This is a genomic window from Mucilaginibacter sp. P4_E8, from assembly GCF_056401495.1.
In genome coordinates this window covers 1-57,671 of the sequence record NZ_JBFUJG010000010.1, presented here as the reverse complement: position 1 = coordinate 57,671, position 57,671 = coordinate 1, and the positions used below count along the sequence as shown (strand labels likewise).

At 41.7% G+C, this 57,671-nt stretch carries 46 protein-coding genes (1 of these 46 running past the window's edge); 25 read left to right on the top strand and 21 right to left on the bottom strand.

Annotated elements, in window-relative coordinates:
- Nucleotides 1–649 carry the 3' portion of an acyltransferase family protein gene (locus AC1DRQ_RS06485; RefSeq protein WP_477423014.1) on the top strand. The gene continues 518 nt to the left of window position 1, outside the view, so the window shows 649 of its 1,167 coding nt (coding positions 519–1,167); its start codon lies beyond the left edge, outside the window; its stop codon occupies nucleotides 647–649.
- 44 nt (nucleotides 650–693) lie between these two features.
- Here the strand turns inward: AC1DRQ_RS06485 and AC1DRQ_RS06480 are convergent, their stop codons facing one another.
- Complete coding sequence (locus AC1DRQ_RS06480; protein WP_477423012.1) at nucleotides 694–1,578, bottom strand: NmrA family NAD(P)-binding protein; 885 nt, start codon at nucleotides 1,576–1,578, stop codon at nucleotides 694–696.
- Nucleotides 1,579–1,661: 83 nt separating this feature from the next.
- Between AC1DRQ_RS06480 and AC1DRQ_RS06475 the strand changes: the two genes are divergently transcribed.
- Nucleotides 1,662–2,057, top strand: coding sequence for a winged helix-turn-helix transcriptional regulator (locus AC1DRQ_RS06475; protein ID WP_477423010.1), 396 nt, complete (start codon nucleotides 1,662–1,664; stop codon nucleotides 2,055–2,057).
- Between the two features lie 69 nt (nucleotides 2,058–2,126).
- Here the strand turns inward: AC1DRQ_RS06475 and AC1DRQ_RS06470 are convergent, their stop codons facing one another.
- From AC1DRQ_RS06470 to AC1DRQ_RS06460, 3 genes are read right to left on the bottom strand one after another with little or no spacing between them, the layout of a single operon-like run.
- Nucleotides 2,127–3,113 carry an MlaD family protein gene (locus AC1DRQ_RS06470; protein WP_477423008.1) on the bottom strand — a complete coding sequence of 329 codons (987 nt, stop codon included), beginning with the start codon at nucleotides 3,111–3,113 and terminating at the stop codon, nucleotides 2,127–2,129.
- 16 nt (nucleotides 3,114–3,129) lie between these two features.
- The gene (locus AC1DRQ_RS06465; RefSeq protein WP_477423006.1) at nucleotides 3,130–3,903 is read right to left on the bottom strand and encodes an ABC transporter ATP-binding protein; all 774 of its coding nucleotides are present in this window, start codon (nucleotides 3,901–3,903) and stop codon (nucleotides 3,130–3,132) included.
- Nucleotides 3,904–3,912: 9 nt separating this feature from the next.
- Nucleotides 3,913–4,719, bottom strand: a complete 807-nt coding sequence (locus tag AC1DRQ_RS06460) for an MlaE family ABC transporter permease (protein WP_477423004.1) — start codon at nucleotides 4,717–4,719, stop codon at nucleotides 3,913–3,915.
- 483 nt (nucleotides 4,720–5,202) lie between these two features.
- Here AC1DRQ_RS06460 and AC1DRQ_RS06455 point away from each other — a divergent pair, with 483 nt between their 5' ends.
- The 9 genes from AC1DRQ_RS06455 (at nucleotide 5,203) to AC1DRQ_RS06415 (ending at nucleotide 22,626) form a co-directional block, all read left to right on the top strand.
- On the top strand, nucleotides 5,203–9,357 hold the full coding sequence (locus AC1DRQ_RS06455) for a two-component regulator propeller domain-containing protein (protein ID WP_477423003.1): 4,155 nt from the start codon (nucleotides 5,203–5,205) through the stop codon (nucleotides 9,355–9,357).
- Between the two features lie 570 nt (nucleotides 9,358–9,927).
- The gene (locus tag AC1DRQ_RS06450; protein ID WP_477423001.1) at nucleotides 9,928–13,086 is read left to right on the top strand and encodes a SusC/RagA family TonB-linked outer membrane protein; all 3,159 of its coding nucleotides are present in this window, start codon (nucleotides 9,928–9,930) and stop codon (nucleotides 13,084–13,086) included.
- A 20-nt stretch (nucleotides 13,087–13,106) separates the two neighbouring features.
- Nucleotides 13,107–14,714, top strand: coding sequence for a RagB/SusD family nutrient uptake outer membrane protein (locus AC1DRQ_RS06445; RefSeq protein WP_477422999.1), 1,608 nt, complete (start codon nucleotides 13,107–13,109; stop codon nucleotides 14,712–14,714).
- 29 nt (nucleotides 14,715–14,743) lie between these two features.
- Nucleotides 14,744–15,820: an IPT/TIG domain-containing protein gene (locus AC1DRQ_RS06440; RefSeq protein WP_477422998.1), complete on the top strand. Its 1,077-nt coding sequence runs from the start codon at nucleotides 14,744–14,746 to the stop codon at nucleotides 15,818–15,820.
- Nucleotides 15,821–15,980: 160 nt separating this feature from the next.
- Nucleotides 15,981–16,859: an AraC family transcriptional regulator gene (locus tag AC1DRQ_RS06435; protein ID WP_477422996.1), complete on the top strand. Its 879-nt coding sequence runs from the start codon at nucleotides 15,981–15,983 to the stop codon at nucleotides 16,857–16,859.
- Between the two features lie 181 nt (nucleotides 16,860–17,040).
- Nucleotides 17,041–18,873 (top strand): sodium:solute symporter family protein, encoded by a 1,833-nt coding sequence (locus tag AC1DRQ_RS06430; protein WP_477422994.1) that lies wholly within the window; start codon nucleotides 17,041–17,043, stop codon nucleotides 18,871–18,873.
- Nucleotides 18,874–18,885: 12 nt separating this feature from the next.
- Nucleotides 18,886–20,094, top strand: a complete 1,209-nt coding sequence (locus tag AC1DRQ_RS06425; protein WP_477422993.1) for a glycoside hydrolase family 130 protein — start codon at nucleotides 18,886–18,888, stop codon at nucleotides 20,092–20,094.
- 127 nt (nucleotides 20,095–20,221) lie between these two features.
- A complete protein-coding gene (locus tag AC1DRQ_RS06420; protein WP_477422991.1) occupies nucleotides 20,222–21,478 on the top strand; it encodes an AGE family epimerase/isomerase in 1,257 nt (418 codons plus the stop codon).
- A gap of 14 nt (nucleotides 21,479–21,492) precedes the next feature.
- Nucleotides 21,493–22,626: a glycoside hydrolase family 26 protein gene (locus AC1DRQ_RS06415; RefSeq protein WP_477422989.1), complete on the top strand. Its 1,134-nt coding sequence runs from the start codon at nucleotides 21,493–21,495 to the stop codon at nucleotides 22,624–22,626.
- A gap of 278 nt (nucleotides 22,627–22,904) precedes the next feature.
- Here AC1DRQ_RS06415 and nhaA read toward each other — a convergent pair whose 3' ends face one another.
- Nucleotides 22,905–24,203 (bottom strand): Na+/H+ antiporter NhaA, encoded by a 1,299-nt coding sequence (gene nhaA, locus AC1DRQ_RS06410; RefSeq protein WP_477422987.1) that lies wholly within the window; start codon nucleotides 24,201–24,203, stop codon nucleotides 22,905–22,907.
- Nucleotides 24,204–24,359: 156 nt separating this feature from the next.
- On the opposite strand from nhaA, the gene AC1DRQ_RS06405 reads away from it, so the two are divergent.
- A complete protein-coding gene (locus AC1DRQ_RS06405; protein WP_477422985.1) occupies nucleotides 24,360–24,629 on the top strand; it encodes a hypothetical protein in 270 nt (89 codons plus the stop codon).
- On the opposite strand, the gene AC1DRQ_RS06400 is transcribed toward AC1DRQ_RS06405, so the two are convergent.
- From AC1DRQ_RS06400 to AC1DRQ_RS06390, 3 genes are all read right to left on the bottom strand, one after another.
- Nucleotides 24,630–25,781: an MFS transporter gene (locus AC1DRQ_RS06400; RefSeq protein ID WP_477422984.1), complete on the bottom strand. Its 1,152-nt coding sequence runs from the start codon at nucleotides 25,779–25,781 to the stop codon at nucleotides 24,630–24,632.
- A gap of 136 nt (nucleotides 25,782–25,917) precedes the next feature.
- Complete coding sequence (locus AC1DRQ_RS06395; protein ID WP_429398409.1) at nucleotides 25,918–26,592, bottom strand: hypothetical protein; 675 nt, start codon at nucleotides 26,590–26,592, stop codon at nucleotides 25,918–25,920.
- Between the two features lie 215 nt (nucleotides 26,593–26,807).
- The gene (locus tag AC1DRQ_RS06390) at nucleotides 26,808–27,515 is read right to left on the bottom strand and encodes a DsbA family oxidoreductase (RefSeq protein ID WP_477422982.1); all 708 of its coding nucleotides are present in this window, start codon (nucleotides 27,513–27,515) and stop codon (nucleotides 26,808–26,810) included.
- A 152-nt stretch (nucleotides 27,516–27,667) separates the two neighbouring features.
- On the opposite strand from AC1DRQ_RS06390, the gene budA reads away from it, so the two are divergent.
- The 3 genes from budA (at nucleotide 27,668) to AC1DRQ_RS06375 (ending at nucleotide 30,038) form a co-directional block, all read left to right on the top strand.
- Nucleotides 27,668–28,486: an acetolactate decarboxylase gene (gene budA / locus AC1DRQ_RS06385; RefSeq protein WP_477422981.1), complete on the top strand. Its 819-nt coding sequence runs from the start codon at nucleotides 27,668–27,670 to the stop codon at nucleotides 28,484–28,486.
- Between the two features lie 155 nt (nucleotides 28,487–28,641).
- On the top strand, nucleotides 28,642–28,800 hold the full coding sequence (locus AC1DRQ_RS06380; RefSeq protein WP_477422980.1) for a hypothetical protein: 159 nt from the start codon (nucleotides 28,642–28,644) through the stop codon (nucleotides 28,798–28,800).
- Nucleotides 28,797–30,038, top strand: a complete 1,242-nt coding sequence (locus AC1DRQ_RS06375) for a DUF3179 domain-containing (seleno)protein (RefSeq protein WP_477422979.1) — start codon at nucleotides 28,797–28,799, stop codon at nucleotides 30,036–30,038. The genes AC1DRQ_RS06380 and AC1DRQ_RS06375 overlap by 4 nt, the downstream gene beginning before the upstream one ends.
- A gap of 59 nt (nucleotides 30,039–30,097) precedes the next feature.
- Here the strand turns inward: AC1DRQ_RS06375 and AC1DRQ_RS06370 are convergent, their stop codons facing one another.
- A complete protein-coding gene (locus AC1DRQ_RS06370; RefSeq protein ID WP_477422978.1) occupies nucleotides 30,098–30,397 on the bottom strand; it encodes a hypothetical protein in 300 nt (99 codons plus the stop codon).
- Nucleotides 30,398–30,575: 178 nt separating this feature from the next.
- Here AC1DRQ_RS06370 and AC1DRQ_RS06365 point away from each other — a divergent pair, with 178 nt between their 5' ends.
- The 6 genes from AC1DRQ_RS06365 to AC1DRQ_RS06340 all read left to right on the top strand — a co-directional run bounded on the left by AC1DRQ_RS06365 (nucleotide 30,576) and on the right by AC1DRQ_RS06340 (nucleotide 36,308).
- Nucleotides 30,576–30,941, top strand: coding sequence for a hypothetical protein (locus AC1DRQ_RS06365; protein ID WP_429398398.1), 366 nt, complete (start codon nucleotides 30,576–30,578; stop codon nucleotides 30,939–30,941).
- A 178-nt stretch (nucleotides 30,942–31,119) separates the two neighbouring features.
- The gene (locus AC1DRQ_RS06360) at nucleotides 31,120–31,476 is read left to right on the top strand and encodes a hypothetical protein (protein WP_477422976.1); all 357 of its coding nucleotides are present in this window, start codon (nucleotides 31,120–31,122) and stop codon (nucleotides 31,474–31,476) included.
- A 56-nt stretch (nucleotides 31,477–31,532) separates the two neighbouring features.
- Complete coding sequence (locus AC1DRQ_RS06355; RefSeq protein WP_429398394.1) at nucleotides 31,533–31,904, top strand: hypothetical protein; 372 nt, start codon at nucleotides 31,533–31,535, stop codon at nucleotides 31,902–31,904.
- Between the two features lie 371 nt (nucleotides 31,905–32,275).
- On the top strand, nucleotides 32,276–34,633 hold the full coding sequence (locus tag AC1DRQ_RS06350) for a TonB-dependent receptor (RefSeq protein WP_477422974.1): 2,358 nt from the start codon (nucleotides 32,276–32,278) through the stop codon (nucleotides 34,631–34,633).
- Between the two features lie 2 nt (nucleotides 34,634–34,635).
- Nucleotides 34,636–36,087 (top strand): PepSY domain-containing protein, encoded by a 1,452-nt coding sequence (locus tag AC1DRQ_RS06345; RefSeq protein ID WP_477422973.1) that lies wholly within the window; start codon nucleotides 34,636–34,638, stop codon nucleotides 36,085–36,087.
- A gap of 2 nt (nucleotides 36,088–36,089) precedes the next feature.
- A complete protein-coding gene (locus AC1DRQ_RS06340) occupies nucleotides 36,090–36,308 on the top strand; it encodes a heavy metal-binding domain-containing protein (RefSeq protein WP_477422971.1) in 219 nt (72 codons plus the stop codon).
- Nucleotides 36,309–36,510: 202 nt separating this feature from the next.
- On the opposite strand, the gene AC1DRQ_RS06335 is transcribed toward AC1DRQ_RS06340, so the two are convergent.
- Nucleotides 36,511–36,867 carry a hypothetical protein gene (locus AC1DRQ_RS06335; RefSeq protein ID WP_429398387.1) on the bottom strand — a complete coding sequence of 119 codons (357 nt, stop codon included), beginning with the start codon at nucleotides 36,865–36,867 and terminating at the stop codon, nucleotides 36,511–36,513.
- A 300-nt stretch (nucleotides 36,868–37,167) separates the two neighbouring features.
- Between AC1DRQ_RS06335 and AC1DRQ_RS06330 the strand changes: the two genes are divergently transcribed.
- Both AC1DRQ_RS06330 and AC1DRQ_RS06325 read left to right on the top strand, forming a co-directional pair.
- Complete coding sequence (locus AC1DRQ_RS06330; RefSeq protein ID WP_477422969.1) at nucleotides 37,168–39,180, top strand: glycoside hydrolase family 127 protein; 2,013 nt, start codon at nucleotides 37,168–37,170, stop codon at nucleotides 39,178–39,180.
- 11 nt (nucleotides 39,181–39,191) lie between these two features.
- A complete protein-coding gene (locus tag AC1DRQ_RS06325) occupies nucleotides 39,192–41,411 on the top strand; it encodes a putative Ig domain-containing protein (RefSeq protein WP_477422968.1) in 2,220 nt (739 codons plus the stop codon).
- A gap of 330 nt (nucleotides 41,412–41,741) precedes the next feature.
- Here AC1DRQ_RS06325 and AC1DRQ_RS06320 read toward each other — a convergent pair whose 3' ends face one another.
- The 10 genes from AC1DRQ_RS06320 to AC1DRQ_RS06275 all read right to left on the bottom strand — a co-directional run bounded on the left by AC1DRQ_RS06320 (nucleotide 41,742) and on the right by AC1DRQ_RS06275 (nucleotide 53,845).
- Entirely contained in the window at nucleotides 41,742–42,641 is a 900-nt protein-coding gene (locus tag AC1DRQ_RS06320) for a hypothetical protein (RefSeq protein WP_477422967.1), read from the bottom strand.
- A 148-nt stretch (nucleotides 42,642–42,789) separates the two neighbouring features.
- Nucleotides 42,790–43,230, bottom strand: a complete 441-nt coding sequence (locus tag AC1DRQ_RS06315; RefSeq protein ID WP_477422965.1) for a hypothetical protein — start codon at nucleotides 43,228–43,230, stop codon at nucleotides 42,790–42,792.
- An 89-nt stretch (nucleotides 43,231–43,319) separates the two neighbouring features.
- Complete coding sequence (locus AC1DRQ_RS06310; protein WP_477422963.1) at nucleotides 43,320–44,156, bottom strand: sterol desaturase family protein; 837 nt, start codon at nucleotides 44,154–44,156, stop codon at nucleotides 43,320–43,322.
- A gap of 209 nt (nucleotides 44,157–44,365) precedes the next feature.
- Nucleotides 44,366–45,412, bottom strand: coding sequence for a fatty acid desaturase (locus tag AC1DRQ_RS06305; RefSeq protein ID WP_477422961.1), 1,047 nt, complete (start codon nucleotides 45,410–45,412; stop codon nucleotides 44,366–44,368).
- 121 nt (nucleotides 45,413–45,533) lie between these two features.
- Nucleotides 45,534–46,538, bottom strand: coding sequence for a YncE family protein (locus AC1DRQ_RS06300; RefSeq protein WP_477422959.1), 1,005 nt, complete (start codon nucleotides 46,536–46,538; stop codon nucleotides 45,534–45,536).
- 57 nt (nucleotides 46,539–46,595) lie between these two features.
- Nucleotides 46,596–49,670, bottom strand: coding sequence for an efflux RND transporter permease subunit (locus AC1DRQ_RS06295; protein ID WP_477422958.1), 3,075 nt, complete (start codon nucleotides 49,668–49,670; stop codon nucleotides 46,596–46,598).
- The gene (locus AC1DRQ_RS06290; protein WP_477422956.1) at nucleotides 49,670–50,596 is read right to left on the bottom strand and encodes an efflux RND transporter periplasmic adaptor subunit; all 927 of its coding nucleotides are present in this window, start codon (nucleotides 50,594–50,596) and stop codon (nucleotides 49,670–49,672) included. The genes AC1DRQ_RS06295 and AC1DRQ_RS06290 overlap by 1 nt, the downstream gene beginning before the upstream one ends.
- 1 nt (nucleotide 50,597) lies before the next feature.
- Complete coding sequence (locus tag AC1DRQ_RS06285; RefSeq protein ID WP_477422954.1) at nucleotides 50,598–51,833, bottom strand: TolC family protein; 1,236 nt, start codon at nucleotides 51,831–51,833, stop codon at nucleotides 50,598–50,600.
- Between the two features lie 90 nt (nucleotides 51,834–51,923).
- A complete protein-coding gene (locus AC1DRQ_RS06280; RefSeq protein ID WP_477422952.1) occupies nucleotides 51,924–53,171 on the bottom strand; it encodes a sensor histidine kinase in 1,248 nt (415 codons plus the stop codon).
- Nucleotides 53,168–53,845, bottom strand: coding sequence for a response regulator transcription factor (locus AC1DRQ_RS06275; protein ID WP_477422950.1), 678 nt, complete (start codon nucleotides 53,843–53,845; stop codon nucleotides 53,168–53,170). The genes AC1DRQ_RS06280 and AC1DRQ_RS06275 overlap by 4 nt, the downstream gene beginning before the upstream one ends.
- A 173-nt stretch (nucleotides 53,846–54,018) precedes the next feature.
- Between AC1DRQ_RS06275 and AC1DRQ_RS06270 the strand changes: the two genes are divergently transcribed.
- Together AC1DRQ_RS06270 and AC1DRQ_RS06265 are read left to right on the top strand one after the other, a co-directional pair.
- Complete coding sequence (locus tag AC1DRQ_RS06270; RefSeq protein ID WP_429398361.1) at nucleotides 54,019–54,432, top strand: EamA family transporter; 414 nt, start codon at nucleotides 54,019–54,021, stop codon at nucleotides 54,430–54,432.
- 125 nt (nucleotides 54,433–54,557) lie between these two features.
- Nucleotides 54,558–57,059: a TonB-dependent receptor gene (locus AC1DRQ_RS06265; RefSeq protein ID WP_477422948.1), complete on the top strand. Its 2,502-nt coding sequence runs from the start codon at nucleotides 54,558–54,560 to the stop codon at nucleotides 57,057–57,059.
- A 133-nt stretch (nucleotides 57,060–57,192) separates the two neighbouring features.
- On the opposite strand, the gene AC1DRQ_RS06260 is transcribed toward AC1DRQ_RS06265, so the two are convergent.
- Nucleotides 57,193–57,671, bottom strand: a 479-nt coding sequence (locus tag AC1DRQ_RS06260) for a DUF47 domain-containing protein (RefSeq protein WP_477422946.1), incomplete at its 5' end; no start/stop codon positions are given.

Below are 57,671 nucleotides of genomic sequence, written 5' to 3'. Positions count from 1 at the left end.
GATTAAAAGCAGGCCATTATCATTAGGGCAGGTTCCGGGTGTTTTAACCATTGTTTTATTTGCATTGACACTGGCTTTGGGCAGTTACCTGGTAAGGTGTGTATTTCCGGTTGGTTGGGTATTATCACCAGTGGGTTTTCAGTTAGGACATTTTGTACAATATATAGCGCTGTTTGCTTTGGGTATAGTGGCCTCGCGCGGGCAATGGCTTAGTAAGCTCCGCTATAAAATGAGTAAAGGCTTTGCTGTAATGGTTTTAGTAATGATCGTAGTGGTTTTCCCGGTAATTTATTACGTAAAAGTTGCTACTAATAGTCCTGTTGAAACATTTAACGGCAACGGGTACTGGCAATCATTAATGTATGCCTGCTGGGAACAATTTACAGGCATATTTATTATAACCGCCTTGCTGGGCATAGCTAAACAAAAATGGAATGGGCAGTCGGTACTGATGAAAAAATTATCAAGAGCTGCCTTCGGGGTGTATATTTTTCATCCGCTGGTATTGATTTCTTTATCCATGCTATTTAAAACATGGGGTGTTGATCCTGCGGTTAAATTACTGTTTGTGGCGCCATTGGCGGTTTTCGGCTCATTTATACTGGCACATTTGCTGTTAAAAATACCCGGCGTAAAAGCTGTAATTTAACGTATTAAAGCTGTCCCGAATTTATATTCGGGACAGCTTTTTACTTATGCATTAAACCTATCGGCAAACTCCCTTGCAAATACTTCCAATTTTCTCTTGCTTGTAATGATGGGTTTATTTAAATCATAGTCCTCCCATAATTTTCCGCTGCGCACCGCGGTTCCCATTTCTACAAAGTTTTTTGCAAGTTCTTCAGGTACTCCACTTTGTATTATCCCGCTTAATGCCTGGTCGTCGGTAAATTCTACCCATTGTAGTTCTGGTTTGCCAATGGCTGCACCTAAAACAGCTGCTATTTCTCCGGTAGTACGGTCATCGCTTGCTAAATAGCGTACACTTTTTCCTGTAAAAGGGTGTTGAATTTCTTCGGCAGCAGCAGCGCCGATATCTTCGGGATGAACCATAACCAGTCTTGTGTTGCTGTCATAATTTGTTCCGAGAAAACCCAGGTTCCTGATCATATCTATATTATTATAAAAATTAATATAAAAGAAGGGGGCCCGAAGATGTTTTATGGCTACATTTTCCAGCTTATTCAGTGCAGTTTCTACATCATGCACTCCTTTGATAGGTCCTGTGCCTTCATCAAGGTGCGCGCCAATACTGCTTAAATTAACTACCCGGGATACGCCGGACCTGTGAATAGCCTCTGCGTAATTTTTACCGATACCTGCTACATATTGCCGGTAGTTAGACGCGCCAAAGTTAGGCGGTACCATAGTATACAACACATTTGCGCCGGCAAAAGCCTTTGTCAAAAAATCTACGTCGGCTACCGAACCAATGGCAGCCGTAGCGCCTAATGCTTCAATATCTGCTATTTTATCCTGATTACTGCTGATAATTGTTACCTGATGTCCTGCATCAATTAATTGTTTAGCCAGCGGTTTGCTGATATTTCCCAATGATCCTGTGAGTGTGATTTTCATAATCTTTATTGCTTTGATTTTGTTGACAACAAAGTTATATTTGTACTTACTTTTATACAAGTACTTACCCTAAAGTATGTATCATGACCGAGATCAAAGAAAGTTCAACCATACAGGAAAATAAACAAACGGCTTTTAAAGAGTGCCCTGTAACCTATGTAATGAATAAGATAGGCGGGCACTGGAAACCCATCATCCTGTATCACTTGTTATCAGGCAGTAAACGGTATAGTGAATTAAAAAAAGCGATCCCCGCTATTACCGAAAAAATGCTGATCCAGCATCTTAAGCAATTGGAAGCTGATAATTTGGTAGCCAGAAAAGCTAAGCCTGTAGTACCCCCATATGTTACTTACAGCCTTACCACATCGGGTTTAGCTTTAAAACCGGTTTTGTATACCATGGCCGTATGGGCTATTGAAGAGAGTGGGAAAAATGCATCGATATTTTATAAAAGCCTGGATGATTTTCCGGGGTGATATTAAACAATAAAAGGCTGCGCCAAAAGGGCAGCCTTTTATTGTTTTTATGGTAGAGTATTGATGTATCTACTGTGCTTTCAAACTATCGGCTTTGGCTTTTGCTTTTTTCTTAAAGAATCCGCGGAGCAAAAAGTTGTGCTGTACTGCCTCAAGATCGTCATTTAACTTAACGGAGCTTTGCTGCAGCAGGTTTAGTGTGCTTTGTACTTGAGTTGCTCCTTTAGGGTCATTCAGCAGTACGCCAATAGCATTATCGGTAGTATTAAGCTTATTGCTGGCTTTGGTCAAATTTTCTGTTAAGGTTGATGCATTGGCAGCTGTTTTTTGTAATTGGGTAACAGCCTGGCTTATCTTGCTAAATGTAGCGGTATCTGTAAGCAGTTTATCAGCAAAGCCGCCCTTGGTGTTCATTTTATTGCTGAAACTGTTAAGCTGTACGGCCATGTTTGCCGCACTTTGAGTAGCTGCCTGCAAATTACGCATAGCGCTGCGTAGTTGCATAGCCAGGGTACTATCGGCCATTAATGCACCTACAGTTCCTTTGCCTTCCAGTATTTTATGACTTAATACTTTAAAATCAGTAGTGATGGCTAATATGTTTTGGTTGTTTTCCTGCAGGGTTTTAAGCATATCATCAGTCGATAGCATTTTTTCGGCTTGTAGTTCATCACCATCCTGTATTACCGGGGCTTGTGGGCTGCCACCATCAATAACAATGATCTTATTACCTATCAATCCATCCGAGCTTATTTTGGCACCGGCATCATGATGGATATACTGCTGGGTGGCTTCGTCAATGCTCATAAACACTTGTACCCGCGATGGACCTATGAATTTAACATTGCTGATGGTACCCACTTTAACACCCGAGAACCATACGTTATTGCCCTTTTTTAACCCGGCAACATCACTGAATATCGAACTGATATGAATATTTTTTACAAAGCTTTTTTGCTGGCCCCCAAGTGTAAATACACCAAGTATAAATACCACGAGGCCGAGTGCTAAAAATATGCCTACTATAATTGCTTTTTTATTTTCTGATGCATCCATGATAATGGTATAATGTCTATTGTATAAAGTTATAGTCGTAAAAAGGTTTCACCCTGTCATCATTAGTGTTAAATACTTCATCAAAAGTACCGGTACGCTGAAATTGCCCGTCGAGCAGCATGGCTATCCTGTCGCCGGTTTGTTTGGCGCAGGTTAAGTCGTGGGTTATAATGATCGATGAAGTATTAAAACGTTGTTGTACTTCGTTAATAAGCGCGTTAATCTCGATGCAGGTTATCGGATCAAGCCCCGCGGTTGGTTCATCATATAGCATTACTTCGGGGTTAAGGATCAGGGTACGGGCAATGCCAATACGCTTACGCTGCCCGCCCGAAAGCTCTGCAGGCATTTGGTTAATGGTGTGCGACAGGCCCACAGCATCCAATACTGTTTCAACAGCTGTATTAATTTCCTTACGGGTGATGTTTTTGCGGTTACGTACTAACGGAAATTCCAGGTTTTTTCGCACCGTCATACTATCATATAGGGCACTGTTTTGAAACGAAAAGCCTATCCTGATACGCAGTTCCTGCAATTCCTTTTCGGTTATATGTGCAAAATCATGGCCCAATACAGTTATTTCGCCCTCATCGGGCTTTAATAAACCTGAGATGATCTTTATTAATACCGATTTACCGGTACCTGACCTACCGAGCACCACCAGGTTTTCGCCCTGGTACAGATCAAGGTCAATGCCGCGCAGTACAGCAAAATCCTCAAATGCTTTTTTAAGCCCTCTGATGCTGATAACCGGGTTGCTATGATCTGCCTGTGTTTTTACCTTTTTCATATTCCTGTATTAACGGAACCAGCTGGTTATCTGTACAATAATAATTTCTTCAATAAATACCAGGAACATGGCGGTTACTACCGCGCCATTGGCTGCTTTACCCACGCCCTCGGTTCCTTTGGTGGAGTTATAGCCCTGATAGCAGCCAACAATACCTATGGTAAAGCCGAATACAATTGATTTAATTAACGATGCCACAAAATCAACAAACGTTAAAGGTTCAAACACCTGCTGTATAAAAGTACTCCAACTGGTACCTTCATTTTGGCTCACATTTAAATACCCGCCTAAGATGGCTATAAGAGCGGTATAGGTTGATAAAATAGGTATGGTAAGGGTAGTAGCCAGCACGCGGGTACAAACCAAAAATTTAAAGGGTTTGGTACCTGATACTTCCATAGCGTCAATTTGCTCTGTTACCCGCATCGAGCCCAGTTCGGCGCCAATACTTGAACCCACCTTGCCCGATGCTATAAGCGCGGTAACCAAAGGTGCTAATGCACGCATGATAGCGATGGATACCAGAGATGGCAGCCATGATTGCGCCCCAAACTCAGATAGCGACGGCCTTGATTGTTTTGTGAATATTACCCCAACAATAAACCCGGTTACTGATATTAAAGTAAAGGAACGTACACCCACTTCAAAACACTGGCGTACCACTTCTTTAAGTTCAAAAGGGGGTAAAAAAGCTTCTTTAAAAAAGCGTAATATGAATTGGTTGATCTTATACAGATCGGTAAAAAAGTTTATAAAACTTTGTTTAAGCTTTGAATTCTTTTTATAAACGGTTGTTGTGCTTTCTGCTGTATCCATTAAATATGATATAGTAGGTATTTGTCAATTTAATTATGGTTACTCTACAATAACTCATTGCATTTGTTTGCCGCAGTGTGTATTAGCAGGCAGTTTTTTCAGTTCAGGCCCGATGAAAACTTTTTAAACCAAATTGTTGCAGTATCAAAAACCATACTTTATTGAAATAAAAGTATCACAAATTTCAATTCAATAGTTTAACTTTTCGCAATACTTTTATACATTTTGGTTAATATTCAATTAAAAAAAGTAAAAAAAGTATTATACCTTACTTCTTAATTGCAGGTACATTTGATATCAATCAATTGTAAGCCAGGTTTAAAACATAAACCAGGGATGCGTAAGTTAAGCAGGTAATTTTAAATAACATGTTAAATTGAGTTTAAGTTTTTGACCATTTGGGTAAAAAGTTAAAACTTCAATTGCCTGCAAACCTAAGAGTTATAATTTATATAGAATAATATAGCCAGAAAAATATAGTTAATGAAGTGTAAAATTTCAATATTATGCTTTTTGCTGCTGTTCATCAATCGCTCTTTGCAGGCGCAAAATGACCAGTTTCAATTTTCACATCTGGATATTAACAATGGGTTATCGCACAACCAAATAAATTGTATTTTAAAGGATAGTAAGGGTTTTATGTGGTTTGGTACGCTATCGGGCCTTAATAAATATGATGGGTATAAATTTAATGCTTATAAACACGCCGTAAGTGATACCACTACCTTAAATGACGATTATATAGTTAGCATAGCAGAGGGGCCGGAGCATAATATATGGGTTGAAACCCGTAACGGCTTTAATATTTACAATCCATCAACAGAAAAATTCAGCCACAATATAGGCGGCTATCTTAAAAATATCGGACTTCCCGATGCCCGGATAACGGCGTTGAAAAAAGACAGTTTTGGTAATTTTTGGTTTTTACATGCCACAAAAGGCATTTATAAATACGATGCCTCATCGCGCAAAGTAACCCATTTGGTCCATAACAGTGCTGATGATAACTCCATTTATAGTAATACCGTATCAGATCTGTCGGTTGATTCAAAGGGCAATATATGGCTGATATACAGCCTGGGTGTATTAGAAAAACTAAATCCGGTAACCTACAAGGTAAACTACCGCTCGCAGGTAATGGAAAAATTGCCCGCGGGCCTAAATACAGCCTATAGGGTATATATTGATAAGCAAGACGACCTGTGGTGCTTTGTGCCTACTTATTCATCGGGGGTATATTACGTAAGTACTAAAAACAATATTTTTAAGCATATTGATAAAGGTGATGGCCCCACACATTTAAATACAAATGTAGTGGCCAACGTAATACAGGATGATAAGAACCGGATCTGGATAGCCACAGATCATGGCGGTATCAACCTGCTTAACAAACAGGATTTTAACATACGATACCTGCTTAACCGCGAGGACGATATAAAAACGGTTGGCCAAAACAGCGTTACCCTGCTTTATAAGGATAACACTGGCATCATTTGGGTGGGTACCTACAAACGGGGGGTAAGTTATTATCACGAAAGCATTATCAAATTTCCGCTGTATACACACCACTCGTCTGATCCTTTAAGCCTGCCTTTTAGTGATATCAATAATTTTGCAGAAGACAGGGCCGGAAATATATGGCTGGGTACAAACGGCGGAGGACTGATATATTTTAATCGTAAAAACGGCAGCTTTAAACAATATCTGCATAGTGCCACAAATAAAAACAGCCTCACCAATAATGTAATTGTGTGCATGTTTGTTGATCATGAGCAAAACTTATGGATAGGGACTTATTTTGGTGGACTTGATTGCTTTGACGGAAAAACGTTTACCCATTATAAACATAATGATGCCGTACTTGGTAGCATATCCGAAGACAGGATCTGCGCCATTAGAGAAGATTCGGAACATAATTTATGGGTAGGCACATTAGCGGGGGGACTTAATGTGTTTAATCGTAAAACACAACAGTTCACCAACTATAAATTTAACGGCTATAATGGCAAGAACAATATTCACTCCAACTATGTAAGCGCTATTTTAGAGGATAGGCGAAAAAATATCTGGGTGGTAACCTCCTATGGCATTGATGTTTTGATGAAAAAAGCGCGCCAGTTTGTGCATTATATGCATGATGATAAAGATCCGGCCAGCCTTATAAACAACAATACCAATAATATTTTGGAAGATAGCCAGGGCTTGATTTGGGTAAGCACACGCGAGGGCATCAGTATTTTTAATCCGGCAACTCATAAGTTCACTAATATTATCAAACAGGATGGCCTGCCCGATAATACGGTGATTGACATGCAGGAGGATGAAAAGCATAATATGTGGGTAAGTACGCCCAATGGCCTGTCAAATATTATTGTATCGCGGCAAGCGAGCGGATTAAAGTTCCGTTTTATAAATTATAACGAGACCGAGGGTTTGCAAGGGCGTGAGTTTACAGAAAACTCATCATACAAAACACGCAAAGGCGAATTGATATTTGGCGGTGGAAATGGATTTAACATTTTTAAACCAGCTAATATTCAGTTTAATAAAAGTGTGCCTAATTTGATTTTTACTGATTTTCAGGTGTTTAACCAAAGCATTGGTGCCGGCGATAAGATAAATGGCGACGCCATACTGGCAAAATCGATTACAGAAACAAAATCATTGAAACTCAGGCATAGCGAGAATGTATTTTCTATAGAGTTCGCGGCCCTTAATTACTTTAATCCTGATAAAATAAAGCTGCAGTACATGATGCAAGGCTTTGATAAGAATTGGATAACGGCAGATAATAAGATCAGGAAAGCTACATATACCAATTTGGATGCCGGCGATTATATATTTAAAGTACGTACAACAAACAATGAATTTTGGAACGCTAAAGAAATTACTCTGCATGTTACCATATTGCCCCCATTCTGGAAAACTACCTGGGCATATTTGCTGTACATTCTTTTATTTATTGCCACGCTGCTTTATTTACGCCATCGGGGCATACAAAAAATAAAAGCGCAGTTTTCTATTGAAAAAGAGCGTGAGGAAGCCCAGCGTATGCATGAGCTTGATTTGATGAAGATCAAATTCTTTACCAATGTAAGCCATGAGTTTCGTACGCCATTATCGCTCATTATGGCGCCTGTTGATAAAATATTAAAGCAAATAGCCGAGCCCGATTCCAGGCGGCAGTTGCTGATGATTAACCGTAATGCCCGCCGCCTGCTTAACCTGGTAAATCAGTTAATGGATTTCAGAAAAATGGAATTCCAGGAACTCAGGCTGCACAAAAAATCGGGCGATATCATCAGCTTTATTAAAGACCTGTCGTTATCGTTTACTGATGTGGCCGACCAAAAGAATATCACGTTTGTTTTTGATACCGATACCGAAGCGTTTTATACCAGCTTTGATCATGATAAAATTGAACGGATATTATTTAATTTACTCTCCAATGCCTATAAATTTACGCACGAGGGCGGGCAGGTAAGCGTATTGCTTAGCTTAAAATACCAAAGTGATACGAACGATCATCAACTGGAGATCAGGGTTATGGATACAGGTATTGGTATCCCGGCAGATAAACAGGGCAGGATCTTTGAACCATTTTTTCAGCATGATATTCCCGGCTCTATGTTAAACCAGGGGAGTGGTATAGGGCTGTCTATCACCAAGGAATTTGTTAAACTGCACAATGGAGAAATTTTGGTGGAGAGTGAGCATGACCAGGGCAGCTGTTTCACCGTGTTCCTGCCGCTGCAACAGCTGGACGAAAGTTTGTTTACCGATACTACTTTGTTACTAAAACATGAGGTAGAAGGATTTATTGATCTGGAATCAGTAAAAAGTAATCAGCATAAAGAAAACCGTGACTGTAAAAAGCTTACAGTACTATTGGTAGAGGATAATGAAGATTTTAGGTTTTATATTAAAGATAACCTGAAAGATCATTTTAACATTATTGAAGCCGAGAATGGTAAGAAGGGATGGCAAAAGGCCCTTGCTCAACACCCTAATCTGATCGTGAGCGATATCAGTATGCCCGAAATGAACGGGATTGACCTATGCCTCAAGATCAGGAATGATTCGCGCACTTCACACATCCCGGTGATATTATTAACCGCCCTTATAGGCGAGGAGCAACAACTAAAAGGTTTGGAAACTGGCGCCACCGATTATATGACCAAGCCTTTTAATTTTGAGATCCTGCTGTCAAAGATCAAAAATATCCTGAACCAGCAGGAGGATATGCGCAAAACCTACCGCAAACAGGTGGATGTTAAACCAACAGATGAGCATATTGATTCGCCGGAAGAACTGTTCATTAAAAAGGTTTTGCTTTTGATAGATAATAACATATCTAACCCTAATTTTTCGGTAGAGGAATTAAGCAGCGAAATGTTTGTAAGCCGCTATACGCTGTACAAAAAAATCCTGCAAATGACTGGTAAAACGCCAAACGAACTGGTACGTTCCATGCGATTAAAAAGGGCCGCGCAATTGCTGGAAACCGGGCATTTAACCATATCGCAAATTTGCCATAAAGTAGGCTTCAAGAGTCAAAAATACTTTGTACGCACCTTTAAAGCCGAGTTTAACAGCATTCCATCCAAGTACCTTGAAGGGGTTAATGAGGGGGATTAAGACAGTGTTTTAACGTTGTCACCCCCAGTCCACAATAAAGCCTCACCCAACCCTCTCCAAAGGAGAGGGCTTTAAAACACTTTTTAAAAGTCTCCCCCTTTGGGGGAGATTTAGAGGGGGCTTCTGTATTCAATTCCACCAATTTCAACCCCACTTATAATACTATTATCTCAACTCTATGATCTCTTAAAAAGTTCAATAGGGTCACATTTGTAAATAAGTACACAGTATTATAACTATTTTAATTATTAAACTATTGATTATCAATAATTTAATTAGAGTTGACATTTGTGCCCCTATTTATCCACAACCAGGTATCAACTACCATATAATTTTACCCTCATTATAATCAATATCAAAGCAAGGTTCAAATTTTACCTGGCCTGGTATAAACCTAATAAGAATATTTAACCAATTTATTGAAGCAATGCCCGTCGTTTTTTAATGATGGCAGCATGTCGGGAGTTTTAATGATATACAATATCATCAAATAACCGGCCGCTAAGACGCAGGCAATTGCAAATTATCGAACCAAAAAATCTAAGTAAATCAATAACTAACAAATCAATTATGAGAAAAATTCTACGAATAGCCTTGCTGTTTGTTTGCTGTATTCTTGTAGCTGCAGTGGCCAACGCCCAGGATACAGGTACACTAATAAGGGGAACAGTTACAGATGATCAAGGCGTAACCCTGCCCGGGGTTACCGTAACAGCAAAAAATGTTAATGCCATTACAGGCGCTAATGGTAATTATCTTATCCGGGTACCGGCAGGTACCACAACCCTGAAATTCACCTATGTGGGTATGAGCGCTACAGACGTTCCAATTTCTGGTAAAACGGAAATCAACGTAACGCTAAAATCAAATGCAAGCAATTTAAGCGAAGTGGTAGTTATTGGTTACGGCACAGTACGCCGGGCCGAAGTTACCTCATCCATTTCGTCGGTTTCGGCTAAGGATATTAAAGATCTGCCTGTTGCCGGTATTGATCAGGCGCTGCAGGGTAAAGTAGCAGGTGTTACCATCACCAACAACAGCGGACAGCCGGGTGGCGGTGTTTCTGTACGGGTACGTGGTATTACCAGCGCCACCGGTTCAAACGAGCCCTTGTATGTAATTGATGGTGTCCAGTTTCAGGGTACCCCTGCAGGTAGCTTAAGCCAGGACTTTTTAGGTGGGGGCTCGGGCCAAACCGGTCAAAGTATTCTGGCTACTTTAAGCCCTTCGGATATTGAATCTATCGACATTTTGAAGGATGCATCGGCACAGGCTATTTACGGTTCGCGTGGTGCAAACGGTGTTGTTATTATTAATACCAAACATGGTAAGGTTAATCAAAATAAACTTAACTATGATGCTTATGTGGGCTTTTCCGAAGTTCCTAAAAAGCTAAAGGTTATGAACCTGCAGCAGTTTGCCCAATATCAAAATTCATTGGTGAATGAAGTACGCGCGGTACCAGGGAGCGGATTGGATAGCACAATTGAATTTAGAGACCCTTATGTATTAGGTCATGGTACAGACTGGCAGGATGAAATTTATCAAAGAGGAGTAACCACCAGCCATCAGTTATCCGTATCCGGAGGAAAGGATAAAACAACCTATTATTTTTCAGGCGGTTACTTAACCCAAACCGGAACGCTTATTAAAACCGGTTTTAACAGGTATAATTTAAGGGCCAGCATTGATCAGCAGGTCACCAACTGGTTAAAAGCAGGCTTTACCACTAATTTAACCAAAAGTAAACAGCAAATTGGTCTTACCGACGGGTTTGACGCGGTAACAAGTACGGTTTTGTATAATACACCCGTATCGCCAGTGCGTGATATATATGGTAACTATATTACTAATGCCAATATTGGTGGTTACCAGATAAATTTAACCAATAACCCGGTAACATTGGCCCAGTCGCGCGATGTTACAGCGGCTAATACAAAAGCATTGGGCGCCATTTATGCCGAAATTAACTTTTTTAAGGGCCTTACTTTAAGAAACGAGTTTAACTATAATTTCAACCTGGAAAGTGATCACGCTTATCAGCCATTTTTGCAAAACACCGAAACGGGGGATGTGATATTATCGCCAAGCCGTATAAGGGAACAAAGAACTCAAAGCTTTTACTGGGATGTTAAAAACTTCCTGAATTATGATCACGTATTTGGGGGCAAGCATAGTGTAAGCGCCACGCTGGGCCATGAAGTGCAAAGGTCTGATTATGATTTCATCAATGCAAACCGTAACAACCTGGTGGCAAACCTGCCTTCATTAAACGCCGGTGATGCCGACCTTACACAAGGCATTGGAGCTGGTGCAGGAACGTGGAGTATGGAATCATACTTTGCACGGGTTGGATATACTTACGATAACAGGTATGCTATTTCAGGAACGGTTCGTCGTGATGGTTCATCAAGCTTTGGTCCGGGTAATAGGTGGGGGACTTTCCCGGCTGTATCCGCGTCGTGGACAGTTACCAACGAGTCGTTTATGAAAGGCTTTAATGCTATAAACTATTTGAAAATACGCGGAGGCTTTGGCGAGGTAGGTAATCAAAACACAGCTACCAATGCTTTCGTATCAAATATAACTTTGTTTGGTACCGCTCCTTTTGGCCCAGGCAGTCTTCCGTACAATGTGGCTAACCCCGATCTGCAATGGGAAGCAGTAAAAACCTACAATATTGGCGCCGATCTTACAACGCTAAACAGCAAACTGGAGTTATCAGTTGATGTGTACAAAAAGATAACTACCAATATGCTTTTGTCCAATCAACTACCATCATTTTCTGGCCTGGGAACGTCATATAATGACATCCAAACACCCATAACCAACGCTGGTAAAATGACCAATACTGGTATTGATATTGGTGTTACTTCATACAATATCCAGAATAAGAATTTTAACTGGAAAACTAATTTAACCTTTAGCCATTATAAAAATGTGCTTAACCAGCTTAACAATCCTACAGCAACCCTGTCGGGTATATTCAATGAGTATGGAACCAGCAATTTAACTTCTCTTACTTCGCCAGGAGGTCCGTTAGGTACATTTTATGGCTTCGTTACCGATGGGCTGTTCAGAACCCAGGAAGAACTGGCTAAAGGGCCAATCCCAACCGGGTTAACTGTTGCACCAGGATCATTATGGCTGGGCGATATCAGGTATAAAGACTTAAACGGTGATGGTGTAATTGACGATAAGGATGAGCGTGTTATAGGCAACCCTAACCCTAAATTTACTTACGGTTTTACCAACACCTTTAGCTTTAAAGGCATTGACCTGTCAGTATTTTTATACGGAAGTTACGGTGGCCAAATCATGAACTACACCCGCAGGCAAACCGAGGCAATGACAAGTGCTTTCAATAATCAGTTGGTTACTGTATTAAACAGGTACACGCCAACAAACACCACTGCAAATATGCCAAGGTATAACCAGTGGACCAATAATAACATCAAAATATCTGACCGGTATATTGAAAGTGCTTCATACCTGCGTATCCAGAACGTGGCACTTGGTTATAGCATTCCTAAAAGTATAATCAGCAGACTTAAAATTGCATCTGCCCGGTTCTATGCCTCGGTTCAAAACCTGCATACTTTCACCAAGTACACAGGTTATGATCCTGAATTAGGCGCTCTTAACTCACAAATAGGGTTTATGAATGTAGATAACGGCCACTACCCTGTACCACGTACGTTCACGTTTGGTACTAATATTCAATTTTAATCAAGTTAATACTAAGCAAGATGAAAATAAAAATCATATTCATAATGTTTGTAGCGATTTGCCTGGAAGCTTCTTGTAAGAAGGATTTCCTGAGCCATCCATCAACAACAAGCCCCACCACCGATAACTATTATACTACAGCTGCGCAGGTAAACGGTGCTACCGGAATTTTATACAATAACGTTTGGGGCGATTGGTTCGACAAGGCTTTTACATCAGTAGGTGATGTATTAGGCGGAACTGTAACCGGTACACAGGGTAATTCCCAGTACAACTCATTTTATAACTTCCAAATTCAAAGTACTGATGGGTTAATATCAAGCACCTGGAACTCTTGCTATAAAGCTGCAGGTCAGGCATCAGTTTTAATACAAACTTTTAAAGATAAAAAAGTACAGTTGGGCAGTAACACCGGTTTCCTGGATGTAGGTATTGCCGAGGCCAGATTTATACGTGGGTTTGCTTATTTTTATATTGGCCGAGCGTTTGGCGATGCGCCAATAGTTGATAATCCGCTGGATCTTACAAAACCGGGTGCCTATCTTGTACCCCGTTATTTTCAAAAAGATGTTTTGCGTTTCGCGTTAGAAGATCTGAAAGCTGCAGAAGCTGGTCTTCCTGAAGTATCTTACCAGGATGGTCGTGTAACAAAATATGCTGCCATAGGTATGCAAGCTAAGATCTACCTGTACCTTAAAGATTATGCAAATGCTGCCGCTAAAGCAAGACAGGTAATTGATTATGCAAATGGTGCGGGTGCAGGCAAGCTTGGCTTAAATAGCAGTTACAACGCCATGTTTACATCATCTACCGTTGCTAATACCAATAATGTCGAAAATTTATTCTCCTTAAGATGGTTGGCCTCCATGGGTTGGAACGGTGGAAACAGGTTTTCAATTTATGTTGCGCCACAGCCGCTTGTTCACCCAAAACCAACCGGTGCCAACGGATACTCGGCTGTTGTGCCATCATTTGATATGTTAAACACCAATACAGGGTACGAAGCTGCAGATAAAAGACGCGGCTGGTCTGTAATGCAACAGGGATTTCATAGGGCCGATTGGGTTAATGATAATTTCCCCAATGGATTTACTTATGATACCACCGGCAAAGCTACAGACGACCATTTTATATTTACCGGCACCCGCTCAAACATTCAGAAATATATAGTGGGCACTAACAGGTCTACTGAACCGGTTACGCCAGACGGCCATACCAGCATGCCTACTTATATACTCAGATATGCTGATGTATTACTTATTTATGCCGAAGCTGTATTAGCCGGTGGTGGTTCTACCGCTGATGCTGCGGCTTTAAAAGCCTTCAACGCGGTACATAATCGTGCCGGATTAACCAGCCTTACCAGTATTACCCAAAATGATATTTTACACGAGCGAAAAGTTGAATTTGCTTTTGAAGGTGATTATTGGTTTGATATTCAGCGACAAGGCTTTACCAAAGCCGCGGCAATTGTTGCCTCACAGGAGCGGGGTACTTTGGATGGAAGTGGAAGACTTACCAGTTTTAAAGCTACGTTGACCCAGGCACAAATGTTTTTACCTCCGCCGCAGTCAGAAACTGTTCAGGATCCAAAACTGCTTGAACCTGCCGTTGCATATTATAAATAATGACCTACAACATTTAAATTATAGTAATCATGAAAAAATTATATAAACTACTGATCGTAGTGCTCACGTTTGCTGGTGGCGCATCGGTAATTACATCATGTACAAAGGAAGCACAAAAGCCCGTTGCTGCTTCATCCAATCCAATAGCCGATAAGCTTGATCCCGATTCGGCTAAAGGTGGGGCTGCATTAATATTGACAGGTAGCGGCCTTGGTCAAATTCAATCCGTCGTTTTTGAAACGGGAAACGTTCCGGCCCCGTTCAATACGGTGCTTAATACTGATAAGGCTTTAATATTCAGGGTTCCTGATACGGCTAACGGAGGTAAACAGAACATTATAATTACCAACAAATTAGGTAAGCAATTGAAAGTGCCATTTACTGTGATCGCGCTTCCTGTTATATCATCAGTATCTAACTACAATTTTACGAGTGGTACAAGTATTACAATTGCTGGTAATAACCTGGGCGATGTTTCATCCGTAAAGTTTGTTGGCTCAAATGATGCAATTACCATTGTGTCAAAAACAAAAAAGGAACTGGTTATAACCATGCCTGCAAATAGTTCGGTTTTGGGCGCGCCTTTAATTATTACTAATTCAACAGGCCCGGTTACTACTACCCAGGTATTTGAAAATTTGGATAAAGCTTACAAGATTTTTACAGATGATTATGGTACTGATGGATGGGCTAATAACTCATGGGGCCCGGCAACAATATCTGCTACGGTATCCAAATCAGGTACAAAATCATTTGCGGCAACCTATGCTAAGGGTAACTGGAGCCAGGATGGTTTTTCAAACTGGTCTAATGGTTTTGCCAGCAATCCATCTTACAAATACCTCACATTCTGGCTCAAAGGAGCATCAGAAGATTATACCCTTTACATCACTGGCGACAAGCGTGCAGGCGGGTTCGGCAACTCTGATGTATCGGCCCCGATCACTGTTCCGGCAAATGTTTGGACTTATTTTAAAATACCGCTTACCACGCTTGATCTTTGGAACAAAGGGACACCGTTTAATCAATTAGGTTTCTGGATAAAGGGACCTAATGACCAGGATGAGACATTCTATTTTGATGATGTACTTATTGTAAACCAATAATTACGCCTTAACATCCGGCCTGCAAAAGACCTTGCCGGGCCGGATGTTTTTTAACCAATGGGTACAGTTAATTTACAACTACTAATAACAATGTATATAAATTGATTTTTTTATGTTAAATTAGTATCAATATTAACACTCTTATTTGTATGCCTAATATATGATGACAAGTAACGTAATGCGTGAAATAACACCGCTAACCCCAAGCGATTGCTTTACTATTTTTTCGAGGGTCAAAAAAAAGTTCGACTTCCCGCTTCATTACCATGACGAGTATGAGCTAAATCTGATCATTAATGCCAAAGGCGCCAAGCGGGTTGTGGGCGGGCATATCGAAGTTATTGACGACCTGGAGCTGGCGCTGGTAGGGCCAAATCTGTACCATGCCTGGTTTACGCATCAATGCCAAAGCGAGGAGATCACTGAAATTACCATACAATTCCATAAGGATCTTTTTGATGAAAAATTTTTGAAACGCAACCAGTTAAGCTTTGTGAAAAGTATGCTGGAGCGTTCACAAAGAGGTATTGCGTTTTCGCCCGAAACTATTCTGGCGCTTAAAGGCAGGATATTGGATTTGGATAAAAAGAATGGATTCGACTCAGTATTAGAGCTATTATCCATACTGCATGATCTTTCCATATCGCGCAATATGAAAATGCTTTCGGATCCAAGCTTTACCAACGAAAAGTTTTATTACAACAGCAGGCGCATTGAAAGGGTGTTTGAGCACATGAACATGAACTACAATAAACAGGTTACTCTGGCCGAAGTGGCTAAAATTGCCAACATGCCCGAGGCCTCGTTTAGCCGGTTTATTAAAAAACGTACCGGTAAAACGTTTATTGATAGCCTTAACGAAATAAGGTTGGGCCATGCATCACGTATGCTTATCGATTCGACCACTACCGTAGCCGAAATTGCCTATAAATGTGGCTTTAACAACATATCAAATTTCAACCGGATATTTAAACGCAAAAAGCTTTGCATCCCTAAGGAGTTCAGGGAAACTTATACCGGTAATCGCGTATTTATTTAAGTTTTGACATTCAATTGGCGATGATTTTGAAAATATCAGGGCCATTTTGTTAAATAAACCAAAATATAAAGTTAAAATAGTATTATAATAGGGTTGTTGATAAATTTATTTTAGCATTAACCTTTATATACCATTTGACACCGACATCATATTGCCATATCAGCACCTTCAAACAACCTAAATGAAATTACACTTACTTGATGTTGCCATTATAGTTTTATACTTGTTAAGCACCATTTTTATAGGTTTATGGTACCGTAAAAAAGCGCGCGAAAACAAAGAAAGCTACATGCTTGGAGGTAAATTATTACCCTGGTATAAGCTGGGTTTAAGTGATGCTTCTGACATGTTCGACATTAGTGGTACCATGTGGATGGTAAGCCTGTGTTTTGTGTATGGCATGAAAAGCATCTGGATACCCTGGCTATGGCCGGTATTTAACCAGGTGTTTTTAATGATGTACCTGTCGCGGTGGCTACGCCGCTCAAACGCGGCCACCGGTGCCGAGTGGCTGGCCACCCGCTTTGGCAAGTCGGGTCCGGGAGTAGGTGAGTCGCACATGGTGGTTATCGCATTCGCGCTGTTAAGTTGTCTTGGTTTTTTGGCTTATGGTTTTATTGGCCTGGGAAAATTTATCGAAATTTTTATTCCCTGGGAGTTGGTTAAGGCTTATGTGCCATTTAATGTCGCGCCGCAGTATGTGCCGAATATATATGGTATTGTTTTTACCCTGTTTGCCATGTTCTATTCCATCTTAGGCGGGATGCATAGCATTGTACTGGGCGATATGATCAAATACAGTATCATGACGGTAGCCTGTATCTGGATTGGCTTTATAGCAGCAAACAAATTAACAGGTCATAACCTGAACGTGCCCAACGGCTGGTACAGCCCCTTCTTTGGTAAAAACCTGGGCATGAGCTGGACGGGCATCATCAACGAAGTAAATCAAAAGATAAAGGACGATGGCTATTCGCTGTTCGGTTTATTTTTCATGATGATGACCTTTAAGGGCTTTTTTGCCGCATTGGCCGGGCCGGCGCCTAATTATGATATGCAAAAGATCCTCTCTACCCGCTCGCCCGAAGAGGCCAGCAAAATGAGCGGTTTTGTAAGCATCATATTATTGCCCATCCGTTACTCGCTCATAGTAAGCTTAACCGTATTAGGCTTGCTATATTATAATGAAATGAACCTAAAGGATGCCACCGGTGCTATCGATTTTGAAAGGATTTTGCCGGCGGTTATCAATAACTTTTTACCAGTTGGCCTGGTAGGATTACTGCTGGCCGGTTTGCTTGGTGCGTTCATGAGCACATTTAGTGGTACCATGAACGCTGCGCAGGCCTATATAGTGAATGATATCTACTTAAAATATGTTAACCCAACGGCATCTACCAAAAAAATCATCGCCATGAATTATCTGGTTGGCGTGGTTGTGGTTGCAGTGGGGGTGATCCTTGGCTTTTTTGTAAAAGATGTGAACAGCGTTTTGCAATGGATCGTATCCGCACTGTATGGCGGCTATATAGCCTCGAACGTTTTAAAATGGCATTGGTGGCGTTTTAATGCTAACGGATTTTTTTATGGCATGCTGGCGGGTATATTATCATCAATGGTATTCTCATTACTTATACCATCGGGTGAATTATTGTACTGGTTCCCGTTGTTGTTTTTGATCTCCATGGCAGGTTCTGTCATTGGATCATACGTTACGCCGGCAACGGACATGGAAGTGTTAAAATCGTTTTACAGCAATGTGCGGCCCTGGGGTTTTTGGGAACCCGTTAAACAATTGGTAATGGCGGATGACGCGGCATTTGTACCCAATAAAAATTTTAAACTAAATATGTTTAATGTGGTGGTTGGTACCATAGGGCAGCTATGTCTTACTATATTACCTATGTACCTCATATTAAATCAAAAATTGCCCTTGCTGGTTACCATCGGCCTGCTGGCGGTTATTATGATGATACTGAAAAGAACGTGGTGGAATAAATTAAAAGATTATTGAGAATTAGCTTATATGATACAGGAATTTAAACAAAGGTTAGCCAGGTTGCAGGATGAACTTACGCGACTGATCAACACCCCCAATGAAATAGCAGGTACAGGCAATGGTATTTTTGATCGCTACAAGCACCCGGTGTTAACAGCGGCGCATACCCCAATTAACTGGCGGTATGATCTTGATGCTAAAACCAACCCGTATTTAATGGAGCGTATTGGTATCAATGCGGTTTTTAATGCAGGGGCCATAAAATTTAATGACAAGTACTTGGTAGTTGCCCGCGTTGAAGGAGCCGATCGGAAATCATTTTTCGCGGTAGCCGAAAGTGCAGACGGGATCAACAATTTTACCTTTTGGGATTACCCGGTTGATCTGCCTCAAACTGATGAGCCCGATACCAATGTGTACGATATGCGTTTAACCCGGCACCAGGATGGTTGGATATATGGTCTGTTTTGCACCGAAAGGCGCGATCCAGCAGCCCCGGCGCATGATCAGTCAATGGCGGTAGCAGCCTGTGGTATAGCACGTACAAAGGATATGATGAACTGGGAACGTTTGCCCGATCTGAAAACCAATTCGCCACAGCAACGGAATGTGGTATTGCACCCGGAGTTTGTTTATGGTAAATATGCTTTATATACCCGTCCGCAGGATGGTTTTATAAGTGCCGGGACTGGTGGCGGTATTGGTTTTGGTTTGTGCGATAATATAGAGAATGCGGTTATTGATCAGGAAACTATCATCGATAATAAAAACTACCACACCGTTTATGAGGCCAAAAACGGCCAGGGACCTGCACCTGTTAAAACAAAACAAGGATGGCTGCATTTGGCGCATGGAGTACGTAATACCGCCGCGGGCTTGCGTTATGTGCTGTATATGTTCATGACCGATCTAAATGACCTTACCAAAGTATTATACAAACCTGGCGGTTATTTTTTAGCACCTGAAGGTGAGGAGCGGATAGGGGACGTATCAAATGTGGTGTTTTGTAATGGCTGGATAGCTGATGATGACGGAACAGTTTACATTTACTACGCATCGTCAGATACCCGGATGCATGTGGCTACTACTACCTTGAATAAACTAATTGATTATGTAGTAAATACTCCGGCTGATGGCTTAAGGTCGTCCACATCGGTTGATGCCATTTATCAGATCATTGACAATAATAACAATTTGCATAAAAACGAGCAAGAGACTGTGCGAATCCCCTCTTGAGAGGGGAACTTAACTTGCACCAGGAAATGATAACAGTTATGATTAAACAATTAAAATATACACTAATAGAAGCATGGGGATGTGCGAATCCCCTCTTGAGAGGGGCGGAGGGTTGTGTTTTTCAATCATGATGGACAACACACCCCTACCACAACACAATTCAACGCACCCCCTCTCAAGCGGGGAGCAGGAGCCCGTGCGCCTGCTTAGTGAACTGAAAAAGGAGCTTAATGCGGAATTGAACAATATCCTTAATTACTGGCTAAAAAATTCTCCCGATGAAATAAATGGTGGTTTTTGGGGAAAAATTGATAATGATAACCAGGTTAGTCCTGCGGCTCCAAAGGGATCAGTATTGAACGCCCGCATTTTATGGAGCTTTTCGGCTGCTTATAATCAAAAGCCTGATGAAGCGGTTTTGCAAATGGCGCAGCGTGCCTACGAATATATTACAGCCCATTTTATCGACCATGAATTTGGCGGGGTGTATTGGTCGGTTGATAACAAAGGGAATAAGCTGGATGCCAAAAAACAAGCGTATGCCAGCGCGTTTACCATATATGCTCTGAGCGAATACTACATGGCATCGGGCTTTGAGGAAGCCAGAGGCCTTGCGATCAGCTTATACCATTTACTGGTTGATAAAAGCTATGACCAGTACAAAACCGGTTATCTGGAAGCCTTTACGCGTGATTGGCAACCGATAAATGATCTGCGCCTGAGCGCAAAGGATGCTAACGAAAAAAAGACGATGAACACCCATTTACATGTACTGGAGGCTTATACCAACCTGTACCGCATTTGGCCAGATGAAGCGCTCAGGAAGCAGATAGAAACGCTTATTGATAACTTCTGTGATCATTTTATTGATGCTCAAACCCACCATCTCATCCTGTTTTTTGATGAGGATTGGAACCGCCGGTCAGACACGGTATCATACGGACATGATATTGAAGCCACATGGCTTTTGCTGGAAGCCACCGAGGTGATAAGCGATCAAGTACGTGAAAAGCGGGTAAAAAAGATCTGCCTGGAAATAACCGGTGCAACATTGGAGGGTTTGGATGCTGATGGGGGCTTATGGTACGAGTATGAACCGGCCGCCCGGCATCTCATAAAAGAAAAACACTGGTGGGTGCAGGCCGAAGCGATGGTTGGGTTTTTTAATGCCTGGCAAATAAGCGGTGATGAAAAATATCTTGACCTATCGTTAAACAACTGGGCTTTTGTAAAAAGTAAAATACTGGACAAGCAAAATGGCGAATGGTTTTGGGGTATTACCGCCGATGGAAGTGTAATGCCGGGCGAAGATAAAGTAGGATTATGGAAATGCCCTTATCACAACAGCAGGGCTTGTATCGAAATTATTAAACATATACACTAAAGGAAAGAAATTACATGAAATATTTTAAGGTGATCATTGCCGGGATTTTAGTGTTTTACGGTTTGTTTGCAGATGCGCAATTATATAGCCCAAGTGATAAAAGGGCAACTACCGAAACCAGGGAACTCTTTTACAGCATGCGGCGTTTGCTGGGGAGCGGGGTAATATTTGGTCATCATGACGATACCGCGTATGGCGTTGGGTGGAGGTTTGATCCCAATCGCTCAGATGTGAAAAGCGTTACCGGATCATACCCGGCTTTATATGGCTGGGACCTGGCCAAAATTGAGCATGATAGCACTAAAGATATTAACGGCATACCATTTAAACTGCAAAAGCAATTGGTAAAAGATGCCTATGAGCGCGGTGGCATTAACACCTACTGCTGGCATATGGATAACCCGGCCAATGGCAAAACCGCCTGGGATACCACCCAGCACACGGTGAAAGACCTGATCCTCGGAGGGGCTTACCATGACGTTTACGTAAGCTGGCTTGATAAAGCGGCAGCCTATATGGCTGATCTGAAAGGGTCGCAGGGTGAGGCTATCCCTATTCTTTTCAGGCCGTTTCATGAGCTTACGGGTAACTGGTTCTGGTGGTGTAAAAATACCAGCACGCCCGATGAATTTAAAACACTATGGCAATTTACCGTTGATTACCTGCGTAAAAATAAAAAGCTGCACAATTTACTCATCGTGTATTCAGTCGCTGATTTTGAATCAGAAGAGCAATTTCTGGAACGCTACCCTGGCGATGGTTATGCCGATTTTATTGGTTTTGATAATTACTGCACCAAAAGCGTACCTTATTACCAGGCTAAGCTGGATAAGCGCCTTGCTATTTTAGATACCATTGCCGCCAGGCACCACAAATTAGCTTGCCTGCCTGAAACCGGCTATGAGCAAATTCCCATGGCCGACTGGTGGACTAAAGTGTTATTGCCAACCCTGTCAAAACATAAAGTATCATACGTAATGGCATGGCGCAATGGCCGTACAGATCATTATTATGCACCATACCCTGGTCAGGCCAGTGCCGATGATTTTATAAAATTTTACAGCAGCCAGCAAACTCTGTTTCAAAACAGGTTGACGCCATTGGGTGTGTATGGTAAGCCAAATTTGAGTAGTAGTGATGAGTGGTGAGTTTTGAGTTCTTGCCAGTTCAGGCACATTGCCTGTTCAAGCGTCAACGCTTGAATAATGTCCTGTGTAAGCGAAGGACGCTTGAACTGGCGGATGTCTGAACTAACAATTACAGTTTAGGCTAAAGCCCATAAACACTAACTATTCCGTCCCATAAATGGGACGGCAATGAATCTTTAAATCAGGGTGTTGTTTTCATTGCCGTTGGCTTTAGCCAACGGATAAAAGTAAGTAAGAATGGCTTTAGCCAAACTCATATAGCAAATCATACTAACTATTCATGACTTCCTCAATACCATCACTCCAAGCACACCAGCCAGCAGTGATGCCAATAGGATGCCATATTTAGCCTGATCAATCATTTCGGGGTGAGTAAAGGCAAGGCCGGATATAAACAACGACATGGTAAAACCAACACCGGCCAACAGTGCTACGCCAACTATTTGTTTCCAGCTGGCTTTAGCGGGTAATTGTGCACCAAACTTTATCATGAGCCAGGTAGCCAGCAGTACACCTATGAACTTACCGGCCAATAAGCCAACTGCTACACCTATACTTACCGGGTTAACCAGCGACGAAAAAAAGTTGGAACCAATAACAATCCCCGCATTTGCCAAAGCAAAAAGCGGCATTACCACAAAGGCTACCCAGGGGTGCAGCGCGAACTCCACTTTTTGCAGCGGAGTTTCGGCATCCATGCTTAGTTCTTTTATTTTTTCAATAGTATCGTGCTGCTCGGGTGTGGTTAAAGTGCTGTTGTTGGGAATGGCCTTTTCAAAATCAAACAAAAGCTTACGCAGGCTTTCGGCATAATTTTTCTCGTTGATCCTGGTTCGTGCCGGGATGGTAAAGGCTACCAGCACACCTGCAATAGTAGCATGTACACCCGATAATAAAAAGGCTACCCAAACCCCAAAGCCTATTACCAGGTAAAAAATAATGCTCCGTATGCCCAATTTATTGCCTATAAGCAGGAGCACTAATAACCACATGCCTATAGTTAATGGCATTAATGCTATATGCGAACTGTAAAATATAGCTATTACCAGCACCGCGCCCAGATCATCAGCGACAGCCAATGCGGATAAGAATACTTTTACCGATGTTGGGATATGTTTACCGGCAATAGAAAGCAGTGCAAGTGCAAAAGCGATATCAGTTGCCATAGGTATGCCCCAGCCATGTTCGGCTGTTGTGCCTTTATTAATAAAAAAGTAAATAAGGGCTGGTACCAGCATCCCGCCCAGGGCGGCCACCATGGGTAACGACGCTTTTTTTATAGTGGATAGCTCGCCGGCCATAAATTCCCGCTTTAATTCAAGTCCGATCACGAAAAAGAATACAGCCATCAGGCCATCATTTATCCACAGGTGAAGGGAGTGATCAAGAACATAGCCACCAAAGCCTAAGGAGAGTTTAATGTCCCACAGATCATGATAAAAGTGTTGCAAGGGAGAGTTTACCCATATAATAGCAACTAAAACACTTATAAAAAGTACAATACCACTGGTATGCTCCTGATGGATGAACTTGCTTACCGGCGCAGTGATTTTATCAATAGGAGATGGATGCCTCATTGCTGCCTAAATTAAGGAATTTTTATCAGGCGGAATTAAATAACCGATGATGTTTTGATTATGCAGATAATCAGATTGCGGGTATTAAATTATTAATCAACCTCAAATATTTAAAACCAATTAAACGGGTTAAGCCTTTAATAATAAAAAAGAATTATGAATGTTTATCAGCAAAAATGGATTGATGTATTGAATAATGCTCACTTGCAGGGATGGAAAATTGAAGCCCGGGGTGAGGATATATTTATTGACATGCCCCATGTAACCGACCTTAAATTAATACGGGACAATCTGCCGCAAACCTTAGGGTTAATATCCCTTGATATTGATTTGCCTAAAGAGCGCTTGAACTTTATTTTTCATAATGGATATGAGCAATTTGAATACCTGCTTAATCCCAGCGAGGCAGATCTGAATGAGGAATGATCAGATCTTGGCTTTAGACGATACCACCACTACCGAAACACCCATAGCAGCTATAAGTATAAATGATACCCTTAAGGTAGCCATGCCGGCAATAAAACCAATAATAGGTGGCCCAACTAAAAATCCCAAAAAGCCTATGGTTGATACTGCCGCCAGGGCAACACCCGGTTGCATGGTTTTTGACTTACCTGCCGCGCTAAATACCATGGGCACTACTGATGATACGCCCACACCTACCAATAAGAAACCCGCAATAGCGGTATATACATACGGAAATGCCACAGCTATTAATAATCCTGTAGCGGTTAATGCACCGCTAACCTGCAGGGTGCGTTTTAAGCCATAGCGGTGGGCAAACCAATCGGCTCTGAACCTGCCGGCCGCCATGGTTAACATAAAAGCCGTAAAACCTACACCTACAAAAGCTGGTGGTGCAAGTACTACTTTTTTAAAATAAATAACGCTCCAGTCAAACATCGCGCCTTCGCATATCATGGAACAAAAGGCAATAACACCCAGCTTTATCAGGGAATGATCGGGCATTACAAATACGGGACCGGGATCGGTTACTTTATCATCTTTTAAATACCGTGCAGCTATAATCACCCCTGTAAAAATAACCACTAGCATCAGCAAAAAATGATAAAGGGGGGAAATGTTATTGGCTATCATAAAAGTGCCTATGCCTGCACCGGCAAACCCAGCCAGGCTCCATAAACCGTGGAACGAAGCCATTATTGGTCTTTTATACAACTCCTCGGTAGCTACGGCCTGTGTATTAACGGATATGTTAACCGCATTACTGCTAAAACCAAAACATACCAGGCAAATAATAAGTTGAAATGTATTTTGCGCCAAACCCAGGCTTACCAGGGCTGTAGCGTATACCAGTAAAGCGCTGATCAGCAATTTACGGCTGCCAATTTTAGTGATGATCCAGCCCGAAAACGGGAGGGAACACATTAAACCTACGGGGAGCGAAAATAAAACAGCGCCCAGGGCGGCATCAGAAAGGCCCATGGTTTGCTGAACTGTTGCAATACGTGATGCCCAGCTTGAAAAGCTTAATCCAGCCATAAAAAACATAGCTCCCACAGCAATGCGGAGTGCTTTTTTTGATGTTAAGACTGGTAATTCAAGTGCGTCAATCATTGTAATTATGGTATCAAAGTGTAAAAAGTACACTATTGCTTATGTTTACAAAGATATAGCAATTATTTTATACTTTAATATGCTAAAACGTTTTTTACTTTAGTGTGAATTAGGCTTTTAGCGCAAATAAAAAAAACTATAAACCATTCTCCAGCCACACGGTAGCTTCCGCATTTGTTAATGTTAAAGAAGCGCCTGTCCCATCTATGGGATACAACATACAGGAAAAAGTAAGTTTAATTTTTAGTCCCTCTTCCCTTCCAATTTCAGCTGGTACCGAAGTTATGGATACAATATTAACACTGCCTGTTTGTGCTCCTCCTTTTGCACTTGTATATAATTTGCCCTGGCTATCTACATAAGTAATTGATACAAATTTGGCGTCGGCGGCATCATGATCTGTTCCAAAATTCCATGTGCCCGTTTTAACAAACGACTTGAAAACTACTGATTTATCATCATTAGGCAAGGCGTGAAACATGCCAATTTCAACCCCAAATTGTGGTTTAAACTCTTTAGAATCTGATAATAACGCGGTAAGGCTGCCTGTAATTTCGCCCTGGTCATTTGAAGTAGCCGAGGCTGATCCCGTAACCCAGCCATCAAAGCCATCAGTTTCCTGCCAGTTTAATGCCTGACCATTTAAAGTACCTTTCAAATAGTAATCTCCCGTACTTGCAGCGCTCGTATCTGGTTTGATATACCCAGGAATAGGGATAATTTTGGTTGGATAAATATCCGGATCTGGTTTACAGCTATTAATGGCCGTAAGTAAAAACAAAAAAGTAGCCGCCTTGTACAGGTTTTTCATACACACATTTATGATAAGGTTTTACCCGTACTAAAGATAATAATTGTTTAGGCTTATTGAAAAATATTAAAACTATTTAACGGTTGCGTTTGTATGCATAGCTGCAAACAAGGTAAGATATAGGTGAAAATGGGAAAAAGCGGGCGGAAATAGAGAAGTGACTTAGGAGGGCACCCACAGTATTTTTAAACTGCGGATGCCTGTATAATATATCATTAATTGCAATCACCATCGGGCGAACATGATTCGCCTTCAATTATGGTTAGTGCAGGTTTTTTGTTTTCCAGCTGCCATTCGGTAAATGATTTTTCAATTGTTTCCTGAAACACCGGAACGGCCTGTGCACCGGATATGCCGTATTTGTTGTTTAACACAAAGAACGGAACCCCTCTTATACCCAGATGCTGCGCTTGGGCAATATCATGTTTTACATCATCGGCATAGGTGCCGCTATCAAGCACCAGCTTCACTTCTTCGGCATCAAGACCTATTTCAGTACCAAGTTTAATAAGGGTATCCTGATCATCAATATTCAATCCATCGGTAAAATATGATTTGAATAGAGCTTCTTCAGCTTTATCACCAAGATTATGTTTCTTGGCCAGGTGACTAAATCTGTGGGCATTAAAACTATTGGCCACAATTGATCTGTCAAAATTATAGGTAAGACCAACTTCTGCAGCCATTTGGGTCACATGATCGTTCATTTGCTGGGCATAATCCAGTGTCCAGCCTTTTGCATCAGCAAGGTATTGCGTAATATTTGTGGTTGGATCAGTTTTCATATCAGGATTTAGCTGAAAGCTTTTCCACTCTATTTCTACCTGGTCCTGGTGTCCAAAATGCTGCAGAGCCTCTTCAAATCTTCGTTTACCAATGTAGCAGAAGGGGCACATCACATCAGACCATATTTCTATCTTCATGTTATTTCTTTTATTGATACACAAAACTAACATACCCGCGTGGCATCCCCGTAAGGGCAAAGTAAAATTCCCGGCAGCTTAAAATATTTGTACTTATAATATTTGTACACATGCCCATAAAACAATTGCTTTGTAAACCCCAACTACCATATATGATGACGAAAAGAAACTACCCGTGTTTTTGCCTTTTAACAGTACTTATCTGTTATAGTTTTACATCAGTTGCGCAGCAAAAGGCGAAGCCGGCTAACCTTAACGATAATAATTTGTTTAGTGCGGGTATTGCCTCCGCATTTATAGCCGGGCTGTATGATGCCTGGTATCCCTATAAACAGCTTAAACAGCATGGCGATTTTGGCCTAGGTGCGCCCGACCGTGTAGATGGCGAACTGTTAATATTTAAAGGCAATTTGTATAAAACGCAATATACCGGCAAAACTACCCAACTTGCTGATACCGGCAAAACACCTTATGCAATCGCTTGTTTCTTTCACCCTGTTAAGGTTTATAAACATAGCGGTACGCTAAACAAAGCTGCGTTTTACAGTTACCTGGATAGCTTGCTTACCAACCAAAACGGTATTTATGCTATACATATCAGCGGTAAATTTAAATTGGTTAAGGCCCGTGCGTTTCCGCCGGCAGATAAGCCTTATTTACCCCTTGCCGAGTTACTTGACAAGCAGCACTTTTTTGATCATGCCGATATGCAGGGCGATCTGGTAGGTTTCAGAATCCCTAAGTTTATGGAAGGCCCTCATATTGCCGGCTATCATTTTCATTTTTTATCGACCGATAAAGTGTTTGGAGGGCATGTGGTTGACCTGATTGCCGAAGACATTACCGTTGAAGTTGACCCCTTAAACAGTTTTACCATGGATATACCGCAAACAACTGATTTTAACAATTTCGATTTTAAAAAAGACCGCAAAGAAGAGATCAAAAGCGTAGAGAATGGTAAAAAGCAGTAGTGTTTAATAAAAGCGGGAAAAAGCTGGTTTACGCTCAAAAATAATTATGCTGTGTTCTTTCTTTGTAAAAGTAATTTTTAATAAATTCGAAATAATTATAAACCAGATTGTTATATTTATTGGTCGGTGCAAACCGGTAACCCCTAACTATTGATATGCCATACATACCATTGGACGAAAACCTGCCCGGAATTACAGGTTTATTGAACTATCGTCAGGATACTGCTTTTTACGGCCGACTTGCAGGCATACTTAAAACAAGTGGTTACCTGCCATCGCCAAACAGGTATGCTGCCTTAACCCCCGAAGCATGATGAAAGATTACAACAGAACGGGGATATTTTGGTGGGGCTTTATATTGTTGATAGTGCCGGGACTGGTGCACGCTTACCTGCTGATGCCTTTTCCGGGCAGCCAGGATCTGAACGCTATTACCGTATGCTATTATCTCGAAAAATTTGTTAATCCACTACGTATAGTGGGTGTCTTGCTTGTTGTTTGGTACCTGTTTAAATATTATGCAAAAAATTCAACAAAAGGCAAAATTGTAAAGGCAGTAGTGTTATTACTATGCATGGGCAGTTTTTACTTTACTGATATTGCATACAAAGCCGAAAGCATGTTTAAAGAAACAACGTCGGCAAAGTTTGCCAATGGTCTTACTAATAGAGTTCCGCTAAATTTTCTGGTGATCGGTGTAATAAACAATGGTGTTGCAAAAGCGTACCCGGTAGTTTATCTGGGCTATCATCATAAAGTGCAGGATCAGGTAGGTGAGGTGCCTGTTTTGGTAACTTATTGCACCATGTGCCGCACGGGCAGGGTATATAGTCCGGTTATAAACGGTGTAAAGCAAAATTTCAGACTGGTGGGCGCAAGGCATTATAATGCCATTATTGAAGATGAAAGCACCAAAACATGGTGGTACCAGGCTACTGGTAATGCCGCCGTTGGCGAGTTAAAAGGTAAGCAATTAAAGGAATTGCCTTATGAGCAATCAACCCTGGGCGCCTGGCTGCAAAAGCACCCAACATCGCTCATTATGCAGCCTGATAAATTGTATACTACTGATTATGCCGACCTGAAAAATTACGACCGCATACAAATAGTTGATCGCGATAGTACGCTTAAAAACAAAGATTCGCTGATCAAAAAAAGCTGGGTAATAGGTGTAATTGTAAATGGCCAGGCCCGGGCTTATGACTGGCGCCACCTGAATAACAAACGCCTGCTTAATGATGAACTTGACCACAGCTCCCTGCTGATAGGTATTGAAAAAGACAGCCTTACATACCATGCATGGAACAGTACTATAAAGGGTAAAACACTGCACTTTAACCTGGATAATAATGGCCTGCTTACCGATGAGGAAACAGCTTCGGTTTGGGACTGGGATGGTATATGCACATCTGGTCCGCAAAAGGGGCAGCAGTTAATCAAAATACAAGCTTATCAGGAGTACTGGCGTTCCTGGAAACATTTTCACCCATCAACAACGTTTTGGAAGGACGGAGGGGTAACAGAGTCTGAGCCTATGGCGGGTATTTATTGATTTTGATGCGGCTATGAGCGGTATTGGACTATGCCATAACCAGTGCAAAAGTAAAGGCACTACCCTTCAATAACAGCTATAATCTTACCAATATCGCTATCGGTAATCTGCTCATCTTCGGCTATGTTGGGGTAATATTTGTTTAGTATCTTTTTAATGATCAGGTAGCTTTCTATTGATTGAATAGGTGGATTGGCCAGCTCATTAATAATAGAGCCTACCATCTTGATCTTTTTCGCCTCGTATTGGTTCAGTACAAAATCAGAAGTCTTTTTTTTACGACTGAGCACAATCAAGTCATCAAGTTTCTTGATATCTTCAATCAAGTCCATCAGCTTTAATACTTCCACTTTTTTCATCGCGTCAAAATTAAACAAATATTTGCGCCACTAAATAACATTCAGTTAATATGTAAAAATAAATAACATAACTGTGCGCTTTAGCTTTAAATAAAGCCAAATTGTGGTGTTTTAAATAATTTATGCTTAATAGATTTTTAACAAAAAACACATTATCTTAGGTAAATAAAAACTCAATATGAAAAGAAAGATTTTTACTACTACGATGCTGGTAGGCTGTTTTATGGTTTGCCTTGCTGCTATTGCTGACCTTAATGGTAAATGGGCCGGAAAATTGGTTATGGGCGATGGTTCAGAATATCCTTTGCTGTATAATTTTAAGATAGACGGCGATAAATTAACCGGCACTGCTTTAACCCCCGAAGGTGATGTACAGATAGCCGCAGGTAAAACAGATGGTACCACTTTTTCATTCAATGTAACCACCAGTGGTATGGATATACCTCATACCGGTAAATTTTATGGCGACTCAACCGCTATTGACCTGGAGATCAATGGTTCAAAAATACACTCCGTATTAAAAAGACCAGAAGAAAAGAAATAATAAAAAGCCCTGTCTAAAGATCCTTTGGATGGGGCCAACTTTTTTGGAGCCCTCCCTGCCAGGGAGGGCTGGATTCCTTACTAATCGGTAAGGTTTTTTTATTTATCAAACTTTTTAAGAGGGCAATTGTATCTCCATAACAGCACGTTATTAGTTGCTGACAGCAAAGCCCCTTGCCATGAAAAAAAAGATAGTTGCAACTACCGCGTTAATCGTGTTTTTTGTAGTTTGTTTTGCCGCTGTGACCGACATAAACGGAAAGTGGACTGGTACGTTAAAACTTCCGGATAACAGTACCTTTGAGCTGAGCTATACCTTTAAAATAGACAGCGGCAAACTTACCGGAACCGCACATATGCCACAATGTGATGCAAACATTACTGATGGCATGATAAACGGCAATGACTTTTCATTTAACGTGCCCGTGCCCGATGGTAATGCCCCGCATACCGGTAAACTTTACCCAGACTCCATTAAGCTGCATATTGTTTATAAAGGCGAACACCTGAGTGCTGTATTAAAAAGGAGTAATTAATTTGTTTTTTATTTACCGTTGCATATTAAAAGCTTAGCTACTACCTTTGCGCCAACATGCTGCAACGTATTACAGCCTATTTACTCATCATTTCACTGGTTACAGTTAATTTCTCGCGTTTTTTTATTTATGCGGGTTTTGAACTGAACAGGAATTACATTGCCACCAAACTTTGCGAAAACCGGAATAGACCCTGGTTGCACTGTGATGGTAAATGCTATTTCGCGAAAAAGATAAAACAGGCAGAGGATAAGCAGGCCAGCGATGAAAGGCAATCGCAAAAGAGCCTCTTTCAGGAGGTTTATGTTATCAGTTCAACTGATATTAAATTCCACTCCAGCTTGTTGCAAATTATTGTAACCCCCTTTGATTGTACCTTACCGGTTAACCGTGTTGGTGCAGTTTTCCGCCCTCCGCAGTTAGGATAACCCCATTTTATTTTCCCGGATTTTATTTGATGGCTTTGTCGTATGCTTTTGCCTGGTGATTGTTTTGTCGTCATTGCAGATTTTCATCATATCATTGCGAGGAACGAAGCAATCTCACAGGACAGGTGACGAACATAAACGATGAGATTGCCGCGCTATCGCTCGCAATGACAAAGTAGTTAAAAAGCAATAAAGCTCAATGTCATCTCGAACGAGGTACGAGGAGAGATCTTATACACGATGCATATTAATCGTATAAGGTTTCTCGCTACGGTCGAATGACAGTGGTCATCATCAAACCAAAATCCCGGAAAACTCATATTCCTATACTAAATTTTATACCCGGAGCTATTGCTCCTGATGCTTTATACATGAAACTATATCTAATCCTATTAATACTTTTTTTATCCGTTTTAACCCCGGTTTTTGGTCAAACCACGTTGCAGGGTACTATAACAGATGCCAATACGCATGAGGCACTTGTGGGCGCATCTATCTGTAATGCCGATGTAGCAAATGGCACAAAACTGGCCACTACAAATGCAAAGGGGCGTTTTACTATAAATACGCAAGGCATTACCCGGCTTAAATTTGCCATGGTTGGCTATAATGCGCGCATTATTGAAGTTACAGCCTTAAAGGGGCAAAGCCTTGATGTAGCTTTAGAGCCTTCTACTGTCGACTTACAGCCTGTGGTAGTAACCGCCAGCAGAGAGGGCCAGGCCAGGCAGGATGCACCCATCGCCATCAGCAAAATAAATTCCACCCAAATAAAAGATACAAAAGCGACGGCATTGTACCAGTTATTAAACAAAGTAGCCGGCGTTTACATGGTTAATTTAGGTAACGAGCAGCACACTATGGCCATCCGTCAGCCTATTACCTATAACGCGCTTTACCTGTATATGGAGGATGGCTTACCTATCCGCCCTACGGGTATCTTTAACCATAACTCGCTGTATGAGATCAACATGACGGGTGTTAAGGATATCGAAGTGATCAAGGGTCCTGCATCATCGCTTTATGGCAGTAACTCTATTGGCGGCGCGGTTAACTTTATTACACAGGGCCCGCCATCGGGTTATGCCGGTAACGTCTCTGTTCAGGGTGATAACTACCATTACCGCCGGGTTGATGCGGATGGCGGTTTTAGTCAGGGTAAGTTTGGCCTGTATGTTGGCGGATACATAGCCCACCAGAAAGACAGCTGGCAAGATTACTCCGATTTTGATAAATACTCGGGCAATTTTAAAACCACTTATGATTTTAATGCCACTACCCGTTTAACCACAGCCGCGGCTTACAATTACCTCAACACACAAACCCCAGGCAGTTTGGATAGCGCCCGTTTTTATGATCGAAGTTATGGGTCAAACCAGCGTTTTACCTACCGTAAAGTAAAATCATTCAGGGCAAGCACCCGGTTAGATCATCAATGGAACGATAAGAATAGCACTTTTGTAACCTTGTTTTTCCGCGATAACTCCACCGCGCAACTGCCTAGCTATTATATATCAGATGTACGGGATAATACAGGGAAATACCTGAGTTCTAACGGACAGGTTAATGATCAAAAATTCCAAAGCTATGGCTTGCTGGCCCAGCACCGTGTTGATTTTGGTTTTCTGCATTCGCGCCTGATCGCAGGCGCTTATATGGACGATAGTCCGAGTTCATACTATGCTCAATACCTTAACATCAACAAAGATGTAMAGAACAACTACTATACAGGATTTACCAATACCGGCAAGTATATTGATGATTACAGGATTAAGTTATTTAACACCGCCGCTTATCTTCAATACGAAATAAAACCTGTTGAGGCCCTGCGCATTGTTGGCGGTTTGCGGTATGACCGGGTGCATTATGATTTTAGCAATGGTTTACCTGCTGGCCAAACCAAGTACAAACAACAGGAAACCAACAACTTTAATATTGTGGCCCCCAAACTGGGTTTAACGTATGACCTGGGACATAATAAAGGTTTATACGCCAATTACAGCGTGGGTTTCCAACCGCCAGAAACCGGCGACCTGTACAGCTCCCGCCAGTTAACCCCGTTAAAGCAAGCTACTTTTGATAACTACGAAGTAGGGGGCTGGTTTTCGGCCTTTGATAAAAAGCTGTACGTTGAGCTGAGCCTGTTTGATCTGGAAGGACATAACGAGATCATTAACCAGTTGTTGCCCGATAATACCACCCAGAACCAGAATGCAGGCGCTACCCGTCACCGGGGTATTGAATATGCTTTAACACTGGCGCCGGTTCATGAATTAACCTTCAGGTTTAGCGGTACCAACGCGAGGCATACCTATGTAGAATATAGCGAGGTTACTACCAATTACAGTACAGGCGCTAATACAGTGATCAGTTATAATGGTAAACGCATGAACAATGCCCCTGCATGGATAGCTAACTCCGAGCTTACCTATAAACCAATGTACGTGCCTGGTTTCAGAATAGCTACCGAGTGGCAGCATATTAACCAATATTATACCAATCCGGCCAATACCAAAACATATAGCGGGTATGATATTTACAACCTGCGTTTAGGGTACGATATCAAAAGCAGCGTGTTAAAGGGGGCGGGCATCTGGTTTAATGTACTTAACTTGACCAACAAATTATATGCTACCACGGTAACCAGTAATCAGTATGGCGATACTTATAACGCCGCGCCGCCGCGTACTTACACTTTAGGCATTAGTTACTCTTTTTCAAAATATTGATTATGGCATCACCAGCAGTAAAAAGTAAATTTTATAAATGGCACCGCGTAGTTGGTTTAATAGGCCTGGTACCGGTTATCTTTTGGACGTTGAGCGGCTTGTCGCACCCTTTTATGTCAAACTGGTTTAGGCCAGAGATTGCTAAAGAAGTGTTTAAACCTTTGTCGCAAAGCAGAATGAAATCAGCCTTATCTATTCAGCAAGTGATGGATAAGAACAACCTGCAGGAACTACGGAATTTTAATCTGGTAAATTTTAACAAAGGCACATTTTACCAGGTTTTGGGCCGGGATAGCGTGTACAAATATTACTCGGCTACCGATGGGGCATTACTGCCCAATGGCGACATTAGCTATGCAGAATACCTGGCCCGTTTTTTTACACAGGACTCTACATCTACCTTGAAAAGTATGGTATTACAAACCACGTTCGACGGGCAATACCAGCCTATTAACCACCTGCTGCCTGTATGGAAGGTGTCATTTAATCGCCCGGATGGGATGGATGTTTATATAGAAACAGGCCAAAGCCGCATGGGCACTTTTAATAATAATACCCGCAAAGCATTTTTGTGGGTGTTTGAGCAGTTCCACACCTGGCAGTTTTTGGCCGATATTGCCGGCGATACTTTTCGTAATGGATTCTTGTTGGTTATTATGTGCGTTCTGCTGTGCTCGCTGATCAGCGGGTTAACCATATATGGTTTGTTCTGGAAAAAGTTTAAAACCATACAGCAAAACCGTAAAGCCAATGGTACCGAAGACAAACGTTTTATTCATCGTTTTCACCGGCAGATCGGACTTATCGTGTCTTTTGTAATGTTAACATTTGTGATAAGTGGAGCGTTTCATTTATTTGTTAAGCTGTACAATAATGAGCCGGACAAGGCAGATTATGGGCAAGTGATCAGTCGCAAGCAGCTAGGTATATCTAATTTGAATTTGCCCATTGCAGATAGCACCGTTAGAAAAACAGGCATAGTAAGTTTTTATAACAACACGTATTACCAGGTGGTGGACAACAAAAAGCAGGTTTTATATTTTAATACCCTAACCGGTAAAGAACAGGAACTCGGCGACGAAGATTATGCCCGGTTTTTAAGTACCTACTATCATACCACCGCATCGGGTTTAAAAACCTATAAAGGCAGGGTTAAGGTAGATATGATTAAACAGTTTGATAACGAATACGGATTTATCAACAAGCGCCTGCCGGTTGAGCGTGTGGGTTACCCTAATGGCAATAACTGGTATATAGAAACCACCACATCCAAACTGGCCACCAAGGTGGCCGGTATCGACAGGGCCGAAGGACTATCCTTCATCTTCCTGCATAAATATTTCGGTATGACCTGGGCTGGTAAAGATATCCGCGACATAGTAAGTATGCTGGCCGCTTTAGGTGTGCTGGTGGTATCGCTGTTTGGGTTTGCCTCTTTTATTAAAAACAAATAACCATGAAAAGATCAATTATAATCCTGGCTTTAGCCATCATATCATTAAGCGCTTTTAACGCCTGTAGCAGTAATAACAAGGCAGACAAGGCCACAGAAAGTAAACAAAAGAAGGGCAAATACACCTGTACCATGCACCCTGATGTAAGTGCAGATAAACCCGGCGTTTGTCCCAAATGCGGCATGGAACTGGTAGAGCGGGATACTACGGAGGATAAGTAGAAATACTAATAATATAGTCATGCCGAACTTGTTTCGGCATCCCACATGCAGGTTAACTATTATGCTATCCACTTGTCCTGTGGGATGCTGAAACAAGTTCAGCATGACAAAGTGTGTCGGGAGTTTGTTAGACTTACGAAGTTTTTAAAACTTCGTAAGTCTTCTATCTTATCTCTTGATTCTTACTTCTTGTCTCTTTCAACTATTTCTTCCTCAACAGCGTGGTATGCGCTTTTGTACCATTAACCGCAATATCAACGCCAACAGAATCGTCATAGAATTTACCGGTGTGCTCAATCTCCATATTGCCAAGCATAACGGTAAATTTAAAGTCGGTACCGGTTACTTTACCATCGTCAATGGGCAGGTCGCCTTTGGGTGTTTTGGCGGTGCCGGTTAACTTATCGCCATCAACCTTAAAATTATAAAGCAGGGGATACACTTCGCCGGTATCGGTTTTCAGGGTACCTGTCCACATGCCCGAAAAATCGGCAATAGCTGCAAAACTGGCTAAAAAGCAGCAAATTAACAGTGCTGATGTTAAAAATGTTCTTTTCATGAGAGTCGTTTTTTCAATAACTAAAAGTAAGATCCCTATTAAAACTAATCATGAACAGCAGGTTAAGTTTACTGGCTGATATCGGCTTGCTCGTAAACCGGTATCAAAGGCAATGATCTTAAGAATGCACAGATCATCGACTTACAGTTGTATTGCAATAAGCGTGCCTGTTCGGGTGTTCGCTTTTTGTGAGGGCTGAAAACCCGAACACTCCCGAGTAATTACTGAAAATAATTGTAAAATACACACTTCATATATTTCCGAAAAATGTAACTTTAACACTTCATGCTTTAGCCAATTATGAAAAAGAAGGTCTGTCTATTAATAATAGTATGCTGCAGTTTTGGGGTTTTTGCACAAAAACAGCAAGATTACCCCATTCAGCCGGTTCCGTTTACCAGCGTAAAACTTACCGATCATTTTTGGACGTCGCGCATTGAAACTAACCGCACGGCAACCATTCCGGCATCATTTGCACGTTGTGTAAGTACCGGTCGGGTAAAAAATTTCGAGATGGCTGCTGCCCGTTCGGGTAAATTTTGCACTACTTATCCTTTTGATGACACCGATATTTATAAAACCATAGAAGGAGCTTCCTATTCTTTAGCTGTTCATCCCGATAAAAAACTGGAACTATACCTTGATTCGCTGATCACTATTGTAGGTAAAGCCCAGGAGCCAGATGGCTACCTGTACACCGCGCGCACCATTGACCCATTGCACCCGCAAGCCTGGGCTGGCCCGGAGCGCTGGGTTAACGAGCAGAATATGAGCCATGAGCTGTATAACTGCGGTCACATGTTTGAGGCCGCGGCGGCGCATTTTATGGCTACCGGCAAACGTAATTTTCTGAACATAGCCCTTAAAAATGCCGACCTGCTGGTACGCACTTTCGGACCCGGCAAAAGACAGGTAGCGCCCGGTCATGAAATTGTGGAAATGGGTTTGGTGCGCCTGTACCGCATCAGTGGTAAAAAGGAGTACCTTGACCTGGCCAAATTTTTTATTGATGCCCGCGGTAAAAAAGATTATAACAAGAAAAGCAAGAACCCATTTGAAAACGGCATTTACTGGCAGGACAACACTCCTGTTGTTAACCAGGATGAAGCCGAGGGTCATGCCGTAAGAGCTATGTACCTGTACTCGGGTATGGCCGATGTAGCTGCCCTTACCGGCGATAAAGAATACCTTGCCGCCATTGATAAGATATGGGATAACATGGTAAGCAAAAAAATATATGTGCAGGGTAGTATAGGTGCCGTTGGCGATGGCGAGCGCTTTGGCGATAATTACGAGTTGCCCAACACCACTGCTTATAATGAAACCTGTGCAGCCATAGGCAATGTGTTTTGGAACCAGCGCATGTTTTTACTGCATGGTGATTCAAAATATATCGACCTATTGGAAAAAACCTTGTATAACGGACTAATATCGGGCGTAGGGCTTGATGGTAAATCATTTTTTTACACCAATGCCATGCAGATCAGGGATAGTTTTACCCATCCCGATATTGAGCGTGAGCGCTCGGGCTGGTTTACCTGTTCGTGTTGCCCTACCAATGTTGTGCGCTTGCTGCCTTCCATTCCGGGTTATATGTATGCGCAAAACGGTAAGGATGTTTATGTGAACCTGTTCATCAGTGGTTCAGGAAATTTTAAGGTAAATAATAAAGAAGTTAAAATTACCCAGCAAAATAATTATCCCTGGGATGGCGCTTTGGCGTTTACCATTGACCCGGCTTCGGCTTTGGATATGAACCTCAGGATTCGCATACCGGGTTGGGCACAGGATAAGGCTATTCCATCTGATCTGTATGCCTATGAAAAACCATCGGCACAAAAAATTGAAATAAAAGTGAACGGGAAAGCGGTTGATTACCAGATGCAGAATGGCTATGCAGTTATCAGCAAAAAGTGGAAAAAGAACGATCGTGTTGAGCTTAATTTGCCTATGGATGTGCAAAGAGTAGTAGCCAATGATAAACTAAAGGACGATAACGGTAAGATTGCCATACAACGCGGCCCCATCATGTATTGTGCCGAATGGAAGGATAATGCAGGCAAGCCCAGCAGCTTTATTGTTGCTAAAGATGTTGTTTTTACCCCATCGTATAATGCCGATCTGCTAAACGGGGTTACCGTTTTAAAGGCCGAAGTGAAAAGCATCCAGGTTGATGAGGCCGGCCAAAATGTAACTACCACCAACAGTACTTTAACCGCTATTCCATATTATTCGTGGGCCAATCGTGGTAAGGGCGAAATGACCGTTTGGTTCCCGGAGCAAGTTAAGTATATTGATATCCTATCTAAATAAATCAACGCTGAATGAGAAAATTATTTGTACTGACCTTGCTGGCTGCCATTTTTTTTAAAGCAGCCGCACAGGATGTTCCACTAAATAAAGGTTGGAAATTAGCCGTAGGCGATTCGGTACAATGGTCGTCGCCAACCTATAACGACCAGCATTGGGCAACTGTAAATGTAACCCAAAGCTGGGAGCAGGAAGGACACCCTGACTATAATGGTTTTGGCTGGTATCGCATCCATGTGGTTATCCCGTCATCGTTAAAAGAAAAAGCGTTTTTAAAGGATAGCCTGCGTATTAACCTGGGCAGTGTTGATGACAACGATGAAGTTTACCTCAACGGCAAGTTGATAGGCAGATTCGGCGGTAAAACCGGCGATATTGTAAAGGGGGCGTTTTATGGCCCGCGTACTTATACTATAGCTGCAAATAATCCTGCTATTTTATGGGATAAGGAAAACGTTTTGGCTGTGCGTATATATGATACCGGCGGCGATGGTGGTATATATGGCACTAACTTTAGCATAGGCATGGCCGATGTGATGGATCATGTAAGTGTTAACACCGAAGCCGATTTTAATTATGGCGAGCGTAACAGCCTGAGCAAATCTATCAGGCTGATTACCAGCAACCATTATGATTATAAGGGTAAACTGGCATTCAAGGTTACCGATCCTGAAACCAACGCGGTTTTATACGAGAAAACTAACGACGCTGCATTTACCGGCGGCAAGCCATTTACCTACACATTTGAGATAGCCCGGCTGGAGAAAAAGTCATACGCTATTACCTATACTTTTACCGATGAAAAATCTGGTAAAGTACTCACACAAACCGAAACAACGCCTTACCTATTAACACCTTATCCATCGGCAAAGCCAAAAATAAATGGTGCCGATGTTTTTGGCGCGCGGCCGGGTAACCCGTTTTTGTACCTGATACCCGCAACCGGCAAAAAACCGCTGGTGTATAAGGCTCAGGGTTTGCCCGATGGCTTAAAACTGGATGCGGCCACAGGTATCATTACCGGTACCGTAGCCCAGAAAGGTACGTACCCGGTAACATTTACGGTAAGCAATAAACTTGGTAGTAAAACAAAAGAGTTTACTATTGTTATTGGCGATAAAATAGGCTTAACACCTGCCCTGGGCTGGAACAGCTGGAACGCCTGGGGATTAAGCGTTGATGATAAAAAGGTACGCATATCAGCCAAAGCAATGGCCGATAGATTTAGCGCGCACGGTTGGGCCTATATCAATATTGATGATGGCTGGGAAGCAGAGCAGCGTTTGCCCGATGGTAAAATTGCCACGAACAGCAAATTTCCGGATATGAAGGGACTTACCGACTATGTACATGGTTTAGGTTTACGCATGGGGATTTATTCGTCGCCGGGGCCGCGTACTTGCGGTGGCTTTTTAGGCAGTTGGCAGCATGAAGAGCAGGATGCGCAAACTTATGGCGATTGGGGTATTGATTATTTAAAATATGACTGGTGTGCTTATTCGGAAGTTACTCCACCCAACCCTGATTTGCCTGCTTTGAAAAAACCTTACCAGGTAATGCGTGGCGCGTTGGATAAAATAAATCGCGACATCATGTATAGTCTTTGCCAATATGGCTGGGGAAACGTATGGGAGTGGGGCGCCGAAGTTGGCGGTAACAGCTGGCGTACTACCGGCGATATTCAGGATACGTGGCGGAGTTTATCGTCCATTGGCTTTAACCAGGATAAGGCGGCACCTTTTTCGCAGCCCGGTCATTTTAACGATCCCGATATGTTGGTTGTAGGAAAAGTAGGATGGGGGCCAAGCCTGCACAACACCCACCTTACCTATGACGAGCAATACACGCATATCAGTTTGTGGAGCCTGCTGTCGTCACCATTATTAATAGGTTGCGATATGGGCCACCTGGATAGCTTTACGCTTAGTTTGCTTACCAATGATGAAGTGCTTGCTATTGATCAGGATGCTTTAGGTAAAGGAGCAGCCCGGTACATAAAGAATGATAATTATCAGATTTGGGTAAAGGAACTTAAAGATGGTGGCAAAGCCATTGGTTTATTTAACATGTCAGATAAATATCAAACCATCAGCCTTGATAAAAACGACCCTGCATTAAAGGGTTTTACCAAATTCAGGGATGTATGGCAACAAAAATATATTGTAACAACAGGTAAAACTTTCAGCGCCAAAGTGGCCCCGCATGGGGTAATGCTGGTTAGGATAGAGAAATAGGATTAAAGTTCAGCTTTTTAATTTGTTATCCTGAGATGTAGAATTCGGAAAACGCTGAAGAAAGAAATAACTTGTCGGTCTATGCCTCATCGGGGTACCGTGTTTATAGTAATTATTAAAGTAAGTTATCAGCTCCATGGGAGCTTCCTATAGCGTTACTGCCATTTGATCAGGAAGCTCCTATGGAGCTAAACCTCGTTATGGTTACACTATAAACACGGTACCCGATGGGGTGTACTGTGCTTCACTCCGTTCAGCATGACAAAATCGATGGGTTAAAAAGAAAATCCTGTGAATTTTTTAATCCGGGGAATCAAGGTTCAGACAACCTTACTCCGGGGTTTCGTAATAATAAATGGGTGCAAATACACCTTCGCTGGTAGTATAATAGCCTTTACCATCAGGTGTAAATCCTATTGCTTCGCCTTGTTTTTCCGCTTTATAGGATAGTTCCTCCGGTTTTCTTATCATGGTAGCCCAAATATGCTCATGAGGCTGGCGGCGCCAGTAATAAACCTTTTCATAGCTTTTTAGCAATACCTGTTGCCCGTCTTTTGATATATCACCAGCGGTTATCCATTTAAACGGCCTGAAACCCGGAAAAAACAGGCTGGCACGTTTAGTAAGGATAAGCGTATCCTTAGCTGCTGCTTTTAGCGGTGCTGTGTAAACATTTACCGTATCACCGCGTTTGGTAACAATATAAAACAGTTTTTCTATAGGGTCAACCATCAGGGTTTCCGCGTCTTTGGCGCCATCAGGGTACTTTAAATTGATAGGCTCCGCTGTGACGTTGCTCAGGCTGTCAGTAGCCCATGATTTTTGTTCAGGAATACGATAAATAGTAATATAGCTCCACCAACCATTATTATCCCCAATATCACCTATGTAAACATAACTTTTTCCTTTAACAGGGCCCGGACCTACAGCTATATCTTCGCAATCATGCACACCTAAAATTCTATGTTCACCTTTAAAATAAATAGTAGTTTTTAATTTACCATTGGGATTTATAGCAAAAAAACGGCTGGTGTCGCCACTGTCGTTGTGTACATAATAAATATCAGGATTGATGGATGATGCAGCTATACCGGATGTTTCACTCATTTGTTTGCTGTTGAGCGTACCAGATTGCACCGTTTTGTCAAATAGCCTGTGCTTGGCAAAGGCTCCCATAAAAATCAGGGTAATTAACGGTACAATTAATTTTAATTTTTTTGATCTGCTCATCTTATTTGTTGCAAATAATAACGCAAATTAACCAAAATAGTATGAAGATCGCATTAATTAAATGGTTTTATTGTGTTAATGATGAGGGTTTTGACACACTAATTACTTATAAAAACGCTTGATTACCTGGTTAAATATAACCCTGTTTTCATGCAGATTCAAACGCCAGTAAAAGCGCGTTCTGCTGAAAGATTTCGCCGGGGGTACGATAGTCAGCAAGGTTAAGTTCCTGTACATACCGGCAATTGCAGGTATGTCCGGGAGCAATAAAAACAGGCATATCAAAACCTAACTGCTGGTAATAGGGTGGTATAAACGCCTGCACCGGCAGGTTGTTTGCTGTAGCTATAATGGCAGGAGTTAATTTTTTTAAAGGTTTTAGCAAGAGTTTAACTTCACAAACCTTAAAATCGTCATAAAATGGTATCCATCTACTCACATTATCAACAGTAACCAGTATAGCACTTTGTTTGGTGCCTGCAAGGGTGCCAATAGTTATTTCATTATTTAAAAGGCTGTTGATCATCACCTGTTGTCCTATATAACGGCTAAATATAATGAGCTGGTCTGTAACGCAAAGTAAATCCATAATACTAAAAATATTAGCAATTATAATGAATTTTGTATTGATTTTTATAGCTGTTAATAATTTTTTTAAGGAGGGTTTGAGGGTAGTAATTAAAAAATATCCTGGTTGTGCGGCTTCCGCTCAAACTTCTGGAAAGGGATTTTAACGGCACCTATAAAATTGGCATTTAGCTTTTCGTCCATATGGGTATCAATGCCGAAAACAGTTTCCTCTTTGCTTAATTGCCCATAAGTGCCAAATAGCCTATCCCAAATGCTTAGTACATCGCCATAATTGCAATCGGTATAAGGCAACTGGTAATGATGATGAACATGATGCAGATTAGGGGTAATAAATACCAGCGCTACAATTTTATTAGCTCTTTCGGGCAACCTGAATTCGGTATGGGCAACAATATTTGAAAACGACTGGAAGGTTTGCCGTAAAATTAAAACACCAATGGCGGGGCCGCAAATAAATACCCATAACATCAGGAAGCAAGTTCGTATGCAGGTTTCACAGGGATGTTCCCTTGTAGTGGTTGATACATCAACCTTAAGATCGCTGTGGTGAACCAGGTGAAATTTCCACAATGGTTCTGCTTTGTGCATGGTAACATGATAAATATATTCGCAAAGGTCAAGCAAAATAAACAAACTGATATAATACACCCAGCGGTTATAATGATAGGGGATAAAGGTAATAAGTCCCCAATGATGGGCCGTAACCCATGCTGATATTAAAACAACAAAGGTGGTTAATAATAGCTGTATAGGTAATGCGGTAAAAATAAATAAAGTATTCACAACAGAGTGTTTCCATTTATTTCTGATACTTTCAACTGATGCCATCATTTCGGCAAACCATAGTCCGGTTATAATACCCGCGTATAAAATTACCTGTGTAAGATCTTCGTGATGAGAAAAAAAAGAGCGCAGCTCGGCCATAGTTTAATTAATAGGGAACTAAAGATAGTGTATTTCGTGCCCTTTACTTAATTCAACTTTAGGTCTTCATCATTTGTTCATTTTCAGCGGGTACTAAAGGGAAAACGCATTCATTTTTAGATTTGGATGCCTGTCGGCCGCTATCTAAATGAGGTGAATTTCTGAAGGCGCTTAAAATAAAAAAGGGCTTTTTTAAAAGCCCTTTTTTATTAAATCTTATTTGCTGATACCGTTACCAATTCAGGCTTTAACTTATCAGTCTTGATCAGGTCCATGTCTGGCCTGGAGATGTCTGTTATGGCAACACGGCCACGGTCTTTACGCAGGATACGGTTAAACAGTGATATTTCACGGTCAAACAGAAAACGGAAAAATAATTTGGTCCATGAGGTATGAAAATACAGGGTTTCATAATACTCAGGCGCTGTCTTCTTTATTTCAGGAAGTTTATTCCATGGAATAGAAGGAAAATCGTGGTGCTCATTATGGAAACCCACATTAAATGCTACAAGGTTTAAACCACCATAATAGCTGTAAGTTTCCTGCTCCACGCTGTGGGTAAGGTAATGCTCCTGTATCCAGCGGGCACCCAGCGGGTGCAGGCCAACCGAAAAAGAAAAGCTTAACAGTAAAAAGGCAATTGCCGGCCAGCCCATAAAGTACCATACAGCGGTTGTAAATACAGCCTGCAATACAAAGTTGGTAACTATCCAGCCATCAATTGGATGAATTTCCCTTAACCTTGATAAACGGAAAAGTTGGAATACCGGGAAAAATAACAACCATAACGCTTTACCAAAAAATGAATGCCCAATAAGTTTTGCCTCCCATTTGTTGGGCAAATCGGCATCCAGTTCATGTACACCCTGAAAAGAGTGGTGTTTAATGTGATATTTTTCGAATGATATGGCGCTTGGCAATATTTGCGGTAAATTCGCAAACATAGATGCCCAACGGTTGGCATTACGGTTTTTAAACAGTAATTGGTGAGTACACTCATGTATCATTACAAACAAAGCATGATCGGCAAAAGCGCCTAATAAATAAGCTGCGCCAAAAATAAGCCACCATGACTGGTCGCGTAAAAACCAGGCTAAAACTACCTGGAATGCTACCAGGCCAATAATGGCAAATATGGTATTTGGGTTTTTACCTATCAGTTTCCGTAATTGCGGAAACTGTTTTAAAATTTTTTTTGTGCGGATACGATGAGGTTCAGACTCCTGGGAATAAACAAAATCAGTTTTCTTAATCATTATAGTATATAAACGTTAAATATAACAATAACGTCTCGAAAATATCATTTTGTCGTAAAAAAATTATCATAAAAGGCAAAACTTCATAAACATTTCACGAATATTTTATATAGAAATGTTCTTATGGTTGCTTGAATACCAGTACTTTAAAGGTATTTGGTATTGCTTTTCTTGTGCCGGGTTCAAACTGTGCCACACTTAAGTAAATTTTGTGAGTCTGGAGATCCAATGCCATGGTTCTGGCCCTGTCTGTTGTTTTAAGCACCTGTACAACGCTGTAGTCATTGGCCGATTTTTGTTTGATAATGGTAGTTGTACCATCGCCACAGGAGCAAAATATCAATTTGGTTTGAGGATCATAAGCCACCGCATCAACACCGGCGCCTATAGGTAAAGTGGTGATCACCTTTCCGGTGTTAATATCAACTACGCTTACACCTTTATTTTCGCGGCAAACGGTAAACAACCGCTGACTGGCTGCATCTAATGCCAGGCCCGTTGGGCCACCGCAAGGTGCCAGCGGATAATTTTTGATCACCTTCAGTGTTTTGCTGTCAATTACGTTCAGACTGCTTTTATCTTCAAGATTATTGTAAATTTTACCTTTACCATCGGTTACAGCAAATTCGGGAGCACCGCCGAGGGCAACCGTACCTACCTGTTTAAGAGTAGCAGGATCAATAACTGATGAGTTATTACTTTCGCCATTGAAACTGAAAACACGGTTGGAGTAAGGATCATACATGATTGCATCAGGGCCGTTGGCATCAGTTAAAGGTATGGTGGCAATCACTTTAAGCGTTTTTAAATCAAAGACCACTACGGCGTTTGCTTTGCCATCACTAATAAAACCCCTGTTAAGCTTGTTTACAATAGCAATGCCATGAACCCCCTTCATATTATTAACCGCACCAACAGGCTGCTCTGTAGCAAGATCAATAACATGTACCGAAGTACCATGTGATACGTATAAACGGCGGTTTACTTTATCAATGGCCAGATAATCATAACCACCATCGCCGGGCAGGGTAATGGTTTTATCGGCTACGTAGGTTTGAGCTTGTGATAACTGCGGGATGATGCTTGTTGTTAGCAACAGTAAGGTAATTAAAATATGCTTTTTCATTTTTGATGGTTTGCTTGTTGCAATGAAATTACCTGTTAAATCTGTAGAAAAGCTGTGTTAACCAAGCTGGTTTTCATTTGATGGGTGCGTAAAACCATGCCGGTACAAAATGCGCAACATAGCGGGCAAAACTATCAATAATAAAGGTAGGGCTGCTAAAAAACCACCTATTACAGCTATGGCCAAAGGTTGGTGCAACTGTGCCCCGGCACCAATACCTAAGGCCAGGGGCAGCAAAGCAATAATTGCCCCAAGAGCCGTCATAAGTTTTGGTCTTAAGCGAGTGCTAATGGCATAACTGATAGCATCATTAACCGGGTTTTCGAGCGCGTTTTCTTTAAACTGCAGAAAGGTGAATATGGCATTTTCGCCAATGATGCCCACAATCATGATTAAACCGGTATAGCTGCCCACGTTTAGCGGGGTACCGGTAATGAACAGGGCCAATAAACTGCCGCCAATACCTAACACGCCTGTTACCAATATGAGTATGGCTATCCTGAACTGCTTAAACAGAAAAAGTATCACCCCGAAAACCAGTAAACTCGCAGTAATTAATATAATAAGCAGTTCTTTGAATGATTGCTGCTGCTGCGCGTACGCCCCACCATATTCTACATGATAGCCTTGTGGTAAGCTTGCGTTTTGCGCAATGGTTTTTTGAATGGCCGGTATAACCGTACCCAGATCGCTGTTTTCGAGCCTGGCACTAACCACATTCATGCTTTGCAGGTTTTCCCGGTTTATCTCGGCATCACCTGCCTTTAGTTCAACCGCGGCCAGTTCATTGATGGGAATAAGTTTACCGTTGGGTAAAAATATGTTCAGGCTATTTATACCCGCTACATTTAATGTCCTGTTGCCCGGGTAAACCATACGGATAGGCGATAATTGTTCTTTTTCGAGCATGTTGCCAATTACATTGCCCTCCAAAGCAGTTTGCACCTGTAACTGTAAATTGGCCGGCGTAATATTATACTGTGCCAGTTTGCCGTAATGTGGTTCTATGCTTACTGATGGACCTGCTATGATAATGCCGGGCAATACATCGGCGGTCCCTTTTACCTTTTCAACCAGATCAGCTATTTGTTTTGATAGTATATTTAGCCTTTTAGGATCGTCACCAAAGATCTTGATCTCGATGGGTTCGGCCGAAGTGGTGAGGTCGCCCAGCATATCGGTGATCACCTGTCCAAATTCAATAACCAGGGCGGGTTGGGTGGTTTCAATCTTTTTACGCAGCTCACTGATCACCTCTTCGGTAGTTTTGTCACGGGTCTTTTTTAGTTGTATCAGGTAATCGCCCCGGTTGGGTTCAGTAATAAAAAAGCCCATTTGCGTGCCTGTTCTGCGCGAGTAGGCGGTTACTTCGGGTTGTTTAATGATGATCTTTTCAACCTCGTGCAGCATACGGTCGGTTTCTTCCAGGGACGTGCCTGGAGGCGAATTATAGTCGAGCACAATACTGCCTTCGTCCATTTCGGGTAAAAAACCGGTCTCCAACCGCGACGGGATCAGTACAATTGCCGCGACCAGCATCAGCATAATAATGATAGCCACATATGGCCTAAGAATAAGGAAACTTACCCAACGGTGTTTTTTAACCTGATGTGGTTTTTCGTCCTTAGCCTTTACCGTATTGTTAAACTTAGGTTTAGGGGTTAACAGCACATAAATTACCGGCAGCCCTATCCAGGTCACAAAAAACGAACATACCAGTGTAATGATCATCGTATCGGTAAGCACCTTGAAATAGGCGCCTGCAACCCCGGTCATCAGCACAAAAGGAATAAATATAACAATGGTGCTGATGGACGACCCAACCATAGCCGGGAATAAATAATTAATAGCCTTTTGAACAAGGTGGCGGGTAAGCTCATCAGGATGCTCCTCATGTGTACGGTGAATTTGCTCAACTACCACAATGGCATCGTCAATAATTAAACCTATTGACGCGGCTATGGCACCCAATGTCATGATGTTAAAGGTGTAGCCTAATGCATAAAGTACCAGCAGCGTAAGGCATAGCGTAACCGGTATGGTAATTAGTATAGTTACACTGGCCTTAAATGAGCGTAAAAATATAACTGCCACAATAATGGCGAGTAATAAGCCTATCCATAAGCTGTCGCTCACGCTTTTTACCGAGTCGTTCACAAAATCGGCCTGAACATAGTATGGTTTTATGCTTACACCTGCCGGCAGTATTTTTTGCAGGTCCTTCACCTTTTGTTCCATATCTGTTGATAAGGAAATTAAATTGGCATTTGGCTGTTTTATTACCGCTATTAAAACACCATCGTGCCCGTTGGCGTTGATGCGTGTATATTCAATACCTTCATTTATCTGAATGCCGGCAAAATCTTTTAAGCGTACCACTCTTTTTCTGTTGTTGCTGATCACCAGGTTCTCCAGTTCATCTTTGGCATTAATGGTAGCATCGGTAACGGTCAGGTACAGCATTTTATAATCAGACAGGTAACCAGCTGATTTTACGAAGTTGGTTTGCGCCAGTGTATTGCTGATAATATCGGGCGTTAGGCCCAGTGAGCTCATTTTTTGAGGATCAAGCGTGAGCCAGTATTCTTTTAATTTACCTCCGATAACCCTGATCTCGGACACCCCGTCAACTTGCGATAAAAAAGGTTTTACGGTATAGGTGGCAATTTGGCGCAGTTCAATGGGCGATTTATTATGGCTCTCCAGCGTGTAGCCGCTTACCGGCAGTATGGAGGGGTTCATTTTTTCTACAGATATATTGACATCTGCAGGGAGGTCATTTTTTATCTGGTCGATGCTGGATTGTATGCGCTGCTGGCTCAGGTCAATATCGGCATTCCAATTAAGCAGGGCCGAAATTTCGCAGCTGCCACGACTGGTTGTACTGCGCACCAGTTGCAGGTCAGGAACTTGTTTAATGGCGTTTTCGAGCGGTTTGGTAACCGTAACCATCATTTTATTTACCGGCTGCAAACCCTCATCGGCAATGATCTTGATCTTGGGGAAGGTGATCTCAGGGAAAAGTGAGGTTTGTAATTTAGAGTACGCAAATAGCCCGCCCATAATAATTATGGCCAAAACTAAACCCAGCGGTTTACGATGCGATATGAAAAAGCTTTTCCCGTTGGTCATTACTGCACAATTTTAACTTTGGCTGTATCAGCCAATCCATAATTACCGCTTACTACTATCTTGTCGGTTGCCGAGAATTTGGGCGATAAGATCTCCACTCGGTCGCCGCTTTCAATACCTTTGGTAACGGGGGTTTTAACAGCCGTTGTAGGGTTGATGAGTTTCATTACCCAAAACTCTGTTTGAGTTTCGTTGGTCAGGATGGCTGCCTTGGGCAACGACGCGGTACCTGGCCTTTCCGACTTTATGATCCGGGCTTTGGCCACCAAATTTTCGGGGATCAGATTAGTGCTGTTCACCCTGATCACCATACCCTGCGTTTGTGATAAGGTATCAACCGATGGCATTACAGAGCTTACCTTGCCTGTTAGCTTTTCGCCGCCGGGTAACAGTAATTGTACATCCTGGTTGTTTTGTACATAACGGCGCATTTCATAAGGCAGCTGCATTACAAAGGCAAAGCTTGAGCGGTCGCTTATAACGGCCAGTTGTTCGCCATCCTGTACATAATCGCCCTGTTGGTGGTTTAACTGGGTAATGTAGCCGCTCCCCGGTGCTTTGATACGGTTAACGCCCGAAAATTTAAAGGTAGTATCAAGCACATTGATGCTATTACCTATGCTTTGGGCCTCCTTGGTTTTTATAGTGAAAACAGTTTCGCCTTTGCTTACATAATGCCCAAGCTGGGTATTTACTTTTTGTATGTAGCCATTGGCATTGGCCTTCATGAAATTCTTTTGCAGAAAAACTGAAGTCGCGCTCATGTCAACATAATCAACAAGGGTGCTGTCACTTACCGTGGTTACCGTAACCGGTGTTTGCGATGCTATTGCCGCATCTCCCTCATCGGCAGGCTGATCCTTGCTTTTGCATGAAAACAAGAGCGTCAACAGGCAGGCAATTATATAGGTACGTTTAGGTTTCATGTTATCGGTTCCAGTAATTTAACTGATTAATGAGCTGTAAATTAGTGATATTGGTTTGCGTTTTCAGGTTTTTGATGCTCAGGTAATTGTTAATGGCCAGTACCAGGTCGGCAATACGCAGGTCGCCAGTTTGCAACAGTTTGGTATCAACCTTGATCAGGCTTTCTGAAAATTTCATCTGTTCATCAATCTGCGCCAGCAGGCTTTCGTTGCCGGTAATTTGCTGATTTAGCTGCGCTATTTGCTGGCGATATTGTGCATCAAAAAAGGCCTTATAACTTTTGCGGGTATCTTCTTCGAGCGATAGTTTGTGGTATTGAATTTTACGCTGGCCGCCATCATATATGGGCAGGGTAAAGCTAAAGCCTACACTTATGCCAAAGTTTTTATAAGGCTGGTTCATAAAATCAGAATTATAACCGCCATCGGCCAGCAGGTTTATTTTAGGTTTGTAGGCAAAATCAACCAGGCTGCGGCTGTTTACCAATTTAAGACTATCCGTTTTATACTGACTGAAAAATATGCTGTTGCTTGCATCGGGGGTATAGGTTTTTTGAATGCCCGGCTCCTGCAGTTCTATGTAGCTGGTATCGGCAATGCCTGTTAAATAATTTAAAGTGGCATAGTCGTTTTTGTATTGCATAAGCGATTGTAACAGCTGCAGTTGCTGCTGTTTTAGGGTTACCAAAAAGGTAAGGTAATCGCTTTGGCGATAAACATTGGTACGGGTAAGTTTTTTAAGCAGGTCTTCTTCCTGGCTAAGCAGGGTTACAATTTCCTGGTTAAATTTTAATTGCAGCAAGCTGCCGTAAGCGCTAATATATTGCGCGGTAACAGCTTTTTTCAGGTCCTGTTCAGATATTTTGGCGGTATTATTTACTGATTGAGATAGCAGGGTAATGGCATCAACCTGCGCGGCTATATTCTTTTTGCTATCCAAAGATTGATTTATGCCTAACAAAGCATTAAGCGTATGTTCATTAGTAATAGCCGCCGCATAACCATAACCATTTTTAACAGGCGCGTAAAGGCCGGTGCTGTTGGCGCTTACCTGTGGTTTATAACCCGCTCTGACGCGTAAACTATCTAACTGGTTTGATGCTACCTGGTTTTTCAGGTCTTTAAGCAGCGGACTGTTATTTTTGGCCAGTTCAAGATAATGATCAAGCGTGTAGGTTTGTGCACCGGCAACAGTATAGGTAAGTGTGAATAGTATAAGACCGAAAAACCACTTCATTAACTGATATATAAATAAATAAATGCTATTTAAACATAGCGAAACTATAGTGTAATTCTGAATTAATTTGGGATAGCTATCGTAACAAATTTAAAAGATAACAGTGAAGGTGTGGTAGGGTGCATGAAATTGGTACTTCAGAGAGAAGTTAAAATTTTCACAGATCTGCTTGCTGATGGTAAGCCCCAGCCCGCTGCCCTCAGATCCGGACGATTTATGGAAACGTGTAAATATTTGTTCTTCGTGCAAAGGGGCATCATCTCCAGAGTTTTTGATGATCAGGCTATCTGCAGTTAACTTAATAATAATATGGCCACCCGGATAGTTATGCCTTACCGCATTAATGATGAGATTGTTCAGCAAAATCTCTATCAGGTACTGGCTGGCAACGATCTCTTTATCTGCCAGATTGGTAGTAACCGTTATTTGTTTATCCAGAAAAATATCCTCCAGCTGCATCAGCATTTCCTCCAACAGTTGGCGTAAATTGATGTTTTGCTGATCGGTCATCAGCTTGTTTTCAATTTTAACCAGCAGCAACAATGATTGGTTGAGCCTACTTAATCTTGATACCGCGCTGTACAGATCGTTAAGCAGCTTGCTTTGCCTGTCGCTAAAATTTTCGGTTTGTATCAGGGTATCCAATTTAGAATTAATGACCGCGATAGGTGTAAGTAATTCATGTGATGCATTTTCGGTAAACGCCTTCAGATCCTTATAATCATGTTTGGCTTTTGCCGACATGGCTGTTGCAGCCTGGTTTAACTCCTTAAACTCCTCAATATTGGTAGTGGTTTGGGCAATTTCCTGGTTATCGGCTATGTTAAATAGTTTCAGCTCTTTTAAAATAGCATAAAAAGGTTGCCATAACCGGTTTAAAATTAAGCGGTTGGCAACCAGCAGTACCAGCAGCAAAAACAAAATAACACCAATGGTAATACCAAAGATGATCTGGATCAGGTCCTCTGTTTCTACTTTTGATTCAACAATAAGTATTTTGTAATATTTGCCATTAACCGTAACAGAGCTGATCAACCCACGGCCCGATTCATACGTATTTTTATCTTTATGGTATTTGGTGTTGATGAATTCGCGCCTGATGGAGTTAGAGGGGGCCTCTGTAAAGCTGATCTGCTGATCTTTGGAATCGAACACCTGGGGCAGCCTGTTATTTAGTTTTACATAATCAAAAACCTCATCTTCCTCAACCTTTAATGCTTTATCATTCTGATCGTTTAGTATCCAGCTAATGGCCTGGTAATAAATAATGCCAGTTATCAGCATTACAACAATAGTGGTAATAATATTTACACGGTTATATAAGGTGAGCAGCTTCATTGATCAGTAAATTTATAACCCATACCATAGGCTGCCTGTATATAATCGTTCCCGCCGGCCTCCATTAGTTTTTTGCGGATGTTTTTGATATGCGAATAAATAAAGTCGAAGTTATTAGCCAGGTCAATGCCATCCCCCCATAAATGTTCGGCAATGGCATTTTTTGAAATCACCTTGCCTTTATTGGCAATAAAATAAATAAGCAGATCAAACTCTTTGCGGGTAAATTTAACGGGTTTATCATGCACCTTTACCGTTTTGGCCTGCAGATCAATATTGAGCTCGTTAAATATCAGCAAGTTGCTGCCATTATACATTTTACGCCGGATGATGGCCGACACCCTTGCTTTTAACTCAGATAGATGAAAAGGCTTCACAAGGTAATCATCGGCACCCAGGTCAAGGCCCTGCAGGCGGTCGTCCAATGAGTTTTTGGCTGATATGATGAGTACCCCATCGTTATAATTATTTTCCTTTAATTTTTTAAGTATGCTGATGCCATTGCCGCCGGGTAGGGTAATATCCAGCAGGATACAATCATAACGGTACAACTCAACTTTGGCCAAAGCGGCAGGGTAGCTGGCTGCAGTTTCGCAAATGTTGCCGGCTTCGGTAAAGTACTCTTCTATACTTTCGCGCAGGCCCTCTTCGTCTTCAATGATCAGTAACTTCATTACGTTGCAGGTTTTACGTTGGATATCTTCAACTCGTCAAAAGTAAAGGCGCAATTTGTACACATTCTGTATTTCCTCAGATTTACTACAGAATATGGAAGCAAATTAGCATTTAAATTGTTGAACATTAAATTAGAATGTCCAACATATAACGTTAATGTAAAACAAAAAGCATGTGGTGGATATACGCTTTACTATCGGCATTGTTTGCCGCACTTACCGCAATATTTGCCAAGATAGGCATAAAAGGGGTTGATACCGATCTGGCAACCGCCATCCGTACCGTAGTGATATTGATACTGGCCTGGGCCATCGTATTATTTAAAGGCAGCAACCAGGGCATAAGTGGTTTAACCAAAATGAACTGGACATTCCTATTGCTTTCGGGCTGTGCAACCGGCCTTTCATGGATCTGTTATTTTAGGGCCCTGCAACTGGGCGAGGTATCACAAGTAGCACCGGTTGACAAATTAAGTGTTGCCATAGCCATTGCGCTATCCGTTGTATTTTTAGGCGAGCCACTTACATTAAAAACGGCATCGGGCGCTTTATTGATCATCGCAGGTACTTTAGTGCTCATTTTTTAGTGTTTTGTAACAAGTATATATACATACAGTTAACCTTACTGTAACAAATACACAACAATTGATAAAATTCAATTTTTATCCAATCTTTCTTATCAAATTCGCGACTTAATCACCAATTTATTGTAATGAAGGCCCTTTTTGTATCGTTTTTGTTAGTTATTTTTTATGTTAATGTTCAAGCCCAGGTTAACCCTGCCGCCAAAGGTAAAATAAGCGGTAAAGTTACCGATGCTACTAACAAACAACCGGTTGACTATGCAACTATATCTGTTTACAAACAGGGTAATGCATCGCCATTTAATGGTATTAGTACGGATACTAAAGGGAATTTTACGGTAGATCGCATACCTGCCGGCGAGTACAAAATTACAGCCGACTTTTTGGGGTATCAACGTGCTACTATTGAACACGTAATTGTTAAGGATGGCGGTAACATATCTGTAGGCGAAATAAAACTGGCACCCGTGCCGCGTCAGTTACAGGGTGTAACCATAACTGCCAAAACCCCTACCGTTGAAAACAGGATAGATAAGATGGTGTACAATCCACAAAACGACCTGAGCGCGCAGGGCGGTGTAGCTATTGATATATTAAAAAAAGTACCGCAAATAACGGTTGATATTGATGGTAACGTGGAGTTGCAGGGTAATGCCAACATCCGCTTTTTAATAAACGGGAAACCATCAAGTATTTTTGGAGCCAGCCTGGCCGATGCGCTGCAAAGCATACCCGCAAGTCAGATAAAAAGTATTGAAGTGATCACCAGTCCCGGTGCAAAGTATGATGCTGCCGGTACAGGAGGTATAGTAAACATTATATTAAAAGACAGCAGGGTTGAAGGTGTTAATGGCAGCGTTAACCTATCGGCTGGTACCCGCCGCGAAAACGGATCATTTAACCTGAATGTACGCAAAGGTAATTTTGGAGTGAACGCTTTTTTTAGCGGCAATGCCCAGCTCAACAGCAACTCGCCCAATAGCCGTACCCGTACTTCAACAGATTCATTAAAAAATATGACCACGCTGCTGCAGCAAGGCAGCAACAACTTTACCCGCAACGGTTACCAATCGGGTTTAAACTTTATCTGGAATATAAGTAAACATGATGATTTGAACGCGTCTGTTGGGTTTAATCATTTTGGTAACCATAGCACTGGTGTTAGCAACGAGGATACGCGGGTAGTTGATGCGGCAGGTAATTTCGTGTCAGATCTTGCAGATATCCGTAATTCCAGAAGTAAATTTAACGGCACCTCAACTGATGTGAGCGTTGGTTACAAAAAAACATTTGAAAAAGAAGGGCAGGAGCTTGATGTATTGTATACCGAAAGCTTTGGTAATAACAGCTTCAGCTCCTTTCAGCAAACAGATTTTTTAGCCGGAAATAGGCCATCAACAGGTATATCAAATAATAATCCGGGCAAGGATAGGGAAACCAATATTTCGGTTGATTACACCCATCCGGTAAGTAAAAATTTTACTATTGAAACGGGCGCCAAGCTTGATTTTAATCACATCAATAATAATGTTGTTACTGATACTTTATTGAACGGTGGATTTGTGCCTAATACAAACCAAACCTATGGCTTTACTTATGACAGTAAAATATATGCCTATTACCTTTCTGCCTCCACATCGCTGTTTCATAATTTTCTGGATATAAAGGCAGGTTTAAGGGATGAGTATACTACCATCAAAGCGGATTTTCAAGGAGCTGATATCCCTGATTATAACATTTTGGTACCGTCGTTGGTATTTTCACATAAAATTGGCGATAGCCAGTCTATTAAAATTAGTTATACCCGCCGTATACAACGGCCTGATTATGGCGCCCTGAACCCTTTTTTAAACATCAGCGACCCTCGTAACATCAGCACTGGTAACCCTAATTTAAAACCTGAAAAGGGCGATAATTTTGAACTGGGCTACAATAAGTCATTTGATAAGGGAGCTAACATTAATATAGCCGCGTTTTACCGTTACAATACGGATGATATACAACAGTTCACCACCTTTTTTCCGGAGCTGGATGTAAACGGCATCACTTATAATAACGTGTCATTAAATCAATGGTATAACTTAGGTTCGCAGATACGTACAGGTATCAATTTATATGCATCAGTACCGGTAACAAGTAAACTGAGCCTGCGTACCAACATGATATTTTCTGACAGGATCAGCAGAAACCCTGGTTTTGCAAGTGTAAGCGGTTTTACTTATCGTTTAAACCTAAACGCGCAATACAATTTTGGGCATGACCTGAGCGCAGAGTTTTTTGGCAACTACAACTCATCGCAAAAAGGCATACAGGGTGTTAATCCTAAATTCGTATTCTATAACTTTGCTGTGCGAAAAATGATCCTCAATAAAAAGTTCAGTTTCGGGCTTACAGCAGCTAATCCTTTCGCCAATTTTGTTGGCCAGCGTTCAACAACCTTTGGCAGCGGCTTTAGCACAGTTAATATAAGGCAGGTCCCCGTACGCTCATTTGGCATAAGCCTGAGCTACAAATTTGGCAAGCTTGAATTTAAGAAAGAAAACAAAGAAAGGGACGAGGAGAATATGAATACCCCGGATGCTCCACCCGAAAAAGAAAGCGATAAGAAGGATGATAAGGGCAAACATTAATAGATTTTAGTGTCATGCTGAACTTGTTTCAGCATCCCATGGGCAGGTGTACCAACTGGTTACATAAATGGTCCCGAATTTATTTCGGGACCATTTATTTTAACTTATGCTGATAACATTGACTTAACAGTTATTAACCGTTTTTGATCAGGATACTTTCAATAATAAGCGTTGCATCCTCGCAACTATCGGTAGCGGTTTCCATCGCCATAAAAACATCAGTATACTTAATAAGCTGTATAGCATCCGTTTCGTTAGCCAGTAAATCGGCAAAGGCTTCGTTATAAACGGTATCTGCCTGAAATTCCAGTTTTTTAATATTGTTGCAAAGCTCAAAAATATGTGCTGAGTTACCCAGGTTACTCATGGCAATAATAGCCTTTTGAAGCTCCATGCTTGTTTGAAATATCAAATTTGCCAGGTTGATGATTGGCGGCGTTATTTCGGGAACATCATACAGGTGTATCCTGCGCGATGCCATGGCTATACTATCGGCAACATCATCAACGGCAGCGGCCAGATCGCACATATCTTTACGCTGAAATGGTGATACCAATGATTTGCCCGACTCTGAAAATACCTGGTGAGTAAGTTCGTAGCTTTTTATTTTTA

Coding starts and splice junctions, on each gene's coding strand:
- AC1DRQ_RS06405 (WP_477422985.1), top strand. CDS start 24,360: ATGAATGTTTATCAGCAAAAATGGATTGATGTATTGAATAATGCTCAC.
- AC1DRQ_RS06465 (WP_477423006.1), bottom strand. CDS start 3,903: ATGAAAAAGGTAAAAACACAGGCAGATCATAGCAACCCGGTTATCAGC.
- AC1DRQ_RS06315 (WP_477422965.1), bottom strand. CDS start 43,230: ATGGATTTACTTTGCGTTACAGACCAGCTCATTATATTTAGCCGTTAT.
- AC1DRQ_RS06470 (WP_477423008.1), bottom strand. CDS start 3,113: ATGGATGCATCAGAAAATAAAAAAGCAATTATAGTAGGCATATTTTTA.
- AC1DRQ_RS06295 (WP_477422958.1), bottom strand. CDS start 49,670: ATGACCAACGGGAAAAGCTTTTTCATATCGCATCGTAAACCGCTGGGT.
- AC1DRQ_RS06455 (WP_477423003.1), top strand. CDS start 5,203: ATGAAGTGTAAAATTTCAATATTATGCTTTTTGCTGCTGTTCATCAAT.
- budA (WP_477422981.1), top strand. CDS start 27,668: ATGATGACGAAAAGAAACTACCCGTGTTTTTGCCTTTTAACAGTACTT.
- nhaA (WP_477422987.1), bottom strand. CDS start 24,203: ATGAGGCATCCATCTCCTATTGATAAAATCACTGCGCCGGTAAGCAAG.
- AC1DRQ_RS06445 (WP_477422999.1), top strand. CDS start 13,107: ATGAAAATAAAAATCATATTCATAATGTTTGTAGCGATTTGCCTGGAA.
- AC1DRQ_RS06395 (WP_429398409.1), bottom strand. CDS start 26,592: ATGAAAAACCTGTACAAGGCGGCTACTTTTTTGTTTTTACTTACGGCC.
- AC1DRQ_RS06380 (WP_477422980.1), top strand. CDS start 28,642: ATGCCATACATACCATTGGACGAAAACCTGCCCGGAATTACAGGTTTA.
- AC1DRQ_RS06450 (WP_477423001.1), top strand. CDS start 9,928: ATGAGAAAAATTCTACGAATAGCCTTGCTGTTTGTTTGCTGTATTCTT.
- AC1DRQ_RS06460 (WP_477423004.1), bottom strand. CDS start 4,719: ATGGATACAGCAGAAAGCACAACAACCGTTTATAAAAAGAATTCAAAG.
- AC1DRQ_RS06435 (WP_477422996.1), top strand. CDS start 15,981: ATGATGACAAGTAACGTAATGCGTGAAATAACACCGCTAACCCCAAGC.
- AC1DRQ_RS06335 (WP_429398387.1), bottom strand. CDS start 36,867: ATGAAAAGAACATTTTTAACATCAGCACTGTTAATTTGCTGCTTTTTA.
- AC1DRQ_RS06420 (WP_477422991.1), top strand. CDS start 20,222: ATGATGGACAACACACCCCTACCACAACACAATTCAACGCACCCCCTC.
- AC1DRQ_RS06480 (WP_477423012.1), bottom strand. CDS start 1,578: ATGAAAATCACACTCACAGGATCATTGGGAAATATCAGCAAACCGCTG.
- AC1DRQ_RS06325 (WP_477422968.1), top strand. CDS start 39,192: ATGAGAAAATTATTTGTACTGACCTTGCTGGCTGCCATTTTTTTTAAA.
- AC1DRQ_RS06415 (WP_477422989.1), top strand. CDS start 21,493: ATGAAATATTTTAAGGTGATCATTGCCGGGATTTTAGTGTTTTACGGT.
- AC1DRQ_RS06440 (WP_477422998.1), top strand. CDS start 14,744: ATGAAAAAATTATATAAACTACTGATCGTAGTGCTCACGTTTGCTGGT.
- AC1DRQ_RS06290 (WP_477422956.1), bottom strand. CDS start 50,596: ATGAAACCTAAACGTACCTATATAATTGCCTGCCTGTTGACGCTCTTG.
- AC1DRQ_RS06365 (WP_429398398.1), top strand. CDS start 30,576: ATGAAAAGAAAGATTTTTACTACTACGATGCTGGTAGGCTGTTTTATG.
- AC1DRQ_RS06280 (WP_477422952.1), bottom strand. CDS start 53,171: ATGAAGCTGCTCACCTTATATAACCGTGTAAATATTATTACCACTATT.
- AC1DRQ_RS06390 (WP_477422982.1), bottom strand. CDS start 27,515: ATGAAGATAGAAATATGGTCTGATGTGATGTGCCCCTTCTGCTACATT.
- AC1DRQ_RS06475 (WP_477423010.1), top strand. CDS start 1,662: ATGACCGAGATCAAAGAAAGTTCAACCATACAGGAAAATAAACAAACG.
- AC1DRQ_RS06300 (WP_477422959.1), bottom strand. CDS start 46,538: ATGAAAAAGCATATTTTAATTACCTTACTGTTGCTAACAACAAGCATC.
- AC1DRQ_RS06285 (WP_477422954.1), bottom strand. CDS start 51,833: ATGAAGTGGTTTTTCGGTCTTATACTATTCACACTTACCTATACTGTT.
- AC1DRQ_RS06375 (WP_477422979.1), top strand. CDS start 28,797: ATGATGAAAGATTACAACAGAACGGGGATATTTTGGTGGGGCTTTATA.
- AC1DRQ_RS06265 (WP_477422948.1), top strand. CDS start 54,558: ATGAAGGCCCTTTTTGTATCGTTTTTGTTAGTTATTTTTTATGTTAAT.
- AC1DRQ_RS06340 (WP_477422971.1), top strand. CDS start 36,090: ATGAAAAGATCAATTATAATCCTGGCTTTAGCCATCATATCATTAAGC.
- AC1DRQ_RS06430 (WP_477422994.1), top strand. CDS start 17,041: ATGAAATTACACTTACTTGATGTTGCCATTATAGTTTTATACTTGTTA.
- AC1DRQ_RS06305 (WP_477422961.1), bottom strand. CDS start 45,412: ATGATTAAGAAAACTGATTTTGTTTATTCCCAGGAGTCTGAACCTCAT.
- AC1DRQ_RS06425 (WP_477422993.1), top strand. CDS start 18,886: ATGATACAGGAATTTAAACAAAGGTTAGCCAGGTTGCAGGATGAACTT.
- AC1DRQ_RS06345 (WP_477422973.1), top strand. CDS start 34,636: ATGGCATCACCAGCAGTAAAAAGTAAATTTTATAAATGGCACCGCGTA.
- AC1DRQ_RS06310 (WP_477422963.1), bottom strand. CDS start 44,156: ATGGCCGAGCTGCGCTCTTTTTTTTCTCATCACGAAGATCTTACACAG.
- AC1DRQ_RS06370 (WP_477422978.1), bottom strand. CDS start 30,397: ATGAAAAAAGTGGAAGTATTAAAGCTGATGGACTTGATTGAAGATATC.
- AC1DRQ_RS06330 (WP_477422969.1), top strand. CDS start 37,168: ATGAAAAAGAAGGTCTGTCTATTAATAATAGTATGCTGCAGTTTTGGG.
- AC1DRQ_RS06275 (WP_477422950.1), bottom strand. CDS start 53,845: ATGAAGTTACTGATCATTGAAGACGAAGAGGGCCTGCGCGAAAGTATA.
- AC1DRQ_RS06270 (WP_429398361.1), top strand. CDS start 54,019: ATGTGGTGGATATACGCTTTACTATCGGCATTGTTTGCCGCACTTACC.
- AC1DRQ_RS06320 (WP_477422967.1), bottom strand. CDS start 42,641: ATGAGCAGATCAAAAAAATTAAAATTAATTGTACCGTTAATTACCCTG.
- AC1DRQ_RS06360 (WP_477422976.1), top strand. CDS start 31,120: ATGAAAAAAAAGATAGTTGCAACTACCGCGTTAATCGTGTTTTTTGTA.
- AC1DRQ_RS06400 (WP_477422984.1), bottom strand. CDS start 25,781: ATGATTGACGCACTTGAATTACCAGTCTTAACATCAAAAAAAGCACTC.
- AC1DRQ_RS06355 (WP_429398394.1), top strand. CDS start 31,533: ATGCTGCAACGTATTACAGCCTATTTACTCATCATTTCACTGGTTACA.